Raw genomic sequence first — 55083 nt, forward strand, 5'->3', positions numbered from 1 at the left:
AATCCGCCTGCGCTGAAGACGAACCCGCAGTCGGGGTCGTTGATGTACTTGTCGACCTCGGCCGGGTCGCGCGAGAGCCAGTCGAAGTCGGTGCGCGTCGGCTTGAAGGCCGAGTTGTACTGACCGAAGCTCAGCGTGTTCATGAGGCCGCTCACGTGCTCGTGCCCGCGGAGCCGGGCCTGGGTCGAGGCGAGGAAGACGCCGACCTTGCCGATGGCGCCGGCGCCCCCGGCGGTGCCCGAGAGCACGAGGCCGGCGAGCTCGGGACCGTACTGCGCGGCATACCCCCGCGAGATGAACGAGCCCATGCTGTGGCCGACGAGGACGACGGGCAGGCCCGGCTGCTCCTCGCGGGCCTTGTCGGTCACGGCGTGCAGGTCGTCGATGACCGTCTGCCACCCGTCGCGCTCGGCGAAGGAGCCACGCGGGCTCGACGTCTTGCCGTGGCCCCGGTGGTCCGAGCCGTAGACGGCATACCCGTGGTCGGTGAGGCGCTGCGCGAAACGGGCGTAGCGGCTCGAGTGCTCGGCGAGGCCGTGCGCGATCTGGACGATCGCCCTCGGGTCACCGTCGGGAAGCCACCGGTTGACGAAGACGTCGGTGCCGTCGGGCGTGGTCAGCGTGAACGTGCTGCTCTGCATGGATCGTCCTCGATCTGCTCGGTGACTGGCCGTCGAGCGGCAGCGTATGCCGTCCGCCGCGTCGCGGGGGAGCGCCTGCTCACGGGATGGCTCGGAAGCGGCTCGGTGGTCTCCCCACGGAGGCTCGGGCGTCGGGTCTGCTGTCCCGGTATGCCCGTTTCGTCGGCGCTGTGCCATCAAAACCACAGAAACGGGTGCCCGAATCTATTTACTTCACGCCGGACCGGTGGTTTCCTTGGGGGACGAGCCCCAGAGGGCACGATAGGAACCACACAGGACGAGGGAGTCCGATGTACGCAGCGGAGCGGCAGCAGCGGATCATCGCCGAGGCACGTCGTGCCGGCCGGGTCGAGGTCACCGCACTCGCCGACACCCTCGGTGTCGCCGCCGAGACCGTGCGCCGCGACCTCACCGCCCTCGAGCGCCGTGGCTCCCTGCGCCGGGTCCACGGAGGCGCCATCCCGGTCGAGCGCCTCGAGGTCGAGCCGACGCTCGCCACCCGCTCCGGCCGCCTCGCCGACGTCAAGCGCCGCATCGCGGCCCGCGCCCTCGACGAGCTCCCCAGCGGCGGCAGCATCATCCTCGACGGCGGGTCGACGACCCTGGCCGTCGCCGAGATGCTCCCGCCCGACCTCGACCTCACCGTCCTCACGAACAGCCTCGCCGCCGCCACGGTCCTCTCGACCCACCCCGGCATCACGCTCTACCTCCTCGGCGGCCGCGTCCGCGGCACGACCGGCGCCGCCGTCGGCGACTGGGCCACCGGGGCCCTGACCGACGTCGTCGTCGACGTCGCCATCATCGGCACCAACGGCCTGTCCGTCGCCCGTGGCCTCACGACGCCCGACCAGTCCGAGTCGCTCGTCAAGCGCGCCATGGTCGGCGCCGCCCGCAAGTGCGTGGTCCTCACCGACTCGAGCAAGGCCGGCGACGACCACCTGCACCGATTCGCCCAGCTCGCCGACGTCGACGTCGTCATCACCGACACCGACCTCGACGACGACGTCGCCGCCGAGATCCGCGCGGCCGGACCGGAAGTGGTGACCGCATGATCGTCACGCTCACGCCCAACCCGAGCATCGACCGGGCCGTCCTCATCGACGCGCTCCGCCGGGGCGAGGTGCACCGCGCCACGAGCAGCCGCATCGACCCGGGCGGCAAGGGTGTCAACGTCTCCCGCGCCCTGGCCGCGCAGGGCGGCCCCACCGTCGCGGTCCTGCCGAGCGGAGGCCCCGAGGGCCACCTCCTCGAGGAGCTGCTCGACGCCGCCGGTGTCGGCTACGCGTCCGTGCCGGTCCGCGGGTCGGTCCGGATGAACATCAGCGTCCTCGAGCCCGACGGCACGACGACCAAGCTCAACGAGCCCGGACCCGACCTCTCGGCCGAGGAGGTCGAGTCGCTGCTCGCGACGACCCTCGAGCGCGCCGACGGCGCCCAGTGGGTCGTCGGCTGCGGCAGCCTCCCGCCCGGAGCGCCCACCGACCTGTATGCCGGCCTCGTCGCCCGGGTGCGCGAGCGCGGACTGCGGGTCGCCATCGACTCCTCCGGCGCCCCGTTCGCCGCCGCCGTCGCCGCGAAGCCGCACCTCATCAAGCCCAACCACGAGGAGCTCGCCGAGCTCGTCGACCACGACCTGCCCACCCTGGGCCACGTCCGCGACGCAGCCCGCGAGCTCGTCGCCGGTGGCATCGACGTCGTGGCCGTCAGCCTCGGCGGCGACGGCGCCCTGCTCGTGACCGCCGACGAGTGTGCGCACGCCCGCGCGACGATCACGGCCCCCCTGTCCACCGTGGGCGCCGGCGACTGCATGCTCGCCGGCCTGCTCCACGGACTGTCCACCGGGCTCACCCCGGCGGACGCCCTCATGACGGGGGTGACGTGGGGCGCCGCGGCGGTCACCCTCCCCGGAAGCCGCGTGCCCTCACCCGACGACCTCGACGGCATACGCGCCGAGCTGACCCGCGAGCCCGACTTCGACCGTGTCCTGAGTGTCCTGTCCTGACACGCCCCAGACGCCGAACACCTGATCGTCCCGATCCTCCGAAAGGAAATCCCATGTCCCTGATCACCGAAGACCAGGTCGTCCTCGACCTCACCGGTGCCGATCGCCACGAGGCGACCCGGAGGCTCGGCGAGCGCCTCGTCGCCTCCGGTCGGTGCACCGACCTCGACGCCTTCCTCGGCGACGTGCGCAAGCGCGAAGAGACGATGGCGACCGGGCTGCCCGGCGGCATCGGCATCCCGCACGCCCGCAGCGCCGCCATCACCGAGCCCTCGCTCGTCTTCGGGCGCTCCGGCGACGGCATCGACTGGGGTGCCAAGGACGGCCCGGCCACCCTCGTGTTCCTCATCGCGGCCCCCGAGGCCGGCGGCGACGCGCACATGCAGATGCTGCCCAAGCTCGCCCGCGCCCTCATGAAGAAGGACTTCAAGGCCGCCCTCGCCGCCGCGACGACGGAGGCCGAGGTCGTCCGGATCGTCAGCGCCGAGGTCGAGCTCGACCAGCCGGTCATGGCAGCCGCAGCCGCCGGCACCGCTGGGGCCGGAGCCGGTGCCGCCGGCACGGACACGACGGGCGCGGCTGCGCCCCCGGCCGCCAAGCGCGTGCTCAACCTCGTCGGAGTCACCTCGTGCCCCACCGGCATCGCCCACACCTACATGGCGGCCGAGGGTCTCGAGAACGCCGCGAAGGCCGCGGGCCACACGATGAAGGTCGAGACCCAGGGCTCGGCAGGCTCGACGCCGCTCAGCGCGGCCGAGATCGCGGCCGCCGACGCGGTCATCTTCGCCCACGACCTGCCCGTCAAGGACGCCGGCCGCTTCGCCGGCAAGCCCCTCGTCGACGTCGGCGTCAAGAAGGGCATCTCCGACGGCCCGGCGCTCGTCTCCCAGGCCGAGCAGCTCGTCACCGAGTGGGACGCCGACCCGAGCAAGCGCGAGGCCGCCGTCGCGGCCGCCGCTGCCGGTGGCTCCTCCGGCGGTCTGACCTCGAAGGTCGAGAGCGGCGCGAGCACCGGCACGAAGATCCGCCAGTGGCTCATGACCGGTGTCTCCTACATGATCCCGTTCGTCGCGGCCGGCGGCATCCTCATCGCCCTGTCGTTCATGCTCGCCCAGGTCGCCCTCGGCGAGCAGGGGGCCATCGAGATCGTCAAGTACGGCCTCACGGCCGAGGGCAAGTACAACATCACCCAGAGCTTCAGCGCCCTCAGCCTCGAGTCGTGGGCCGGTCTGCTCTTCGTCATCGGCGGCGCCTCCTTCGGCTTCCTCGTGCCGATCCTCTCCGGCTTCATCGCCTTCGCGATCGCCGACCGTCCCGGCCTCGTGCCCGGCATCGTCGGCGGGTCCATCGCCGCGACGATGGGCGCCGGCTTCCTCGGCGGCCTCGCCACCGGCTTCCTCGCCGGCTTCGTCGCTCGCTGGATCGCGCACTGGAAGGTCGCCAAGGGGGTCCGCGGCGTCATGCCGGTCGTCGTCATCCCGCTCCTGTCGACCCTCATCACCGCGGGACTGTTCATCACCGTCCTCGGCCGCCCGATCAAGGCCCTGAGCGACGCGCTGACGAGCGGCCTCAACGACATGAGCGGCTCGAGCGCGCTGCTCCTCGGCATCGTCCTCGGCGCCATGATGGGCTTCGACCTCGGTGGCCCGGTCAACAAGGCGGCCTACTTCTTCGCGACCGCGGGCCTGGCCACGGCCGGCACGGTGGCCGACGCTCCCCAGCTGAAGATCATGGCCGCCGTCATGGCGGCCGGCATGGTCGCGCCGCTCGCCATGGCCCTCGCCACGACGGTCCGCCCGCACCTCTTCTCCGAGCCCGAGCGCGAGAACGGCAAGGCCGCCTGGCTGCTCGGTGCGTCGTTCATCTCCGAGGGAGCCATCCCGTTCGCGGCGGCCGACCCGGTCCGCATCATCACCTCCTCCGTCGTCGGCTCCGCCGTCACCGGTGGCCTCGTGATGATGTTCGGCGCGACGCTCCGCGCCCCGCACGGCGGCATCTGGGTGCTGCCGCTCATCGGCAACTTCCTCCTCTTCCTGCTCGCTCTCGTCATCGGCGTCCTCGTCATGACCGCGATCGTCGTCGCCCTGAAGTCCCGCGACACGCACCTTGCAGAGGTCGACGCGAGCGCTACGGTCTGATCAGGGCGTGAGCTCGATCGCCGTCTGATCCACATCGACAGCACGACCACTCTGAATCCATAGAAGGAGCACGTCCATGGCAACCCGCACCGTCACCATCGCCTCCTCGGTGGGGCTCCACGCCCGCCCGGCCGCCCTCTTCGTCGAGGCCGCGAGCGCGTCCGGGCTCGACGTCGAGATCGCCAAGCCCGGCGAGGACCCCGTCGACGCGACGAGCATCCTCGGCGTCATGGCCCTCGGGGCCAGGCACGGCGAGGAGGTCGTCCTGACGGCCGAGGGCGACGGCGCCGACGAGACGCTCGACTCGCTCGTCGCGCTCCTCTCGCGCGACCTCGACGCGGAGTAACGAGCATGGCCGAGTCGGTGAGCTCCTCCGAGACCAGGCACGGCATCGGTGTCAGCCCGGGCACGGCGTACGGGCCGGTGGTGCAGGTCGCACCGCCGGTCCGGCCTCCGGCCGACGAGAAGGCCGTCGACGACCAGGAGGCGGCGCTCGCCGACGTGCGGGCGGCCTTCGAGTCGGTCGCCGTCTCGCTCGAGGAGCGGGCGACCCGGGTCGACGACACGGCCCAGCAGATCCTCAAGGCGACGGCCCTCATCGCCCGCGACAAGGGCCTCGTCAAGGCCGCGGCCAAGGAGCTCGCGGCCGGGCACGGCCGGGCGCACTCCATCGCCAACGCGGTGGAGACGTATGCCGCGCAGTTCGAGGCGCTCGGCGGCTACTTCGCCGAGCGGGTCGCCGACCTGCGCGACGTCGGGTCACGCGCCGTCGCAGCGGTGCTCGGGGTCCCGGCCCCCGGCGTACCCTCCTTCACCGAGCCCAGCGTCATCGTCGCCGAGGACCTCGCGCCCGCCGAGACGGCGACGCTCGACCGGCGCCTCGTCGTCGGCATCGTCACCGAGGCCGGCGGCCGCACGAGCCACACGGCGATCCTCGCCGCGCAGATGGGGATCCCCGCCGTCGTCCAGCTCGCCGGGGCCACCGAGATCGCCGCGGGCACCCCCGTCGCGCTCGACGGCGACACCGGTGAGGTGACGATCGACCCCGACATGGAGCTCGTGACCGCCCAGCGGGAGCGGGCCGCGCGCCGCGCCGAGGCGCTGTCGCACCTCTCCGGTCCGGGTCGCACGTCCGACGGCGCCGACGTCGCGTTGCTCGCCAACATCGGCGGCGTCGAGGACGCCGTCGCCGCCGGAGCCCTGGACCTCGAGGGCGTCGGGCTCTTCCGCACCGAGTTCGTCTACCTCTCGGCGACCAAGGCCCCGACGGTCGAGGAGCAGACCGAGATCTACCGCGGCGTCTTCGCGCCCTTCGAGGGACGACGCGTCGTCGTGCGCACCCTCGACGCCGGCGCCGACAAGCCGCTGAAGTTCGCCGACCTCGGGCCCGAGGAGAACCCGGCCCTCGGGCGTCGCGGCCTCCGGCTCTCGGCCGAGCGGCCCGACCTGCTCGACGCCCAGCTCGAGGCGCTCGCCGTCGCCGCCCGCGAGACCGGCGCCGACGTGCGCGTCATGGCTCCGATGGTCGCCACGGCCGAGGAGGCGGCGTGGTTCGCGCGGCGCGTCCGCGAGAACGGGCTGCCCAAGGCCGGTGTCATGATCGAGGTGCCGGGGGCTGCGCTGCGGGCCCACGATGTGCTCGGAGAGGTCGACTTCGGCTCGCTCGGCACCAACGACCTCGCGCAGTACACGATGGCCGCCGACCGCATGCAGGGCGCGCTGTCCGACCTGCTCGACCCGTGGCAGCCGGGCGTCCTCGACGTCGTCGGGCTCGCGTGCGAGGGGGCCGCCCGAGCCGGCCGTCCCATCGGGGTCTGTGGCGAGTCCGCCGGCGACCCGCTGCTCGCCCTCGTCCTCGTCGGCCTCGGGGCCTCGTCGCTGTCCATGGCGCCGAGCAAGGTGCCGGTCGTGCGGCTGGCACTCTCGCTCCACTCGGTCGCCGAGTGCCAGGCCCTCGCCGCCGCGGCCCGTGGTGCGCGCACCGCCGTCGACGCCCTCACGGCCGTGCGGGAGGCGGCCCGGACCGAGCTCACCGACCTGCTCTGAGCCCTGCCTCTGCCGGGTCGCGTCTGCTACCGCGGCTGCGACTCGGCGAAGGTCTTGAACGCCTCCATCATCGACAGGCTCTGCTTCGGGAAGCTCTTGGCCATCAGCACGCCCACGACCTTCATGGCGCCCTGGAACTGGAACTCGTTGTGGGTCACCCAGCGCGTGGCGTCGGGACCGGCCTCGTGGAACTCGTTGCGCGTGGTCGAGTGCACGCCCTTGGCGTCGTAGGTGCCATCGAACGCATACGGCAGGTCACGGCGCGTCACCGTCTCGACCATCTCGAGGGTGCCGCGCCCACGGCGGTAGGTCAGGCGGGACTGGGCGCCCGGGTGACCGGGCTCGCCGTGCATCGGCTCGAAGGAGATCAGCCCCTCCTGCCACTTCGGCAGGTTGGCCGGGTCGTCGAACAGCTCGATGAACCGCTCCCGCGGCACCTGGACGACGATCTCCTGGGTGAACTGCATGCTCGCACGCTACTGCCGATGCGCGGCGCCCGTCTGCGGCCCGCGGCGGGTGACCACCCTCATAGGCCTGAAACGGTTGCACGCCAAGGCGCCTCGATAGACTCGAGGTGGACGTCGACACCGGCGCCCACGCGGCAAAGGAGCTCGGCATGAGCACGTCTAGCCTCTACATGGATCGGGTCCGTCTCGAGGACGGCTACCACGCGGACGACCTTCCCTTCATCGAGCACGCGCTGACCCAGCTGTTCACCCAGCTGGAGCGCTTCGACCCGTCGATGGTCCACATCGGGCTCCGGGTCAAGGACCGCGGGCAGCCGGGCATGCACACCTCCGTCGAGGTCTGCATCAGCGGGCTGCCGACCGTCATCGGGGTCTCCGACCTGACCGACACCAAGGCCGCGCTCAAGGACGCCGAGACCAAGGTCGTCTCCCAGCTGCGCGAGGCGGCCGACCGCCACCACGACCGTCGCCCCCGCCAGCCCCGCCACTGACGGGTCGAGACGCCCTGTCGGTCAGTCGGACCCGGCGGAGAGGACGTCGGCGAGGTCGTAGCTGACGGGCTCGTCGAGCTGGTCGAAGGTGCACGACTCGGGCGTGCGGTCCTCGCGCCACCGGACGAACTGCGCCGTGTGTCGGAAGCGGGTGCCCTCCATGTGGTCGTAGCGCACCTCGACGACGCGCTCTGGACGCAGGGGCACGAACGAGAGGTCCTTCTGGTTGTTCCAGCGGGAGTACTCCGACGAGCGCGGAGTGCGGACGCCGCCGGCGTCCTCCGCTGGAGCAGCCCAGTTCCAGGGGTGCTCGTCCCACTCGGCGACGAGGGGCTGGAGCTCCTCGAAGAGCTCCTTGCGGCGAGCCATGGGGAAGGCGCCGATGACGCCGACCGAGGCGAGCTGCCCGTCCTCGCCGTAGAGCCCGAGCAGGAGCGAGCCGATGGCGTCGGGCCCGCTCTTGTGCACCCGGTAGCCGGCGACGACGCAGTCGGCCGTGCGCTCGTGCTTGATCTTGAACATGAGGCGCTTGTCGGGCTCGTAGGCGATGTCGACCGGCTTGGCGATGACGCCGTCGAGGCCCGCGCCCTCGAACTGGGTGAACCAGCCCTTCGCGACGTCGCGGTCGGCTGTCGCCGCGGTCAGGTGGACGGGCGCCTCGGCCGTGGCGAGTGCCTTCTCGAGCGCCGCGCGCCGCTCGGCGAACGGCTTGTCGAGGTAGGACTCTTCGCCGAGCGCGAGCAGGTCGAAGGCGACGAACGATGCCGGCGTCTCGGCCGCGAGCTTCTTGACGCGCGAGGCCGCCGGGTGGATGCGCTGCTGGAGCAGGTCGAAGTCGAGCCGGTCTCCCGACTCCGGCGACACGAGGACGATCTCGCCGTCGATGACGCATTTGTCGGGGAAGTTGGCGAGAACGGCCTCGACGACGTCGGGAAAGTAGCGCGTCATGGGCTTCTCGTTGCGGGACCCGATCTCGACGAGGTCGCCGGACCGGAAGATGATCGACCGGAAGCCGTCCCACTTCGGCTCGTAGAGCACGTCGACCTTGACGGCCGAGAAGTCCTTGACCGGCTTGGCGAGCATCGGCGAGACGGGAGGGACGACCGGCATGCCCCACGTCGTGCGCAGGTCGGCGTCGCGCTCGGCCTTGGGAGCCATGTACTCGGTGTCGGCCTTGTCGGAGCGCCGCTTGCTCGGCTGAACGCGCGGCGGCTCGCCCGGCATCTTGGGGTAGTCGGGCGGGAAGTTCAGCTCCCCGAGCCCCCGCTCGTTGACGTCCTTGTCCCACAGGGCGATCGCGGCCGCGACGTCACCGACCTCGTCGTCGATGCCGGCCCACGCGTCGCCACGGTCGGCGACGAGCTGCGGCACGGTGCGCACCGTCAGCTCCTTGGGGTCGACGGACGCGAGCTCGTCCCAGGTCACCGGCGTCGACACCGGCGCACCGGGGAGCGGCCGGGGGGAGTAGGCCGACGCGATGGTGCGGTCGCGGCAGGCCTGGTTGAAGTCGACGAAGATCTTCTCGCCGCGCTCCTCCTTCCACCACGAGGTCGTCACGAGGTCGGGGAGGCGTCGCTCGAGCTCGCGGGCGATGCCGATGACGCCGTGCCGCACGTCGAGGAACTCGTGCGTCGGCGCGACCCGCGCATAGACGTGGACCCCCCGGTTGCCGGAGGTCTTGGCCCACGCGGTGAGGCCGATCTCGGCCATCACCTCGCGCAGGGCGAGCGCGGCCTCGACGGCGTCCGTGAAACCGCGCCCCGGCTGGGGGTCGAGGTCGATGCGCAGCTCGTCGGGCCGGTCGATGTCGGCCGTGCGGACCGGCCACGGGTGGAAGGTGATGGTGTTCATCTGCGCCGCCCACACGGCATCGGCGATCTCGTCGATGACGAGCTGCGGGTGCTTGCGGCCCGACGGATAGGTGCACATGACCGTGCGCGTCCCCTCGGGCACGCCCTTGGGTGGGTTCTTGGAGAAGAACTCCTCGCCCTCGATGCCCTCCGGGAAGCGCTGGAGCGTCACCGGTCGGTCGCCGAGCGCCCGAAGCATCGGGTCGGCAACCGCGACGAGGTAGTGCGCCATGTCGAGCTTCGTCACCGGCTGCCCGTCGGCCATGCCGGCGGCCGGCCACAGCACCCGGTCGGGACTCGAGACGCGCACCTCCCGCACCCCGGACGGGCTCGACGGACTGGGCGCTTCGACGACGACGGGCTTGGCGCTCACCCGCCGATCGTAGCCACGAGGTGCGACGACGGGACGGACCGCGCGCTGTGCATCGGGTCAGGAGGTGACTTTGCCTCGCGGCAACCGGACGAACCGCGTCCGTGGGTCAGGGGGTGACCCAATGCACAGGGTGCCGGCGGGGCGTCCCTGCAGGCGGCGCCGGCGGACCGGGTACGTCTGGCCCATGACCCAGGCGCCCACGCTCCACAACCTCGGCGGCGAACGTTTCGTGCTGCTGACGACCTACCGCCGCAACGGCGAGCCGGTCCCGACCCCCGTGTGGGTGCTGCCCGACGCCGGGGCCGCGATCGTCAGCACGCCCGACGGTGCCGGCAAGCTCAAGCGCCTGCGCCACGACCCGCGCGTCACGATCCAGCCGTGCGACCGCCGCGGCAACGTGGAGCCCGACGCCCCGGTCGTCGAGGGCCGCGCCGAGATCATCCGCGACTCCGCCGCCTCCGAGGCGGTCAACCGTCGGCTCGCGCGCAAGTACGGCGTCGAGTTCCGCATCTTCATGGCCATCGAGTGGGTCGTGCGCCGCGGCAACAGCACCCGCGTCGTCGTCCGGATCACGCCGACCGACTGAGCTCAGCTGCGCACGACGAGGCTGACGACGTTCGCGAGGGCGATGAGCACCGCCGCCACGAACGGCAGGCGCCCGCGCCCCACGACGGCCACGACCGCGAGAGCCACGCTCGCCGCGAGCAGTCCCAGCCCGACGGCGTCCGGACCGGGGCCGTATGCCGCCACGACCGACCCCGCGAGCAGCACCGCGGGCGCCAGCCACCGCACGACCCGCTCCCCGAGCCGGTGCGGCAGACCGCGCACCCCGGTCGCCTCGTCGTCGGCGAGGTCGGGCAGGGCGTTGAGCAGGTGCGCGCCGACCCCGAGCAGTGCGCCGGTCAGGAGCACCCACGCGGGCGGCCAGACGGGGTGGGGGAGGGCGAGCGTGACGACGGCCGGCAGCGCGGCGAACGCGACGGCATACGGCAGCGGGGAGAGCGCGGTGCGCTTGAACCACAGGTTGTACGCCCAGCCCGAGGCGACGCCGAGGAAGAGGTGGACGAGTCCCGAGGCCCATCCGCACGCGAGCGACAGCACGACGCACGCGACGAGCGCGGCCCCGCAGGCGGCGCGGACGACCGGCTCGGTCACGGCGCCGGCGGCCAAGGGCTTGTCGGTGCGCCCGACGGCGCGGTCGCGACGTGCGTCGAGGAGGTCGTTCGACCAGCCGATCGACAGCTGGCCTGTGAGCACGGCCGCGGTCACGAGCAGCCCGCGCGCGAGCGTGTGGCCCGCCGACCAGGCGAGCAGGGCCGTGAGCACCGTGACGGCCACGGTCGGGCCCGGATGGCAGGCGAGCGCCAGACCCCGCACCGTCCGCCGCACCGCCACGGGCCGAGCCTAGGGCTCCCGCCGCCACCCTCCCGGGACCGCTGGGGACGCAACGCTCTGCCGAAGGCCCTGTCCAGCCTCGCGACACACCGGCGCCCGGGGCGCCTACTCTGAGGCGGTGAGCCACCTAGCGGCCGTCCGCGGCGTCCTGCCCGAGCACAGCTACGCGCAGGCCGAGGTCACGGCGGCCTTCGCCGACGTGCTCGGCTCGACCGGGTCGGACCGGGCGCTCCTCGAGCGCTTCCACGCCAACGCCGGGGTGAGCCAGCGCCACCTGGCCCTGCCGCTCGAGCGCTACTGGCAGCTCGCGGACTTCGGCGCGGCCAACGACGAGTTCATCCGGGTCGCGACCGAGCTCGGCTCGCATGCGGTCACCAAGGCGCTCGCCGCCTGTGGTCTCACCCCGCGGGACGTCGATCTCATCGTGTCGACGACGATCACCGGTCTCGCCGTCCCGTCGATCGAGGCCCGCGTCGCCGCCGAGATCGGGCTGCGTGACGACGTGAAGCGGGTCCCGCTCGTCGGGCTCGGCTGCGTCGCGGGCGCCGCCGGTGTGGCCCGCGTCCACGACTACCTCCTCGGCCACCCCGACGACGTCGCGGTGCTCCTCTCCGTCGAGCTGTGCAGCCTCACCGTCCAGCGCGACGACCGGTCGACCGCGAACCTCGTCGCCAGCGGCCTCTTCGGCGACGGCGCCGCCGCCGTCGTCATGGTCGGTGCCCACCGCGCGGCCGACCTCGCGTCGGCCCAGCCACGCGTCGTCGCCACCCGCAGCCGGCTCTACTCCGGCACCGAGCGCGCCATGGGCTGGGACGTCGGCGCGACGGGGCTGCGCATCGTCCTCGGCGCCGAGGTCCCCGACCTCGTGCGCGAGAACGTCCGCGACGACGTCGACCGCTTCCTCGCCGGCCAGGGCCTGACCCGCGCCGACATCGGCTGGTGGGTCGCGCACCCCGGGGGGCCGAAGGTCCTCGAGGCGATGCAGGAGGCGCTCGAGGTGGACCGGGAGGCGCTCGGCGTCACCTGGCGCTCGCTCGACCGCATCGGCAACCTCAGCTCCGCGTCCGTGCTCCACGTGCTTGCCGACACCCTCGCCGACCACACCCCCGAGCCCGGCTCGTGGGGCGTCCTCATGGCGATGGGCCCCGGCTTCTGCCTCGAGCTCGTCCTGCTCCGCGCGGCCGACTGACAGGAGTGGCGATGACCTCCCAGTGGCTCTTCACCGGCCTCGTCCTGCTCGTCGGGGTCGAGCGTCTCGCCGAGCTCATCGTGTCGAAACGCCATGCCGCGTGGGCGTTCTCGCGCGGCGGTGTCGAGCGGGGGCAGTCGCACTACCCCGTCATGGTCGTGCTCCACACGGGCCTGCTCGTCGGTGCCGTCGCGGAGGTGTGGCTCGCCGACCGCCCGTTCGTCCCGGCCCTCGGCTGGGTCATGCTCGCGCTCGTCGTGGCCAGCCAGGCCCTGCGCTGGTGGTGCATCACGACCCTCGGCAACCAGTGGAACACCCGCGTCATCGTCGTCCCCGGCCTCCCGCTCGTGCGCCGCGGCCCCTACGGCGTCATCCCGCACCCGAACTACGTCGCCGTCGTCGTCGAGGGCCTCGCCCTGCCGCTCGTGCACACCGCCTGGGTGACGGCCCTCGTCTTCACCGTCGCCAACGCGGCGCTGCTCACCGTCCGCATCCGCGTCGAGAACGATGCCTTGCGCGAGATCGCCTCTCCCGCAGGTGCCCCCACTGGGGCCACCCCGTGAGCGTCGACGTCATCGTCATCGGCGGCGGCCCTGTCGGCCTCGCCACGGCGTTGTATGCCGTCCGCTCGGGTCTGTCTCCCGTCGTCCTCGAGCCGCGGGCGGGCTCGATCGACAAGGCCTGCGGCGAGGGCCTGATGCCCGGTGGCCTCCAGGCCCTCGCCGGCCTCGGGGTCGACCCGGCCGGACACGACCTCCGCGGCATCCGCTACATCGCCCGGGGCCGCGTCGCCGAGGCCGACTTCACGGCCGGTCCGGGACGCGGCATCCGGCGCACCACCCTGCACGCCGCCCTGACCGAGGCCGTGGTCGCCGCCGGCGTCGAGGTGCTCCCGTTCGGCGCGACCGAGGTGACGCAGGACGACACGGGCGTGACCGTGCGCACCGACGACGCGGGCAGCGACGGGCCGACACTCACCGCGCCCTGGGTCATCGCCGCCGACGGGCTGCACTCGCCGACGCGCCGCTCCCTCGGTCTCGACCGCGACCACCCGACCGGCCGCCGCCTCTCCACCGGGAGCCGAGGCGTCGCTCGAACGGCCGACACGCGCCCGCTCCGCCGCTACGGGCTCCGCCAGCACTACGGCATACGCCCGTGGGGAGACCACGTCGAGGTGCACTGGGGCGCCCACGGAGAGGCGTACGTGACGCCCGTCGCCGACGACCTCGTCGGGGTCGCCGTGCTCAGCAAGCAGCGAAACCCCTTGTCCGAGAGTCTTGCCGAGTTCCCCGAGCTGCGCGAGCGCCTCGACGGGGCGCCGGTCGTGACGTCGGTGCGCGGTGCCGGGCCGCTGCGCCAGCGCACGACGCACCGCGTCGCGGGTCGGGTCCTGCTCGCCGGCGACGCGAGCGGCTACGTCGACGCCCTGACGGGAGAAGGCATCTCGCTCGGCCTCGCCCACGCGCGGGCCGCGGTCGCGGCGGTCGCCGGCGACGACCCGCAGTCCTACGAGCGGTCGTGGCGGGCGGCCACCCGGCGCTACACGCTGCTGACGCACGCGCTCGTCCACGTCACCCGCCCTGCGTGGACCCGGTGGCTGCTCGTGCCGGCCGCCGCGACCCTGCCCCCGGTCTTCCGTGGCGCGGTCAACGAGCTGGCGAGGCCCGGCCGATGACCGCCGTGACCCCGACCGGCGAGGAGGAGCTCGTCGTGCTCGTCTCCCCGGACGGCGAGGCCATCGGCACGGCGCCCAAGGCGACGGTCCACCACGCCGACACCCCGCTCCACCTCGCCTTCTCCGTCTACCTCCTCGACGACACCGGCTCGCTCCTCGTGACGCAGCGCGCCCTCGCCAAGGCCACCTTCCCGGGCGTCTGGACCAACTCCGCCTGCGGTCACCCGGCCCCGGGTGAGCCCGTCGAGGACGCCGTCGCCCGCCGCGCGCGGGACGAGCTCGGCCTGGACGCGCACGAACTGCGCCTCGTGCTGCCCCGCTTCTCCTACCGCGCCGAGATGGACGGCGTCGTCGAGTGGGAGCTGTGCCCGGTGCTCGTCGGTCGCGTCAGCGGGGTCGCGCCTGCGCCCGGCCCCGACCCCGCCGAGGTCGAGGCGGCGGAGTGGGTGCCGTGGCGCCAGTTCTCCGCGGACGTCCTGTCCGGCCGACGTGCGGTCTCGACGTGGTGTCGTGAGCAGGTGACCGAACTGGCCGCCCTCGGTCCCGACCCGGCGGCCTGGCCGTCCGCCGACACCGCCGACCTCCCGCCCGCGATGTCCTCCCGTCCGAGACGACCCCCACTCGAGTGAGCGCCCCGCCCCGGTCGAGTGAGCGCCCCGCCCCAGGACGGCGCAGTCGCCTCCGGCTGGGTAGGTGGACCTCGTGACCGCCACCTCTCTCCCGCGACCCGCACCGCCGCGTATGCCCACCCCTCCCGAGCGCGCTGCCGGCGTCGTGCTCGCCGCGGGACTCGGGCTCGTCGCGTGGGCCTCCGGACGCAAGCCGCTCCATGCCGTCGGGAGGACCTGGGACGCCGAGCTGCGCATCGACGCGCCGGCCGCGCACCTCGGGGTCCCGCTGCTCGTCGACCGCGGCGTGCACCCGTGCACCGTCCGCGTCTCCCGCGCCATGAGCACCAGGCCCGGCTGGTGGGACGTCGGCGGCCTCGCCGTGCGTCTGCCGGCCGCCGGCACGTCCGGCGGCCCCGCCGACCTGCTCCTCGCCACGACGGGGACGGGACGGGTCACCCGCTACGTCCTGCGTCCGGTCCGGTGGGCCACGAGCCGACCCCTGACGACGCTGCTGCCGACCAGGGCAGGGGAGCACTCGCTCGCCCTGCTCGCGAGACCCAGCGGCGACGACGCCGTGCCGCGTGAGTACGAGCTGGCGGCATCGCTCGACGGTGGCGCCTGGCGCGCGATAGGGCTCCTGCAGCTGCACCTCGAGCAGGCTGACGCCCCCACGCGGTTCGACCCGGTCGTCAACGAGCTCGCCGGCACCTCACCGCCGGCCTGGGTCGTCGCCGTGCGCGAGCCCGCCTACCGGTGGGCGCGGCGGCTCGGCAGCAGACGCCTCAGAGACGGTCAGGCGCAGCCGCGCTGATGTCGGCGAGCACCGAGCCGTGATCCTGCTCGATCGCCAGGTCGCCGAGTGACACGACTCCCACCGGCGTGCCGCCCTCCACGACGGGGACGCGCCGCACGGCACTGTCGCGCATGAGGCGCACGACGTCGCCGACGAGGTCGTCCGGTGCGGCCACCACGTCGGCCGGGGTGCTGATGCTCGAGAGCATGGCCGAACCGGGCGCCACGTTCTCGGCGATGACCCGCAGCACGATGTCCCGGTCCGTCACGATGCCGACCAGCTCGTCGCCGTCCACCACGAGGACGCTGCCGATGTTGACGTCGCGCATGGCGCGGGCCGCGTCGACGGCCGTCGCCTCGGGCCCGAGCACGACGGGACCCTCTGTCATGATCTCGCGGACGGTCTTCACGATGTCGCCCTTCTCTCGCGGTCGCTCACGGTCCCCCTACCCAGTGGCAGCCTGCGTGGACAGCCGAGGACCTCAGGGAGTGGACCCGTGGGGCCGAAGCGTCAGAGGACCTCGTCGGCGATGGCCACGAGCGCAGCGGTCTCGCACCCGGCGGCGAGCGCCTCGTGCGTGGCGTGCCGGGCCGCCACGAGCGCGTCGGGCTTGAGGGCCGCGATGACCGCGGCGACGGCGCGCGCCTCGACGCACTCGTCGTGCTGGCGGAGCTCGTCGAGGTTGCACGTGCTGGGGTGGGTGCCGAGGTTGGCTTCGCAGGCGGAGTCGAGGTCGCGCTCGAGGTCCCAGAGCGCGACGAGGTCGTCGATCTCGGGATAGTGCTCGAGACCGCTCCGGGCGACCTCGAGGGCGTTGCGGTCGTGCACACCGGCGACGGCGCACGCGAGGCGTGCGACGCGGAAGGCGAAACGTCGCGCGTCCCCTCGCTCGGCGCCCGCGATGCGCGCGGCGAGGCCGGGAGCCACGGCCTCGACCAGGTGCAGCTTCACGGGTACTCCTCGACGGTCTGGGGCGGGGCGGCAACAGCAGCCCACCCGGCCATACCCGCTCGGGCACCTGCCCACCCGGTCGGCGGCGGCTGGTCCGGTAGGTGGCCGTCCGGACCGCCACGAACACCCGCAAACGGCCCCAGCGGCACGGTGCCGGGGCCGTCCGCGACGGTTGGGTGCGAGGTCACTCGTCCTGCAGGGCCCGCACCTCGACGGGACCGTGACACGCCGCCGAGCCCTCCCGGGCCAGGGCCAGGGCGGCGTCGAGGTCGGCGGCCTCGACGATCCAGAAGCCGCCGAGCCACTCACGGGCCTCGCTGAACGGGCCGTCGGTGACCGACCCGGCGCCGGCCGACGCGTCGACGACCTTGGCCTGGCTCACGTCGGTGAGCCCGCCGGCGTGGACCCACGCCCCGGTCTCCTGCAGCTTCCGGTTGAAGGCGTCGACGGCGGCGTACATGTGCTGGATCTCGTCCTCGGAGGGCATGGCGTCGCCCTCGCGGTGGTGGACGGAGAGGAGGAACTGCGTCATGGGAGGTGCTCCTGGGTCGGTGGTGTGGCTGGGTCCGGCTCGTTCCGTCGGCAGGGGGGAGACGCTCAGCCGACGGGCAGCCGCTCGCGGAGGAACTCGGTCGTCGTCGCCCACGCGAGCGCCGAGGACGCCGGGTCGTGCCACGGCATGTCGTCGTTGTCGAAGGCGTGGTCGGCGCCGGCATACGTCTCGAAGACGGTCGCGGGCTGCTCGGTCACGGAGGCCTCGATGCGGCGCACCGTCTCGGTGTCGATGAAGGAGTCGGCGAGCCCGAAGTGGTGCAGGCTCGGGGCCGTCACCGTCATGACGTCGTGGAGGCCGGGGAGCGCCGAGCCGTAGTAGCTGACGAGCGCGTCGAGCGGCGCGGAGCCGTCGGACTCGAGGTGTGCGGCCACGTTGAAGCCGAGGCCCCCGCCGAAGCAGAAGCCGACGGCGCCGACACCGGCGGTGACCTCGTCGCGGTCGCGCAGCCACTCGACCGTCGCCGCGGCGTCGGTGACGGCGGCCTGCCAGTCGAGGCGCTGCACGAGGCCCATGCCCTGCTGGAGCGCGTCGTCGCCCTCGACGGGCGAGGTGACGCCGAGGCGCCAGAAGATCTCGGGTGCCACGACGACGTAGCCCTGCTCGGCGAGCTGGGCGCCGCGGCGCTGGATGTAGTCGCTGACGCCGAAGATCTCCTGCAGCACGACGATCCCCGGCCCGTGCCCGGTCGGAGGGAGCCAGAGGTGCGCGGGCATCTCGCCGGCGTCGGTCGTGATGGTCACGTGTTCGGTCATGCCGTCAGTATGTCGAGACGGCCGGGACCGTGGCCGTGTGGCGCCAGCGTGTCCCGGCCGTCGTGATGGCGTATGCCGTGTGCTCTCGCGGGTGCCCGAGGCGGGCTCGTCGGGAGGTCAGCGTCGCGGACGCAGCTCGAGCAGGCGCGCGTCGTACATCCGCACCCGCTCGGCGAGGACGTCGTGCTCGCGCTCGTGGCTGCGCAGCACCGCGACGAGCACCACGATGACGACGACGAGGAGGCCACCGAGGGCCACGAGGGTCAGGACGCCAGCGCGCGTGTCCGCGCGACCGGTGGCGAGCAGGGCGAGGACGGCGACGAAGAGCAGCGCGACGACGCCTCCGAGGCCGCCGATGCGACGCGACGCGGACCGGTCGGTCGCGTCGAGCGCCTCCTGGGCGATGGCGCGCTCCTCACGGGCGACGCTGCGGCACAGGTAGGTCGCGGCCGGGAAGCGGTGGCTGTCGCGGCGGCGACCGCGCCCGTGCAGCCGGTAGTCCATGGGGACGTCGACGAGGTGCGGGCGGGGTGCGCCGTGGCCCGGCGCGGGGATCGTGGTCAGCGCGGTCATCTGCGGGCTCCTTCTCTCTGCCGCTGGGTGCGCCCCATCACCATCAGGGTGCACCCAGCGGCGGCTGGGTGATGCGGTTTCGTCAGTCGTCCGAGCCGGCGTGCAGCCGGGCCCCGAGGGCGTAGGCGGCGACGACGAGGGCCGAGGCGGCCAGGACGATGTCCTTGAGGACGTACTGGCCCATCAGCGTCGGGCCGTGCGGGAAGAGCTCGGCCGTGAAGAGGGCCAGCGGCGACATGATCCCGATGAGCGCTCCACCGAGGACGACGATGCCGAGCCGCAGGAACCTGCCGGTGACGAGGGTCAGGCCGATGACCGTCTCGGTGACGGCGGTGAGCAGCACCGCGGTGTGGCCCGAGACGAGGCCGAAGGTCAGCCGGTCGATCGTCGCCGAGGCGATGGCCTCGGCCGGGCTGAGACCCGGGACGAACTTGATGACGCCGAAGCCGAGGAAGACCAGCCCGAGGCTGATCCGCAGGGCCTGGAGGCTGTAGGCCACGAGGAACGCCTGGAGGCGGTCGACGGCGGTGGTGGCGACGCCCGTCACGGTGCCGCGGAGGGTGCCGAGGCGGGTGGACGGGGTGGATCGGTGGGTCCCGGGCTTGCCGGGACCGTCGAGGACGTACTGCGACATGGTGGTTGCTCCTTGTGAGGTCGAACTGTCGAGACCTCAGATGGAGCAGGACCGCCGGAAGATACGCCTGACGCTCGGGTTGAGTCGACCTACCTAGACCAAACACGGCCCGACGCGGGCAAATCGGACGCCGTCGGTGGCCCTCGCAATTCGCTTGACACGCAAGCGCATTCGCGCAGGTACTGCGTGGTCACCAGTTGACGAGCAGCCGCTCCTGCTTGTCGCGGAAGCTCCCGACGAGGATGAGGATGAGATCGACGAGCGCCCAGACCCCGAGCCCGCCGAAGGTGACGAGCTGCAGGATGCCGGTGCCGACCTTGCCGACGTAGAAGCGGTGCACGCCGAGGACCCCGACGAAGAAGCAGAGCAGCGCCGCCGCGAGCCTCGAGCGGTCGCTCACGGGCTGCCCCTCGGCGTCGAGGGCCACCGGCACGAAGGCCGCCGCGAGGGAGGGCGCGGCCTGGACGGGCGTCGGCGCGGGTGGGAGGAGCGGGCCGAGCTGGTCGGTCCACGAGTCGCCGTCCCAGTAGCGCGACTGGGGCTTGCCCTCCGGGTCGGGATACCAACCCGCGGGGATCTCGCGCGGTGCCGGGGGGACCGGCTGGTCGGGCTGCTGCGTCATGGGGGCCTCCGAGTGGTGGACGGTCGTCGGGCTGACCGGGGCTCCCTCCCAGCATGGTGGACACCGCCTCCCGGCGGCAGCCCCTTCGGCACCGGACCGCCCTGTACTTTTCTCCACCCCCGGCCGGTCACCCACGTCATGGTCCGGCGTGCCCACGGACCCCTACCGTGGTCGCGTGACCACGATCCCCGCCCGCGTCGAGCAGCGCCTCGCACCCCGCCACACGGCATACGTCGTGCTCGGCGGGGTCGTCGGTGCGCTGGCGGCGCCGGTGGTGTGGACGCTCGCGAGCCTCGCGACGGGACTGCTCGTCGTCGTCGTCGGTGTCGCGTTCGTCGGGCTGCTCCTGCTCGTGTCGGAGGGGCTGAGCCGCTGGCACCGCGCCCGGGCCGCAGCACTGCTCGGCGTCGTCGTCGGCGCGCCGGCCGCACCGGTCGAGCCGGGATGGCGCGGCTGGCTGGCGCGGCTGGGCCGGGCGACGACGTGGCGGCAGCTGGCGTACCACGCGTTCGTCGGCCCCACCCTGCTCGCGGCGTCGGCCGCGGTCGTCGCGTCCTGCTGGGGTGGCGGCCTCGTGCTCGTCACCTCGCCGCTCTGGTCGCGGATCAGCCCCGAGGTGCTCGCCCTGCCCGGCGGTCTCCTCCAGGGGGTCGGACGGATCTGGGTGTCGACCGCCGTCGGCTTCGGCCTCCTCGTCCTCGCCCCGCGGGTGGCCCGCTGGCTCGCCGCCCTCGACCTCGTGGTCCTGCGCCCGATGCTCGGCGAGACGCGCGGCGAGCAGCTCTCCCCGCGGGTCACGGCGCTCGAGCAGACCCGCGCCGGCGTCATCGACGCCGCCGACGCCGAGCGTCGCCGCATCGAGCGCGACCTCCACGACGGCGCCCAGCAGCGCCTCACCTCGCTCGCGCTCAACCTCGGGATGGCCCGCTCGGCGCTGGCACCCGATGCGCCACCCGAGACGCGCCGGGCCATCGAGGAGGCGCACGACGAGGCGAAGCAGGCGCTCGCCGAGCTGCGCGGCTTCGTCCGCGGCCTCCACCCCGCGGTGCTCGACGAGCGGGGGCTCGACGCGGCCCTGTCGGGCATCGTCGCCCGGGCGCCCGTGCCGACGAGCCTGCACGTGCTCCTCGCCCGGCGTCCCCCGCGGACGCTCGAGGCCGTCGCCTACTTCGTCGTGTCGGAGGCCCTGACCAACGTCGCGAAGCACTCCGGAGCCACCCGCGCCGCCGTCCGCGTCACCTCGGACGCCGACCACCTCGTCGTCGAGGTCAGCGACGACGGCCAGGGCGGCGCCGCGACGGGCGCCGGATCGGGGCTCACCGGGCTGACCAACCGGGTGGCGTCCGTCGACGGCACCCTCACCGTGACCAGTCCGGTCGGCGGTCCCACCGTGCTCAGGGCGGAGATGCCATGCGGGTCGTGATCGCCGAGGACTCGATCCTCCTGCGGGACGGGCTGATCCGTCTGCTCGCCGCCAACGGCATCGAGGTCGTCGAGGCCGTGGGCGACGCCGAGGCAGCACTCGTGGCCGTCGAGCGGCACCGGCCCGACCTCGCCCTGCTCGACGTGCGGATGCCGCCGAGCCACACCGACGAGGGGCTGCGCGCCGCGCTCGTCATCCGCGCCCAGTGGCCCGAGGTCGCGCTGCTCATCCTCAGCCAGTACGTCGAGGAGCGGTATGCCGCCGACCTCCTCGCGAGCACCACCTCCGCCGTCGGCTACCTCCTCAAGGACCGCGTCGCCGACGTCGACGAGTTCGTCGACTCGCTGCGCCGCGTCGCGGGCGGGGGCACGGCGCTCGACCCCGAGGTCGTCGCCCAGCTGTTGCTGCGGCGCGACAAGAGCCCCCTGCAGCGCCTCACCGACCGCGAGCGCGAGACGCTCTCGCTCATGGCCGAGGGTCGCTCCAACACCGGCATCGCCCGCGCCCTGCACGTGAGCGAGAGCGCGATCGCCAAGCACGTCAACGCCATCTTCACCAAGCTCGACATGCCGACCACGGCGGGCGACCACCGCCGCGTCCTGGCCGTGCTCCAGTACCTCTCGGAATAGGGGACCCACCATGTCCGTGCACGACCCGACGAACCCCCAGACGACCCAGCCGTCGTCCGTCCCCGACGACCGCGTCCACGGCGACTCGCTGCCCGGCGCCGAGCCCTACGGCGACTCCTGGCTCCGGCCGACCCTGACGGCCGAGCCGGCCGTCGGCGCGCCCGCCGGCTCGCCCGGCGGCCCGAACGGCGCCGGTGGTGGACCGGCCACCCCGTCAGCACGTCCGTGGTGGCTCCTCGCCGGACTCGGGGCGACCCTCGTCCTCGCGGGTGCCGCCGGCGTCACGACGTGGGGCGCGGCAACCGGTGGTCTCTGGCGGAGCGTCGACCAGCACCAGACCTACGAGCAGCCTGTCGGTGCCCTGACGATCAGGGGTGGGGCGAGCGACATCGAGGTCCGCGGCGGCGGCGCGGCGGGCACGGTCCAGGTCAGCCGACACCTGTCGTGGGGTCCGGGATCGAGCGAGCCGACGCCGCGAGAGCAGTGGACCGGCACGACGCTCACCGTCGACGCGGAGTGCCGCGGCCTCGTTGCCTGGTGCTCGGTGGACTACGTCGTCGTCGTCCCTGACGCGGCCGACGTCACGGTCGACACCGGGTCCGGCGACATCACGCTGACCGGCTCCCTCGGCGGCGTCACGCTCAAGGCGGGCTCCGGGGACATCGAGACGGCAGATCTCGGGGCCGAGCAGGTCACGGCCGAGGCGGGCAGCGGGGACATCGACGTCGAGCTCGCGAGTGCGGTCTCGCCCGTGTCGCTCAGGACGGGGTCGGGCGAGGTCTCGGTGCGCCTGCCACAGGACGCCGTGTATGCCGTGGACACCGAGACGGGGTCCGGCGACACGGAGGTCAGCGTCCCGACCAACCCGGGCAGCACCACGACGCTGCGGATCCGGACCGGGTCCGGCGACATCGCCGTCGACGCCCGCTGACGCGGCCGACGCACCCCGCACACGACGAAGCCGTATGCCGCCGAGGGGGTCTCGGCGGCATACGGCCCTGGGAGGTGCCGGCTCAGGTGGGGTTGCCGGCGGGGGTGTCCTCGTCGAAGGCGCTGTGCTTGTCGTCGGGCACGGCAGAGGCGGCCGGGGTGGGAGGAGCCGCCTGGTCGTGATGCTCGACGAGCTTGTCGATGCCCTTGTCGACCGAGGCACGGACCTTGGTCACGGTGTCGGCGTGCTTGCCGCCGGTCTTCTCGTCGATCTTGGCCTCGGCCTTGTCGAGGGCCCCGTCGACCTTGCCCCGGTTGTCGTGGGCGTAGCCCGCGGCAACCGACATCGCGGCCTTGGCCATCTCGACGACCGCGTCGCCGAAGTCCTTGGCCTTCTCCTGCAGGTGGACCTCGTCCGCCTTGCTCTTCAGCTGCTCACCGAATGACACGGTGTCTCCTCGTCTCGCACTGGTCCGACCCTCGTCGGCTCACTGCATCCACAGTCATACCCGGCACCCCTCGCCCGCAACCGGGGTCGACCCCGAAATCGACCCCGATCGACCCTGATTCGCCGGCCTTGCGGCCCGTCTGCCCGACATGTCCGCGAACGTCACGGAACGTCCCGCCGGCCACTGTCTCGTCGGTCACGTCGGCCGATCTGTGACGCGGGGAACTGCGCTCCGGCCGCGACCGGCAGAGACTGGAGAGGCAGGCGGAGCGCCTGCCCCACAACTGAACTGGAGTGATCACCATGAAGCGACTCGACGGACGCGTGGCGCTGGTGACGGGCGCGGCGAGCGGCATCGGCAAGGCGACGGCGGGGCGACTCGCCGACGAGGGCGCAGCGGTCCTGCTGACCGACGTCAACGAGACCCTCGGGGCCACGACGACCGAGGAGCTCAAGGCCTCCGGAGCGCGCGTCGAGTTCCTCCGGCACGACGTCACGAGCGAGGCCGACTGGGAGGCCGCCGTCGCCAGGGCGGTCGAGGCGTTCGGGTCGCTCGACATCCTCGTCAACAACGCCGGGATGGGTGACCTGGCCCCCATCGAGGACACGAGCCTCGCCGACTGGGAGCGCACCATCGCCATCGACCAGACCGGTGTCTTCCTCGGCATGAGGACCGCCGCCGACCAGCTCAAGGCCTCGGGCCACGGAACCGTCGTCAACATCAGCTCGATCTTCGGCACGAGCGGCGGCTTCGGCACCTCGCCCGCCTACCACGCCGCCAAGGGCGCGGTCCGGACGCTGACGAAGAACGTCGCCCTGCACTGGGCCACCGAGGGCGTGCGCGTCAACTCGGTCCACCCCGGCTTCATCGACACCCCGATCCTCGACGCCGCGCGCGGCACCCCGTTCGAGCAGGCGATGATCGACCTGACCCCGATGGGCCGGCTCGGCCGGCCCGAGGAGATCGCGGCCGGTGTGGCCTACCTCGTGAGCGACGACGCGGCCTTCGTCACCGGTCTCGAGCTCTACATCGACGGGGGCTACATCGCCCGCTAGCGTCCGCGGGCGGTCGACCACGCCCAGTCGAGGACCGACCGGTGCCGGGACCACGACGGGTCGCCCGCCGACGGCGCCTGGGGGTCGCCGTCGAGCGAGGCCCCGTCGGGGGCCCCGTCGCCGGCCCGTGTCGTCGCGAGCGACCGGGTCACCGCGTCGGAGACACCGAGCCGCCCGCCCGGTGGCTCACCGAGCACGTCGGCCGCGTCGCGGTCGCCGACCATGTCGTGCCCGAGGCTCGGGATGAGCGACTCCACCGTGCCGCTCGGCACGTCGACGAGGGCGCCGGCCACGCGGGCGACGGTCTCGACGGGGGCCAGCCACACGGGCACCTGCACCCGCAGCAGCCGGGCGCGGGCGGCATACGTCCGCAGCAGGGAGACGTAGCTGAGCCGGTCGGGGCCGACGACGTCGAGGTGTCCCGTCACGTCGGGCCGCTCGAGCGCCTCGGCGAGGAACCACACGGCGTCCGCCACGGCCACCGGCTGGATGACCGAGCTGCCCATCCAGGCCGGCACGGTCTGCACGACCCCGAGCCGGGTCGACATCTGCCGCATCACCTCGAAGCTCGTCGACCCGGCGCCGACGACCATCGAGGCCCGGAGGGTCAGCACCGAGCAGTCAGCCGTCGCGAGGATCTCCTCGACCTCGAGCCGCGAGAGCAGGTGGTCCGAGAGCTCGTCGTCGGGCAGGTCGGGCACGATGCCCGAGAAGTAGACGAGGCGGCTCGCGCCGACGACGCCCGCGGCGTAAGCGACGTTGTCGGCGGCCTGCCGGTCGCGCTGCCTGAAGTCGTCGGCGTCGAGGCCGTGCACGAGGTAGCAGACCGCGTCGACGCCCTCGAGCGCCTCGAGGACACGCTCCTCGTCGTGGACGTCGACGCGCCGCCACTCGACGTCACCGGACCACGGGTATGCCGTCGCCGGGCTCCGGTGGTGGGTGGCCACGACGTCGTGGCCGCGGCGGAGCAGCTCGGGGACGAGCCGGGACCCGACGTAGCCGCTCGCGCCGACGACGGCGACCCTCATCGCCGTTTGCGCTCGCGGCGGTCGCGCCGGAAGGAGCCGAGGAGGTCGGTCGCCGAGCGGACGAGGTCGAGCGAGCTGTCGTCGTCCGCCTCGGCGTCCGGGACCGGCCCCGACACCGACATGCACGTGAGGAAGCGCTCGATGAGCGGGTCGGAGGCGCGCTGGACGAGGCCGGTGCCGAAGTCCATCGGGAAGCCGAGGAAGACGAGGTCGGTCACGAGGTGCGCGCGGGTGCGGTCGTCGTCACCGGCGACCGGGTGCAGCGTCAGCGTGATGTCGATGGTCGCCTTGCCGAGGCCGTGGCGCTCCTGGCCCGAGGCCGTCAGGCGCGCCCGGCCGCCCTTCTCGTCGCGCTCGACCATCGACCCGGTGCCGTCGAAGTACATCGACAGCGGCCCGAGCTTGGCCTTGATCTCGCCGACGAAGTCGTCGCCGTCGACCTGCGTGACCTTCGCCCCGGGGAAGCACCGGCCGATCCGGCGCAGGTCCATGAAGTTCGTCCAGACCACGCTCCGCGGTGCGTCGAGCTCCTGCTCGTGCCCGAGTCTCATCGCGTGTCCTTCCGTCAGGCGCGCCGCCCGGTGGCTGGCCGGCGGCGCTTCGTCAACGGTGGCATACCCGCACGGCCCCCGACAGGGGCGCCCTGTCCAGGGTCAGTCGTTGGCGCCGGGCGGCAGCAGCTCCCAGTGCAGGCCGTCGCCCCAGCCGCCGCCGGCGACGCGGTCGACCGCGTGCTCGCGGCCGAACTCCACGAAGCCGACCGAGCGCAGCACGGCGTTGCTCGCCTCGTTGTCGGCCGCGGTCTCGCCGACGAGACGGCGCACGCCGAGGCCGCCCTCGCTCGTCGGGGCCAGCGCATGGGCGACGGCGAGCCGGGCCGCCTCCTTGGCGGCGCCGCGGCCGCGGGCGCTGGGGAAGAACTGGTAGCCGAGCTCGGCCGTGTCGGTGATCGCCCCGCCGCGGCTGAAGAGGGTGACCCCGCCGAGGGCGCGGTCGGTGTCGGGGTCGGCGACGCACCAGTCGATCGCCGTGCCCTCGGACATCCGCTCCTGCCGGGTGCGCAGCCACGCCGGGAAGGTCTCGGGTCGCAGGACCGACCGGGCCGGCATCCAGTGCTCGGGGTCGTCGTCACGCGGCTCGATCGCGTCGACGTCGTCGAGCCGCCAGGGCCGCAGCCGCACCCGCTCACCCTCGGCCGGTGTCGCGGCGAACCACGGGTTCCGCGGTTCGAGCGGGTCGCCCGGGGTGATGCTGCCGGTCCACGTGTCGAGCGCCTCGGTCCCGCCCTCGGGGTCGGGGTGGCTGCCCGGGATCGTGCCGTGGAAGGTGAAGCCCGCGGCCCACGCGGCCCGCCGCGAGCCCCAGTTGCCGACGACGGCGCGCCAGTGGACGCGGGTCACCGGGGCGCCCCAGACGGGCGTCGCGAAGGCGTGGGCGACGACGAGCCGGACCGCACGGGACATGAGGCCGTGGCCGCGGGCGTCCGGGTGCAGCCCGAAGCCGAGCTCGCCGGCGGACGGCGCGGCGCCGGGCCTCAGGTCGATGGTCCCGGCGTAGCGGGCCGTGCCCGTCCCGTCGGTCCACTCGATGGCCCAGGACCGCGTGCCCCCGGGCTCGCCCCACGCGCCGAGGTTGTGCTCGACCCAGCTCAGTGCGTCCTCGCGGGCGTAGGGACGTGGGACCGTCGTCCACCGCAGGCTCTCGGGGTCGCTGCTCTGCTCGACGATCGCGTCGGCGTCCTCGACCGAGTGGGCGCGCAGCGTCACGACGCCGTCGGTCAGCAGGGTCACGTCTGGGGTCACGTCGGGGGTCACGGTGGTCGGCTGGGAGGTCTCGGTCACGGCGTCAGCCTGCCAGCCGGCATACGCCCTCGTCACCGCGATATGAAGAAGGACCGGGAGCCAGCGTGCTGGCTCCCGGTCCCTAGGCCCGCTTCCCCTCCACAGGCTGCGTACCGATGGTTACCGTACCCAATGGGTCGCTCGGACGAACAGGCGTTGCGGGCAACCCTGGACACCGCAACTCGGGGGAGGATGCGTGTGGGAGCCGACCGGCTCGAGACGCGAGGAAGGGTTGCCGTGGGGACAGGGGCCGAGCGCGGCGTGCGACGACAGGCCGGTGGTGGGACGGGAGTCTCCCCCTGGCCTCGACTCCCGTCCCGACCCACCGGTGCCAGTGGTCACGATACGAAGGTCGTGTGCCGTGACGCGTCCTCGTTGCGCACGCGGACGCCGCGCGCAACAGGGGTCCCCGCCCGGGTGCCGGCGTGCTGAACGAGCAGGTGCAGTGGGTCCTGCGCAACGCCCGGCTGCAGGCCGCCGACCCGGCCCTGCGCAGCGCGGCGGGCTTCGCCCACGGCGCCGGTCGGGCCGAGCCGGTGCACCGCGCCCAGGTCGGTCGCTGGGAGAACGGCCGCGTCGAGGTGACGCGGTCGCTCGTGCGCCGCTACGAGACGGTGCTCGGCCTGCGCGAGGGGCAGCTGCTCGCCGCCGTCGACCTCTTCTCGCGCTCCCACCAGCCCGTGCGCCCGGCCGCCACGCTCCCTCCGCCGACGCCGCCCGACGTCGACGGCACCCTGGAGCTGCTCGAGCGGGCGCTCGCCGACGAGCGGATGAGCGGCCGCGACTGGGACCGGCTCTCCGACCACCTGGGCCGGATGCCCCACGCGATGGTGCGGGCCGGCGACTGGGAGGCACTGATCCGCCGGCTCATCCAGGAGGTCAGCCTCGCGCTCGACCTCGACTACGTGCAGCGCGACGAGGCCATGGCCCGTCTGGCCGGGCACCCCCGCAGCGCCGGCGTCGTCGCCTCGCTCGTCGCCGAGGTGGTGGGCCGACCCGACGCGCAGTTCTACGTCGACACCCTCAGCCTCCTGCGCTTCATGGACGCCCCGCGCGGCTTCTCCGTCCTCGTCGGCCAGCTCCGCGAGCCGACGAACGCCAGCTCGCTGCGGGCCTGCCTCAGCGTGCTGACGACGCTCGTGCGCGGCACCGGCCTCGACCCCGAGACCCGGCTCGAGGCGATCCGGCTCGCGGTCCAGCACCTGCGCGACCCCACGCACCCCTACCTCGTGCACCGCGGCGCCGCCAACCTCGTGCGCACCCTCGGACCCGACGGCCACCGCGTCGCGACGGGACTCACGGCCGAGGACCGTCGGGCCGCGGCCTCGATCATCCGCAACGGCCGGGCGATCACGGCCCAGGCGATCCGCGAGGCCCACCTGCGGATCCGGACCGAGCTCGAGGCGACCGAGGGGCACGCGGCCGCCCACGAGCCGATCCTCGGCGAGCTGCTGCAGACCGCGCTCGGCGAGACGAACGAGGAGGACCGGTCCTACGCCCTCGGCATCCTCATGCTCTCCCCGCAGAAGCGGGTCATCGGCCGGGTCCACGCCGCGGCCTTCGCCGATGCCCTCGCGCGCCACGACCACGTCGCCGCGCACGAGAGCGTCACCGTGCTGACGTGGATGGGACAGCGCGAGGACCTCGACCTCTTCGAGCGGGTCGCACTGTCGCCCGACTCCGCGCCCGACGTCGCCAAGGAGGCCGGCTACGTCGTCGGAAACACGCAGGAACCCGTGGGTCGACGCCGTGACGAGCGCGAGGAGGCCGTCGCCCGGCGGATCGCCGAGATCATCTCGACCGGCCGGGACGAGTCCGACGTCCAGCTGCTGCGCGGCCTCGTCTACGCCCTCGGCATGCGCGGGCGGGACGACCTCGTCGCGGCCCTCGTGGACGCCCTGCCCGAGCCGGGGCGGGACCCGCACGGGATGGCCGAGCAGGCCCGCGCCACCCTCGTCTGGTGGCTCGACGTGCCCGAGCACCTGAGACCGCTCCGGTGACTCCGCCCGTCGGTCGCTAGGTTGGTGGCGTGGAGACCGACGAGGTGCTGAGCCTGCTCAAGGACGTGGCCGAGGAGGTCATCAACCCGCGGTTCCGGGCGCTCGCCGCCGGCGAGATCCACGAGAAGCGCCCGGGCGACCTCGTCACCGACGCCGACCGCGAGGCCGAGGTGCTCATCACGGCTGCGCTCAGCTCCGCCTACCCCGACGCCGTCGTGCTCGGCGAGGAGACCTTTGCGGGCGACCCGGCGCTCATGGAGCGGTATGCCGTCGCCGACCACGCGTTCACCGTCGACCCCGTCGACGGCACGAAGAACTTCGTCCACGGCTCCAAGGACCACGCCGTCATGGTGAGCGAGACCGTCGACGGCGAGGCCGTGCGGGCCTGGATCTGGCAGCCGCAGCACGAGCTCGGCTTCGTCGCCGAGCGCGGCGCCGGGACGTGGCGCCACGACGCCGACGGGTCGCGCCGGCTGACGATCCCCGAGCCGCCGTCGGCGGCTCTGCGCGGTCGCACGTCACGACGGAAGTGGATCGGGCAGGCGCTCGACGGCCTCGAGCCGATGACCCTCACGTGGGTGTCGTGCGGCATCGACTACCCCAAGCTCGTCGAGGGCGAGGCCGACTACATCGTCTACGCGAAGGCCGCGCCGTGGGACCACGTGCCCGGCTCGCTCCTGCTCTCCGAGGCCGGCGGCCTGCTCGGCACGACCGCAGGCGTCCCGTACTCACCGCGCGACATCGCGCCCCCGGGCCTGGTCGCCGCCGGCAGCCCCACGGCATACGACCACGTATGCCGTGCGCTCGCCGCGAGCGCCCACCTGCCCTGACCCGCCGGTGACGTCGCACCCCCGCGCCGCCGGGTCCACCGCGCACGCGGTGCTGGCGGGTGTCGTCTGCGGGCTCGTCGGCTTCACGAGCTCGTTCGCCGTCGTGCTGACCGGCCTCGAGGCCGTCGGGGCCGACCCGGACCAGGCGGCGTCGGGCCTGCTCGTCCTCTGCGTGACGATGGGCCTCGGCTGCGTGCTCTTCTCGTGGCGGCTGCGGATGCCGATCACCATGGCGTGGTCGACGCCGGGCGCGGCGCTGCTCGCCGCCGCGACGGTGCCGGCCGGTGGGTTCGCCTCTGCGGTGGGGGCTTTCGTCGTCTGTGGAGTGCTGCTGGCCCTGTGCGGTCTCGTCCGGCCGCTCGAGCGGCTCGTCGAGTCCATCCCGAAGCCGCTCGCGAGCGCGATGCTCGCGGGGGTGCTGCTCACGCTCTGCGTCGCGCCGTTCCGGGCGGTCGTCGCGACGCCGGCCGCCATCGCGCCGGTCATGGTGACGTGGCTCGTCCTCGTCGCCGTCGCGCGGCGCTGGGCCGTCATCGGCGCGCTCGTCGCGGCGCTCGTCGTCATGGCGGTGCAGGGTGTCTTCGGACGCCTCGACCTCTCCGGTGCGGCGCCGTCCCTCGTCCTCGTCGCGCCGTCGTGGGACGCGACGACCCTCGTCGCCGTGGCGGTCCCGCTCTTCATCGTCACGATGACGAGCCAGAACATCCCCGGGATGGCCGTGCTCGCGTCGTTCGGCTACCGGCCGGGCATCCGCGGGCCGCTGCTCTACACCGGCGGGGCGAGCGCCCTCGGGGCCGTCGGCGGCGCGCACGCGATCAACCTCGCCGCGATCTCCGCCGCGCTCGCGGCCGGGCCCGAGGCGCACCCGGACCGGAGCCGGCGCTGGGTCGCGGGGGTCGCGTGCGGCGTCACCTACCTCGCGTTCGGTCCGCTCGCCGGGATCGTCACGGCCGCAGCGCGTTCGGCGCCCGCGGGCCTCATCGAGACCATCGCCGGGCTGGCGCTGCTCGGCACCTTCGCGAGTGCGGCGGCGGCTGCGCTCGCCGACGCCTCGACCCGCGAGGCCGGCGCCGTCACCCTCGTCGTGGCCGCGTCGGGCATCACGGTCGCGGGGGTCGGAGCGGCGTTCTGGGGTCTGGTCGCCGGCGTGCTCGTCCTCCTCGCCCTCCGGCTCGAGCGCGCCCGCCGCGTACGGGAGTGACCACTCGACGGCTCTCTCACCTCGAGTGGTCGGTCCCGTACCGAGATGGTCAGGTCACTCCTCGGAGGCTCCCGCGGACGCCTTCTTCGACCGGGCCGCGCGAGCAGGAGCGGTCTTGGCGGCCTTCTTCGCGTCGCGGGCCGCCTTCTTCGCCGTGGCCGACGCCTTGGTCGTCTTCTTCGCAGCGACGTAGCGCTCGGGGTCCTTGTCCTTCGGGGTGATCCCCTCGGCCCAGCGCACCGCCTCGTAGCGCAGGAACTGCACCGCGATCTCGTGGCGCAGCTCGAGGCTCGCCCGCTGGCGGAAGTCGGCGAGGTCCTGGCGCTCCTCCTCGCCCATGTGGTCGCTGTTGTGGACGTTGGCGTCGATGACGGCCGTCCACCACGCGTCGGACCCGGTGCGGCAGCGCCCGACCTTGCGCACCGACGTGCGGATGTCGTTGTGGTCCTTGACCGCGTCCTCGACCTCCTCGTCGACGGACTCGGCGTCGGCGCCGCCCGTGCCGATGCGCAGCAGCTCGGGGTAGAAGTAGAGCTCCTCGGCCTCGGCGTGGGTCTCGAGGAGGATCTCGAGCCGCTTCCAGACGGCGGCGAGACCCTCGTGGTCGTCGCGCGGCCACTCCTCGAGCATGGCGAACATCCGTCGCTGCTCGTCGTGCTGGCGGAGGATGACGTCGGTGATGTCCACGGGCGGGCCTTTCTGTCGTCCGGCGAGTTCCGGATCCACTGTGCCGCATCCATACCCGATGCACGTCGTGGGCTTGGCCGTTTCGCGTATCACCGGGCCTCGCTGGTGCCACCGTTGGGTGGTCGGGAGACGTCCGACGCAGTTCACCGGCGCAGGGATGGGTGGTGGGTCCGCATGACGAGCAACGACCTGGTCGTGGTGCTTCCGGGGATCACCGGCAGCACGCTCGGGGTCCGGGGTGACGACGGCTCACCCGCGAGCGAGAACCTCATCTGGGCCCCGAGCGCCGGCGCCGTCTGGAAGCTCCTGACCGGCGGCCAGTCGATCCTCAAGAAGGCCCTGCCGGAGGGGATCGGCGACGACCACCCGGGTGACGGCGTCGAGCCGGTCGCGCTCATGCCCGACGTCCACGTCCTGCCGGGCATCTGGACGCCGATCCGCGGCTACGACGTGCTCGTCAGCGCGCTCGAGAAGCAGGGCTACCAGCGCGGCACCGGCGGCAAGCCGGCGACGCTCATGACGTACGCGTACGACTGGCGCCTGTCCAACCGCTACAACGGCGCTCGCCTGAAGACCGTCGTCGAGCCGGCGCTCGAGCAGCTGCGGGCCCAGGGCGGGGCGTATGCCGACGCGAAGGTCGTCTTCGTCTGCCACTCCATGGGTGGGCTCGTCGCCCGCTGGTACATCGAGAAGTGCGGCGGCGCCGAGGTGACCCGCAAGCTCATCACCCTCGGCACGCCGTGGCGTGGTGCGACCGACGCGCTCACGCAGCTCGTCAACGGCGTCAAGAAGGGCATCGGCCCGCTGTCGATCGACCTCACGGACTTCTCGCGCAGCATGCCCTCGCTCTTCCAGCTGCTGCCGGAGTTCGCGTGCATCGGCAGCGCCGGGGGCTACGCGAAGACGACCGAGGTGTCGGTGCCCAACGTCAGCACGGCGATGGTCGCCGACGCGATGGCCTTCCACACCGACCTCCAGGCAGCCGAGTCCGCTCGCCCGGGGAGCCGGACCTCCGCGCACATGATCGTCGGCATCCGTCAGCCGACCGCGACGACGGTCCAGCTGTCGGGTGGGACGGCCACGGCGTACCAGGACTTCGGCACCGACAACGACTTCGGTGACGGCACCGTGCCGCTGACCGGGGCCGTCGGTCTCGGTGAGGCGCTCGACACGAACCTGGCGGTGCGCGTGCCCGACCAGCACACCAACCTCCAGTGCAACCAGCTCGCCCTCGACCAGGTGCAGGAGATCCTCTCCGCCAAGCCGGTCCGTCGGCGCGAGCTGACCGACACGAACGTGCGCGCCGTCGTGCCCGACCTCGTCACGCAGGGGCAGGCGCTCAAGGTGACCTTCGACCTCGAGTCCGACGACCCGGACGCCGACCCGCCGCGCAAGGCGGTGACCGTCACGGTCCGCAGTGAGAAGGGCAAGGTGCTCGCGACGGCCGAGCCCACGCTCCGGAAGGGTCACGGCGTCGCGTCCTTCGACGACCTCCCGGCCGGCACGCACACCGTGACCGTCACGGGCTCCGGACCCACCTCGACGGTGCGGCCCGTCACCTCGACGACGCTCGTCTGGCCGACGCCGACCCGCTGAGGAAGGCACCTGACCGACCGCGTGATCCTGCACCTGATCGCGCACGAGCTGCGCCTCAGCGACACGTCCTGCGCGATCTCGCGCACGACGCGGTGTCCGCGACGGGTGGTTGAGTGAGGGGATGACCTCAGAGAGCACCTCAGAGACCACCTCAGAGACCACGGCATCGACGATCGGCTGGGACTGCGTCGCGCTCGACTGCGCCGACGCGGCAGGTGTGGCGCAGTTCTACGCCGACCTGCTCGGCGGCCGGGTGGAGGCCGACCCCGACGGCGACTGGTTCAACGTGCTGTGGGACGGCCCCCGCATCGCGACCCAGCTCGCACCCGGGCACGAGTCGCCCGACTGGCCCCGTGGCCAGCAGCAGGCGCACCTCGACTTCGTCGTCGTCGACATCGCCGCCGCCCACGAGCGCGTGCTCGCCCTCGGCGGCACCGCTCTCGACCCTGTCGAGCCGCCGCAGCCGGAGCCCGAGCGGGGGTTCCGCGTCTACGCCGACCCCGCCGGTCACCCCTTCTGCCTGTGCCGCCCGACCGAGGACGCCTGGGGCTGAGCCCCGCGGGCCCGCAGGCGCTCAGCCGAGGTCGAGTCCGTCGAGCGACGTCGACGGCTTCTGGTCGGGCAGCCGCAGCATGCGGAAGGAGTTGCCCAGACCGAGCAGTCCGGCGAGGAGTGGGACCAGCAGGGCGATCTGGAGGGAGCGGTTGCGGGCGTCGTCGTTGATGGCCACCACCTCGGCCTCGACCTCGGCCGGCTGGCCCGAGATCTGCTGCGAGAGCTGGGTGTTGCTCATGATCTCGGCGTCGTGCTCGAGGGCCTGGGCGATCTGCTGCTGCTGCGCGGCCGGGATGACGGAGCTGTTCTCGGCCAGCTGGGTGAAGGTGAGCGACAGGGCGGCCAGCATGAGCCCGCCCGCCATGGCGAGACCGAAGGAGAGGCCGAAGGACCCGGCGGCGGAGTTGACGCCGGCGGCCTCGCTGACGCGCACCTCCTCGATCGGGGCGAGCGTGTAGTTGTTGAGCTGCGACACGAGCAGGCCGAGGCCGCACCCGGTGATCGCGAGCGGGACGACGAAGTACCACCCGTTGTCGGCGCGCGGGACGAGCGGGAGGATGATCGCGACGCCGAGGCTCGTGAGGACGAAGCCGGCGCGGATGATCGCGGCGGGCCGCCGGTTGCCGGCCCGCCTCCCGGCCACGAGGGCCGCCGCGAACATCGTGAGGGACAGCGGGGCGAGCGCCAGGCCGGACTGGAGGGCGTTGTACTCGAGCGTCATCTGGAAGTAGAGCGGGAGGGCGATCATGGCGCCGCCCAGGGTGACCTGCTGCAACAGCTGTCCCGAGACGCCGGCCGTGAAGTTCGGGTGGTGGAAGAGGTCCGGGTCGAGCAGCGTCACCTGCCCGGCACGCTTGCGCCGGCGGAGCCACCGGGCCAGCAGCACGAGCGCCGTCGCCCCGACGACAAGGAGCAGGCCGACGTATTGACCGCCCTCCTGCCAGACGAGGATGCCCAGCACCACGCCGCCCATGCCGAGGGCGGAGAGGATCGCGCCGACCACGTCGATCTGGCGCGAGCCGGTGTACTCGACGTCCTTGACGAGCCGGATCTGGCTCAGCACGATGACGATGATGAGGACCTCGAGCGCGAACCCGACCCGCCACGACAGGTAGGTCGTGACGAACCCGCCGAGCAGGGGGCCGATCGCGGCGGCGATGGCGGCGGAGGCGCCGACGAGCGCGTAGGCCTGCTTCTGGGCGGCACCGGCGAAGTTGCCGTGGATCAGCGACTGCATGGCGGGCAGGAGCAGGGACGCCCCGAGCCCACCGATGATCGCCCAGAAGACGATGATCGCCGTGAGGCTCTGGGCCAGCGTCATCGCCAGCGCGCCGACGGCGTACCCGAGCAGTCCCAGGACGTAGGCGCGCTTGCGCCCGATCAGGTCGCCGACCTTGCTGTTGATGAGGATGAAGGCGGCCGAGACGAGTGCCTCGAGCGCGATGGCGGACTGCACCCCGCTGGCCGTCGTGTCGAGGTCGGTGATGACGGCCGAGATCGACACGTTCATCAAGGAGGTGTCGACGACGAGGACGAACATCGCCATGGCCAGCAGGAGCATCAGGCGGCGGCTCCCCGGCACATCCGGAGCCGAACCTTGGGCGGGGTTCTGCGTCATGTCACCCTCTCGGTCACCGAATGGGCCGAAGTCTACCGAGGTCGACGCGCCGCGTCCGTCAATCGAGGACGATGCCGAAGTGGTCGGCGAGGGCGGCGCGCACGGCCTCCTCGTCGGCGAGCTCGGCCTCCTCGCGTCGGCCGTGCGTCGTCGTGACGAGCCGGTCGCCGCTCAGGGTGACCCGGCCCGTCGGGGTGAGCACCGAGGCCAGCCGAGCCCGGGTGAAGTGGCTGTCGGGTGAGCGCTGCTGCCACTCGTTGCGCTCGGCGAAGTCGGCCAGCGGGTGCGGCGTCGTCGTGGCGACGAAGCGGTCGCGCCAGTCCTCGCCGTCGCGGCGCTCGCGGTAGACCCACGTCCCGTCGCGGGCCTCGAGCCCCACCGCGTGGCCGCGCTCGCGGCGCTCGAAGCCGTCGCGCAACGGCAGTGGCTCGATGAACCCCTCGCCGAAGCCGACGTCGGCGAGCACGGGCTCCTCGAGCCGACCACCCGACACGACGAGCGCGACGTGGTCGAACTCGTCGGTGAGCCCGCCGGCCCCGGTGGCGACGCGCGCGGAGACGAGGTCGACGGCATACCCGAGGCGGCGCAGCAGCATGGCGAAGAGGCCGTTGAGCTCGTAGCAGTAGCCGCCGCGCCGGGCGCCGACGACCTTGGCCAGCAGCGACGCCCGGTCGAGGCGGATCGGCCGGCCGAGGGAGATGTCGAGGCTCTCGAAGGGCACGGCCAGCAGGTGCGCCCGGTGCAGCGACGCGAGCGCCGCCGGGGTGGGGGACTCCGGAGCAGCGGCGCCGATGCGCGAGAGGTATGCCGTCGCCTCCGTCGTCGTGAGCGCGTCGGTCGTCGTCGGTGGGGTCACCCGGCCATCCTGTGACCTCGAGCCCCCTTGAGGTCAAGCGGTCGTCTGCGTCGGCAGCGGCAGGGTCACGCCGACCATCGTCACGCCTCGCCCGTCCCACTCGTAGGCCGTGCGCTCGAGCAGGTGCCCGGCCGCGGCCCGCAGGACGGCGGGGTCGAGCGTCGGTGCGTCGAGCGGGCCGCGCTCGAGCACCTGGGTGCCGTCGTCGTAGCGGACGAGCACCTCGAGGCGCCGGGGGAGACGAGGTGCGCCGTCGAGGGCGAGCACTCGCGCGGCGGCGCGGTCGACGCAGCCGTCGAGCACCGCGAGGACCTTGGACCGGGTCCGGGTCGCGGGCAGCGACCGGCTCGCGCTCACCGAACGGCGCGGCCCCGGCAGGCGGATCGTCGCGTCGTCGGTGCCTTGCGCGATGGTGACGAGGCGCCGGGCCATCGCCGTCGTGACGAGGCGCTTGAGGTCGTCCTCGTCGAGCCCGTGGAGGTCGGCGACGACGAAAAGCCCTGCGGCATTGAGCTTCTCGTAGGTCGTCCGACCCACACCCCAGAGCTCGTCGAGGCGCAGGCGGGGCCGCACGCGCGCCTCGAGCTCGGCGTCGACGACGACGAGGCCGTCGGGCTTGGCGCGCCGGCTCGCGAGCTTGGCCATGAGCTTGGTGCGCCCGACGCCGACCGAGACCGCCAGCCCGACCTCGGCACGGGCGGCCGCGCGCAGGGCGACCGCCATCCCGCGCGGGTCGCCGCGGTCTCGCCCGGTGACGTCGAGGAAGGCCTCCTCGACCGAGCCCGGCTCGACGAGGGGCGTGAATCGGTGGAACACCTCGAACAGGCGAGCGGACGCCTCCTCGTAGGCGTCGGAGCGGTAGCCGGTCACGAGCACCTGGGGCCAGCGGCGCTGGACCTGGCGCAACGGCATACCGGCGTGGATGCCGAGCGCACGCGCCTCGTAGGACGGGCAGGCGACGACCTCGTGGGCCACGACCATCGGCCGCCCGCGCAGCGCCGGGTCGTCGCGCTGCTCGACCGAGGCGAAGAACGCATCGGCGTCGGCGTGCAGGATCACCACCGGCCCAGTCTCCCCACAGCCACCGACAGCCACCGGCGCTCAGTAGCCGGCGTGGTCGAGCGCCTCGGTCGTCAGCTGCCGGCCGAGCTCGATCATCTCCGCGGCCCGGTGGAAGTCGAGGGTCCGCACGGCGTTCGACGGCACGGTGACGAGCACGTCGGGCGGGTTGCTCGCCATCCGGTAGCGCGAGATGAGGGCGCTCATCGTCTCGAACGACATGTTGAGCAGGTCGACGAGCCCGACGTCGGCGGACCGGACGACGAGCGCCTCGGTCGGCGTCTGCGGCAGCCGGTCGACGGCCTCCGGCGGGATCGGCTCGTCGTGCTCGACGTCATGGGCGTGGGCGTGGTGGTCGTGGTCGCGGGCGTGCCCGCCGAAGCGGCTCGTGATGGCGCGGACCCGCTCGGACTCGAGCACCTCGGCGGCGCTGCGCCGCAGCCGGGTCGTCCACTCCTCGCGCGGCACCGGCTCCGACGACTCCTTGACCGGGGTCGTCGGCCCGCCGGTGGCCCGCATGCCCGACAGGGAGACGGCGATCGTCAGGTCCGCCGAGGCCGCCGCGGTCGGCTCGATGGGGATGGGGTTGATGAGGCCGCCGTCGACGAGGACCCGGCCGTTGATGACGGCGGGGGTGATGACGCCGGGGATCGCGATGGACGCGCGGATCGCGTGCTCGACCGGACCCCGCTGGAACCACACCTCGCGACGCGCGTTGATGTCGGTCGCGACGGCCGTGTAGGGGATGGGCAGGCTCTCGATCGTCGCGCCGTCGAGGATCTCCCCGACCTTCGCGATGATCCGCTCGGCCCGGATCGCGCCGTTCGGCGAGGTGATGCTGAGGTCGAGCAGCCGCCACACCTCACGCTGGGTCAGGCTCCGCGCCCACTCGGTGTACGCGTCGAGCTTGCCCGCCGCCGCGACCCCGCCGACGAGCGCGCCCATCGACGTGCCCGCGATCGTCACGATCTCGAAGCCGCGCTCGGCGAGCACCTCGAGCGCCCCGACGTGGGCGTAGCCGCGAGCGCCGCCCGACCCGAGCACGACCGCCGCACGCATCCCCTCACCCACGTCATCGACGATAGTCCGCGTCCGGGACGCCTCGCGCGCCGGTCAGGACGTGAGGAAGTAGATCTCCATCACGTCGAGGCGCTGGCGGTCGGCGACCATCTCGATCCCGGTGACGATGTCGCGGTCGTCGACCGTGAAGCGGAAGGCCACCATGGCCTCGCCCCGCAGCGTCCAGACCGCGCCGACGCCGCCGTCGAAGGCCGCGAGCCGCGCGGACCGGGCGCCGCCGTTGAACCGCTGGGCCACGGCCTCGGGCCCGCGGAGCACCTCGGGCGAGCCCATCGCGACGGCCGCGGCGTCGGACGTCAGCACGACGTCGGGGTCGAGCATCTCGAGCAGGGTCGAGAAGTCGCCGCCCCGGGCTGCGGCGAGGAAGGCCGTGACGACCTCGCGCTGCCGGGTCCGCGCGGGCCCGGACTCGTCGGCGTCGGCGGCGCGGACCCGGCGGCGGGCCCGGCTCGCGAGCTGGCGGGTGGCGGCGGGGGAGCGGTCGATGATGTCGGCGATCTGCTCGAACGGCAGGCCGAAGAGGTCGTGGAGCACGAAGGCGAGGCGTTCGGCCGGGGCGAGCGTGTCGAGGACGACGAGGAGGGCCAGGCCGATGCTGTCCGCGAGCTCGACCTCGCTCGCCGGGTCGGGTGCCGGCCGGGTCGGCTGGGTCGGCGCGGTGCGCACGTCGCCGACCGCGACGAGCTCGGCGAGTCCGGCGTCCCAGCTGTCCTCGCGCCGGGAGCCGCGCGAGCGCAGCATGTCGAGGCTGATCCGCCCGACGACCGTCGTCAGCCAGCCCGCGAGGTTGGTGACCTCGGTCGTGTCGCTGCGGCTGAGGCGCAGCCACGCCTCCTGCACGGCGTCGTCGGCGTCCGCGGCCGACCCCAGCACGCGGTAGGCCACGGCCCGCAGCCGCGGTCGTTGCTGCTCGAAGTCGCGGGCGAGCCACTGCTCGCGGGTCTCGTCGTCCATCTCGTCACATCCTCCGGTCGTGATCCGTCATAGCACTGACGAGCCGGAGCCACCCGATGTGACACCGCACCGACCGAACCAGGAGAGACCATGTCCGCCGTGAACACCCTCATCTACCCCGTCGCCGACCTCGCCGCCGCGAAGCAGGTCTTCACGACCCTGCTCGGCGCCGAGCCGCACACCGACGAGCCCTACTACGTCGGCTACTCCGTCGACGGCCAGGAGATCGCCCTCGACCCGAACGGTCACCGCAAGGGCCTGACCGGCGCGACGCCCTACTGGTCGGTCGACGACCTCGAGGCGACGGTCGCCGCGCTCACCGCGGCCGGCGCGACCGTCAGCCAGAAGCCGACCGCGGTCGGGGGCGGTCGCACCGTGGCCGTGCTCGCCGACGCCGATGGCAACATGATCGGCGTGATGCAGGGATGACGGCCGACGACGCCACCGACAGCACCGACAGCGCCGACGGCACCGACGGCGTATGCCGTCCGCCCGCCGAGGCGCCCGCGTCCCCTCCTCCGCCGCGCCCCACGGCGCAGCGGGTCCGGGACACCCGGGAGCTGCTGGACCGCGAGATCGACTGCTGGGTCGCGACGGCCGACCCCGCGACCGGCGCACCGCACCTCGTGCCCCTGTCGTTCGACTGGGACGGGACCTCGCTCCTGCTCGCGACCGGGGAGCGCAGCATCGCCGGCCGTGGTCTCGCGTCCGGAGCGGGGGTCCGGATCGGGCTCGGCGCGACGCGTGACGTCGTCATGGTCGACGGCCTCGTCGAGGCGGTCCCGACGGCCGTCCTCGACCCCGCGGAGGCCGACCGTTTCGCCCAGCGGACAGGTTTCGACCCTCGGGAGACCTCGGGTTCCTACCTCTTCTTCCGCGTCGTCCCCAGCCGCATCCAGGCCTGGCGCGAGGAGAACGAGCTGCGCGGTCGGGACGTGATGCTCGAGGGTCGCTGGATCACGACCACCGACTGATCGAGACCTCGAGCTCGACTGTGCCGCAGTCGATCCCACCTCAACCACAGGCTGACCGCGCGCCCGCTCGGGAGGCGCGGGACGGCATACGCGATCGGCGTCGGTGACGCCGTGTGACGAGGGGCCGGAAGGGGTGTCGTCGACGCCCACCCGGCCCCTCTCCGCTGCCCGCAGCAGCCCTCGGGTCTTGCGCCCCCGCTCCGACGTGTGCACTATGGAGGTGCAGATGTAAGCGCTTACAGAGCCGGGGAGACCCGGTCAGGGGCCTGGTCGCGACACATCACTCAACGACGAGACGCGAGAGGTGGGACCCATGGCGACAGCACGCAGGCAGAGCGCGGACACCGCTCCGTCGACGCCGCCGGCGGGCGCCACCATCTACTCCGTCGCCGAACGCGCCGGCGTCTCGATCGCCACCGTCTCCCGCGTCCTCCAGGGTGCCGGCACGGTCTCGACGACGACGGCCCAGAAGGTCCTCGACGCCGTCGAACAGCTCAACTACGTGCCGCTCGGCGCCGCCCGCAGCCTCGCCGTCCGCCACCACGAGGCGCACGGGCTCGTGCTGCCCGAGCTCACCGGCCCCTACTACTCCGAGCTGCTCATGGGCTTCGAGTCGCGGGCCGCCGAGCTCGGCCAGAGCGTCACCCTGATGCTCACCGACGGCAAGGCCGACATCGCCCGCGCCGTGCGCCAGCTCGCCACCCGCGTCGACGCCATCGCGGTGCTCGGCTCGGCCGCCATGCCGCCCGCCGTCGCCCGCGCCCTGCACGGGCAGAAGCCCGTCGTCATCATCGCCGGCACGCCCCAGGAGGGCATCGAGAGCGTCCGCGCCGAGAACGCCCACAGCGCCGAGCAGCTCACCGAGCACGTGCTCGCTCACGGGCGCACCCGCCTCGTCTTCGTCGGTGACCCCGAGGGCGCGCCCGACATCGCCGAGCGCCACGCCGGTTTCGTCGCCGCCCACCGGGCGCGTGGCCTCGAGCCCGCCCACCCGGTCCGCGTGCCGTTCCGCGAGGGGGAGGGCGCGGCCGTCGCCGAGCGCATCCTCTCCGGCGAGATCGAGGCCGACGCCCTCGTCTGCGCCAACGACGAGCTCGCCCTCGCGATCATGAGCCGCCTGCAGGACGCCGGCCGCGACGTCCCCGGCGACATCGCCGTCGTCGGCTGGGACGACGTCATGACCTCCCGCTACGTGCGGCCCGGCCTCACCACGGTCCGCCAGCCCGTCCACGAGCTCGGGGTCATCGCCGCCGAGCGCCTGCACCAGCGGGTCGCGGGCGGCCAGCCCCGGCTCGAGCCGCAGATCCTGCCCACGGAAGTCGTCGTCCGCGGATCCTGCGGCTGCCCCACCCGCTGACCGCCACCTGCGCCGCACCTCCGCCGCCATCCCCCTGCCCCCGAACGTCCCGCCCCCCAACCCCCGACACAGCCGTCGGAGACACCCGAGAAAGTGAGACACCGATGAGACGCACCACAGCCATCACGGTCGCGTGCATGACTGCCGCGGCCCTCACCGTGACCGCCTGCGGTCGCAGCGCCGAGAACGGCGGCACCACCGCCGGTCAGACGGGCGCCGCGGTCAGCACGGGCAAGGCCACCGGCACGATCACCGTCTGGGCGATGGGTGCCGAGGGGGACAACCTGCCCAAGCTGACGAAGGACTTCGAGGCCGCCAACCCCGGCGTCAAGGTCCAGGTCACGGCCATCCCGTGGGATGCCGCGCACGACAAGTTCACGGCCTCCATCGCCTCCGGCAACACCCCGGACGTCGCCATGGTCGGCACGACGTGGATGGGCGAGTTCGCGAGCAGCGACGCCATCGACCCGACGCCCGCCCAGATCGACACGTCCGCCTTCTTCGAGGGTGCGCAGAAGACCACCGAGGTCAACGGCACCTCCTACGGCATCCCGTGGTACGTCGAGACCCGCGTCCTCTTCTACCGCACCGACCTCGCCAAGAAGGCCGGCTACGACAGCGTGCCCACCGACGCCCAGGGCCTCAAGGACATGGCCAAGGCCATGCAGACCAAGGCCGGGGCCAAGTACGGCATCGGCCTCCAGGCCGGTGGCGAGGGCTCGTGGCAGACGCTCATGCCGTTCGCCTGGAGCGACGGCGCCGACCTCACGAAGGACGGCGGCAAGGCGTACAACTTCGACAGCCCCGAGATGGTCAAGGCTGCGACGTACTACCAGTCGTACTTCACCGACGGCATCTCCAACAAGAGCGCCCCGGCGACCCCGACGACCGAGCCCGACTTCGCCAGCGGCAAGGTCCCGATGTTCATCTCGGGCCCGTGGATGATGTCCGCGGTCGAGAAGGTCGGCGGCGCCGGCTTCAAGGACAAGTACAACGTCGCGCCGATCCCCGCCGGCTCGGCCGGGTCGTCGTCGTTCGTCGGTGGCTCGAACTTCGTCGTCTTCAAGAACACGAAGAACCGCGACACCGCCTGGAAGTTCGTCCAGTGGCTCGCCGACCCCAAGGTCCAGTCGAAGTGGTACACCATCTCGACCGACCTCCCGTCGGTCAAGAGCGCCTGGCAGGACCCGGCGCTCGCCTCGGACAAGAAGCTCGCCGTCTTCGGCAAGCAGCTCGAGACCGCCAAGGCGCCGCCGTCGTTCCCGACGTGGGAGCAGGCCGTCAAGGGCCTCGACACCGAGATGGAGAAGATCACCAAGACCGGCGAGGACCCGGCGACGGGCCTCAAGACGGCCCAGCAGCAGGCCGAGTCCATCGGCACGGGAATGTGATCCGATGACCGCCCAGACCGGCACGACCGGGTCCCCCGCCGGACCCGTGACGCCGCCTCCGGTCACCGCTCCGGGACGACCCGACACAGGGTCGTCCCGGGGGGCGGGCGACGGAGGCTCCCCCGGCCGGGTCGGCTCGGCCCGCCGTCGGGAGGGGCGGGCGGCCTGGATCCTCGCGATCCCCTTCTGCCTGCTCTTCCTCGCCTTCACCGCGTGGCCGGTGGTCCAGTCGCTCTTCATGAGCATCACGGACACCAAGGCCCGCGACCTGCGACACCCCTTCAGCGTCAACATCATCGGGCTCGACAACTTCACGAAGGCCCTCTCGGACCCCACCTTCCGCAAGGCCGCCGGCAACACGGCGTACTTCGTCCTCGTCGGTATGCCGCTGACGCTCGTCGTCGCGCTCGCCGCCGCGGTCGCGCTCGACAAGGGGATCACCCGTTTCCGCGCGGTCTTCCGCCTCGGCTTCTACATGCCGGTCATCACCTCGATCGTCGCGGTGGCCGTCGTGTGGCGCTTCCTCCTGCAGGACCCGGGCGGCCTCATCAACACCGCTCTCGGGTGGTTCGGCATCACCGGCCCCAACTGGCTCGGTGACCCGAACTGGTCGATGCCGGCCCTCATCATGATGGCCGCGTGGCGCAACTTCGGCACGGCGATGATCATCTTCCTCGCCGGGCTGCAGGCCGTGCCGGCCGAGCTGCACGAGGCCGCCGCCATCGACGGCGCGGGCGCGTGGAACCGGTTCCGCTACGTCACGATGCCGCTGCTGCGGCCGACCCTGCTCTTCGTCATGGTCACGACGGCCATCGGCTACCTCCAGTTCTTCGAGGAGCCCTTCGTCATGACCAAGGGTGGGCCGCTGAACAGCACGATCTCGCTGTCGATGTACACCTACCAGCAGTTCGGCTTCGGCAACTACGGCCTCGCGTCGGCGATGAGCTACATCATCTTCGTCGTCATCGCGATCGTCACGGCCCTGCAGTTCCGCCTGCTCCGAGAGAGGACCTGACATGTCCGTCGACACCGCACCGCGGACCCGCCGCCCCCCTCGGTCGGGCATGGTCGGATCGAGCCAGGGCAGCCGCTGGTGGCTGTACGTGCTGCTGACCGTCGCGCTCGTCGCCGTCATCGCGCCGTTCGTCTGGATGGTGCTCGGCAGCTTCAAGGGCGAGGGCGAGCTGCGCCAGGTCCCGCCGACGTGGCTGCCCGAGAGCGCCTCGCTCGACAACTACACGCAGCTGTTCAGCAAGCTGAACTTCGGCCAGTTCTTCACGAACTCGATCGTCGTCGCCGTCGTCGTGACGGCCGGCAACCTCATCTTCTGCTCGATGCTCGGCTACGCCCTGGCGATGCTCGACTTCCGGGGCAAGAAGGCGATCTTCATCGCGGTCATGGGCACGCTCATGATCCCCGGCGTCGTCACCTTCGTGCCGCTCTTCGTGCTCGTCGCGAACGCCGGTCTCATCAACACCCTGCCCGGTCTCTTCCTGCCGTTCCTCGTCAGCCCGTTCGGCGTCTTCCTCATGCGCCAGTTCATCCTCGGACTGCCGAGGGACCTGCTCGACGCGGGCCGCGTCGACGGCGCCGGCGAGCTGCGGATCTTCTGGAAGATCATCCTGCCGCTCTGCGGCCCCGCCCTCGCGACGCTGGGCATCCTCACCTTCCTCGGCAGCTGGAACAACTTCCTGTGGCCGCTCGTCGTGGCGCAGTCCGAGGACAAGTACACCCTCCCGGTGGCCCTGGCCCTCTACTCGACGGGCCAGAACAGCACGAACTACGGCCTGCTGCTCGCGGGCGCCACCGTCGTCATCATCCCGATCCTCGTCGTCTTCCTCATCTTCCAGAAGCGCTTCATCGAGGGCATCGCCACCACCGGCCTCAAGTAAGCCGTCCCACCCCGGAAACAGGAGCACTGCACCATGTCCGAGAAGAAGCTCTACACCCCCAGCCGTCGCTCGATGCTCGTCGGGGGCGCGGCCTCCGTCGCCGCCTTCGCGCTCGCCCCGTCGGCCTCCGCGTCGACCGCCGGTGCGCGCCGGGCGCCCGCCTTCCTGCGGTCGACGGGCCCGAACGCCGTCCGCTCCCTCGAGAGCGCGACGGTGCGCACGTGGGCGGCCGACACGTGGCGCAGTCTCGTCGCGATGACCGACCCGCGGACCGGGCTGCCGGCCGACAACATCCCCGAGTCCCTCGCCGCCGGCGACCGGTCGGGCTACACGTCGCCGACGAACATCGGTGGCTACCTCTGGTCGACGGTCGTGGCCCGCGAGCTCGGCATCATCACCCGCGGCGAGGCGTCGGCCCGCCTCATCCGCACGCTCAAGACGGTCGAGCGGATGGAGCACCACACGCCGAGCGGGATGTACTACAACTGGTACGACGAGGCGACCGCCGCGGCGCTGCACACGTGGCCCGACTCCGGCGACACGGTCGTCCCGTTCTGCTCCAGCGTCGACAACGGCTGGCTCGGCGCGGCGCTGCTCGTCGTGGCCGGCTCCGACGCCGCGGCCGCGCCGTGGGCCAAGAGGATCTTCGGCCGGATGCGCTGGGACTCCTTCTACAACGACAACAGCGACCCGGCCCACCAGGTGCGCCCGGGCGGCCTCATCCACGGCGGCTTCTACCCCTACGAGGACGGCCGCCCCGGCGGCACCTACCAGGGCACCCACATCGGCGGCGATCCCGTCTGGCTCACGACGCACCACTACGACACGACCGTGTCGGAGACGCGCATCACGAGCTACCTCGGCATCATCACCGGCCAGATCCCGGCGAAGCAGTACTTCGCGATGTGGCGCACCTTCCCCGCGACCTGCGACTGGTCGTGGCACGAGATGCAGCCCGTCGGCGAGAACCGCACGTACTACGGCCTCGACGTCTACGAGGGCGCCTACACCTACCGCGGCCTGCACATCGTGCCCGGCTGGGGCGGCTCGATGTTCGAGGAGCTCATGCCCGACGTCTTCGTCGACGAGGCCGCGTGGGCGCCGCGCTCGTGGGGACGCAACCACCCGCTGCACGTCCGCGCCCAGCGTGAGCACGGGCTCATCGACGCCGGCTACGGCTACTGGGGCTTCAGCCCCTCGAGCAACCCCGCGGGCGGCTACCGGGAGTACGGCGTCGACGCGCTCGGGCTCAACCCGACGGGCTACATGTCCGACCAGGAGAGCACGAACTTCGACCCCGGCTTCGGCGACTGCCGGGCGGCGACGAACCCGAACCCGACCTACGGGGACGGCGTCGTCACGCCGCACGCAGCCTTCCTCGCGATGATGCACGAGCCGGACGAGGCGTTCACCAACCTCGCCAACCTCAAGGCGGACTTCGACTCCTACGACCGCGGTGGCTTCTTCGACGCCGTGGCCGTGCGGTCGGGGACGGTCGCCCGCCGCTACCTCTCGCTCGACCAGGCCATGGTCATGGGCGCGGCCGGCAACGTGCTCGGCAACGACGTCCTGCGTCGCGCCTTCAGCACCAAGGCCGTCGAGCGAGCGCTGCGCCCGGTCATCGGTGTCGAGGAGTTCGGCGCGAGCCCGATCGCCTGACCCGCGTATGAACCTCCCTCACCGACGAAAGGGACCACCCGTGCGCCCCGCGCTCTCCACCTCCGAGGACGGCGTCGCCTACCGCGACCTCAACGGCAACGGCCGGATGGATCCCTACGAGGACCCACGGCTGGCCGTCGAGGAGCGGGTCGAGGACCTGCTCGGGCGCCTCTCCCTCGAGGAGAAGGTCGGCCTGATGTTCCAGACCGTCATCGAGGCCGGCTCGGACGGCACGGTGCTCGAGCAGCCGGGCGCCATCAGCAAGTCCCCGACGAGCACCGTCGTGCTCGACAAGCACCTCAACCACTTCAACGTCCACGCGCTCGACGACCCGCGGATGGCGGCCCGGTGGAGCAACGCCCTGCAGGCGCTCGCCGAGCGCACGCCACACGGCATACCCGTGACGGTGTCGACCGACCCGCGGCACGCGTTCATCGAGAACGTCGGGGTCTCCTTCTCCGCCGGCGCGTTCTCGCAGTGGCCCGAGCCGCTGGGTCTGGCGGCGCTGCGCGACGCGGACGCCGTGCGGCGCTTCGCCGACATCGCACGTCAGGAGTACGCCGCCGTCGGCATCCGGGCCGCGCTGCACCCAACGCTCGACCTCGCGACCGAGCCGCGCTGGGCCCGCCAGGCCGGCACGTTCGGTCAGGACCCTGACCTCGTGACGGAGCTCGGCGTCGCGTATCTCAAGGGTTTCCAAGGTGATTCGCTCGGTCCGGGCAGCGTCGCGTGCACGAGCAAGCACTTCCCCGGCGGTGGCCCGCAGAAGGACGGAGAGGACGCGCACTTCCCCTACGGACGTGAGCAGGTCTATCCCGGTGGACGTTTCGCCGACCACCTCAAACCCTTCCCTCCGATCATCGAGGCCGGCACCGCGGGGATCATGCCCTACTACGGGATGCCGGTCGACCTCATCGTCGACGGCACGCCGATCGAGCCGATCGGCTTCGGCTACAACAGGCAGGTCGTGACCGGCCTGCTCCGCGAGAAGCTCGGCTACGACGGCGTCGTCGTCACCGACTGGGAGCTCGTCAACGACAACCACGTCGGTGACCAGGTGCTCCCGGCGCGCGCGTGGGGGGTCGAGCACCTCGACCCGCACGGCCGCATGGAGCTGATCCTCGAGGCCGGCGCCGACCAGTTCGGCGGCGAGGAGTGCGTCGACATCCTCCTCGACCTCGTCGCCCGGGGCCGCGTCACCGAGGCGCGCGTCGACGAGTCGGCGCGACGCATCCTCGCCGTGAAGTTCCGGCTCGGCCTGTTCGACGACCCGTACGTCGACGAGGACGCCGCCGCCGCGACCGTGGGCCGGGACGACTTCCGCAAGGAGGGGTATGCCGCCCAGGCCCGTTCGGTGACCGTGCTGCACAACGAGGGTGGCCGGCTCCCGCTCGAGCAGGGCCTGCGCATCTACGCCGAGCGCGTCTCGCCCGAGGCGGTCGTGCGGCACGGCAAGCTCGTCGAGCGGCCCGAGGACGCCGACGTCGCCGTCGTGCGGCTCACCGCGCCGTTCGACCCGCGCTCGGACCTCTTCCTCGAGTCGTGGTTCCACCAGGGCTCGCTCGACTTCCCGCCGGGGCTCGTCGCCCGTCTCGAGCGGATCGCCGCCGTGTGCCCGCTCGTCGTCGACATCGTGCTCGACCGGCCGGCCGTCGTCACGCCCCTGCTGCGCTTCGCCTCGGCCGTGGTCGGCAGCTACGGCAGCAGCGACGACGCCCTGCTCGATGCCGTCACCGGCACCATCACACCGTCCGGGCGCCTGCCCTTCGACCTCCCGCGGTCGATGGACCAGGTGCGCGCGCACGGCGAGGACGTGCCGGGCTACGACGACCCGCTCTTCGCCTTCGGCCACGGCCTGACGATCTGAGCCTTTGGCAAGGAGCCGGCCCCTCGGTTGCGTGTTCACGCAGTCTGAGGGGTCGGCTGCCTCGTTCCCGGGACGCTGCGACACGGGAGGGTGCACGATGCGACCACCATCGGGCAAGACCTCGAGACAGGGACATCATGTTGAGATCCAGTCGTGTCGCAACGGCGCTCGTCGCCGGTGCCGCAGCGCTCGCGGGAGTCGCCGCCACGGCGGTGCCGGCGTCCGCGTCCATGAACGTGCCGGCCAGCGCGAGCATCATCAACCGAGTCTGCTCGGGCGCCATCTCCTGGTGGGGCGGCGAGACCGCCTACTCGACGAAGTACAACGTCGACACGCGATCCCACGGCACGGTGAAGATCTGTTACGCCGTCTACAAGTTCAACGACAGCAACAGCTCGTTCGACTGGTACGCCGCCGACCTCCAGACCGTGTGGACCAACGCCAGCGGTAGCAACACGAATGCGGCGGCCGTCCTGGGGCAGACCATCTCCTCGGGCAAGTACACGTCGGACAACGACTACTCCGCCACGCCGACCTACAAGTCCAGCACGTCGTGCAGCACGCCGATCAACGTCGGACTGACGGCGACGACCGGCGTCTTCGAGGCCAGTGTGAGCACCCCGATCCAGCTCTGCAGCGGCTACACCGTGACTCGGGGCAGCTTCGGCCAGAAGAGCGCCTCGTGGACGACGCCGAAGGTGGGCAAGTCGCCGAGCGTCGAGACCGGCTACCACCAGAAGGTGACGGCAGGACGCCCCACCTACACCTTCACGGTGATGGTCCCGTACTACAGCTACTCCTACAACGGCAGCATCTGGGTCCGGGCCGAGAACTACCGCTGGTACACCTACAAGATCTGATCAGCCGGTGTAGCCCTCGACGGTGCGCTCGGAGCGCACCTCGGCGGCGTCGGGGTCCTGGCCGAACTCGCGCCGGGCCCGGCGCTGGCGTAGCAGGTCCCAGCACTGGTCGAGCTCGACCTCGACGCTGCGCAGCCGGGCGTGCTCCTCGTCGACGGTGATCTCACCGGCCTGGAGGGCGGAGCGCAGCCGGTGCTCCTCGTCGATGAGCGAGCCGATGCGGTCCTGGATCGAGGGGTCGTCAGCCATGCCGCCACGATCGCACGGCGCCACCCGCGCCGTCGAGGGCTAGCATGTGGACAGTGACCACATTTGCGCTCGTCCCCGGCGCCGGCGGCGCCGCCTGGTACTGGCACCGGGTCGTGCCCCTCCTCGAGGAGGCCGGCCACGAGGCCGTCGCCGTCGAGCTGCCCGCCGACGACCCGGACGCCGGCCTGCCGGAGTACGCCGCCCTCGTCACCTCCGCGGTCGAGGGCCGTGGCGACGTCGTGGTCGTCGGGCAGTCGATGGGCGGCTTCACCGTGCCGATGGTCGCGGCACGGCGGCCGGTCTCCGGCATCGTGCTGCTCAACGCCATGGTCCCGCTCCCGGGCGAGACCGCCGGCGCGTGGTGGGATGCCGTCGACTCCGAGGGCGCACGGCTCGCGGCCGCCCGAGCCGGTGGCTGGACCGAGGAGATCGACCTCGACACCTACTTCCTCCACGACGTGGACCCGGCGGTCGCGGTGGGCGGGGAGGAGCACCAGAGAGCCGAGGTCGAGCGGGCCTTCGAGACGCCGTGCGACATCGACGGCTGGCCCGACGTGCCGACCCGTGTCGTGGCCGGTGCCGACGACCGCTTCTTCCCGGTCGGGCTCCAGCGTCGCGTGGCTCGCGACCGCCTGGGTCTCGAGCTCGACGTCGTCCCCGGCGGGCACCTGGCCGCACTCTCGCACCCGGTCGAGCTCACGGCATACCTCCTGGCGGGACGCTGACGTCACGACGTGCGAGGGTGGCCCGGTGATCGACGACTTCGCCAAGGCCTACCTGCACGACAACCTGCGGTGGGCCCGGGCGTCCCTGCTGCAGAAGCTCGACGGGGTGTCGGAGTACGACGCCCGCCGGCCCCTGACGACGACGGGCACCAACCTGCTCGGCCTCGTCAAGCACCTCACCCTGTCCGAGGCCCGCTACCTCGGCGGCATCATGGGCCGGCCCTTCCCGGAGCCGCTACCCCAGTTCGACGACCCGGGCTTCGTGAGCCGTGACCAGCTGTGGGTCAGGGCGGACGAGTCGCGGGCCGACGTCGTCGAGCGCTACCGGCGCGCCTGTGCCCACGCCGACGCGACGATCGAGGCGCTGCCCGTCGACGCCCCCGGACACGTCCCGTGGTGGCCGCGGCCGGACGTCATGCTCTTCAACCTCATGGTGCACGTCCTCACCGAGACGAACCGCCACGCCGGCCACGCCGACATCCTCCGGGAGCACGTCGACGGCGTCATCGGTGACGACCTGGTGTCGACGAGCGACGACGCGGCCGAGTGGGCCGAGCATCGCGAGAGGGTCGAGCGGGCAGCGCGCGCAGCGGGGTGAGGCTCCTGCTCTTGCGCCGACCTTGCGGGATTCCTGCTGCTTCGCGCGGCCGCCCTTGCGACGGCGCCGACACACTGGGGCCGAGGCGTCGGTCCCGGCGCCGTCCGTGACCCCAGCGTCCCCGGAGGACCGCCCATGTCTGCCCCCGCCCCGCGTCGGACGCTGCTCGGCCGTGCCGCCCTGGTCGCGGTCGGTGCCGGCGTCGTCGTCCTCGGCGCCCAGTCGATGGGCCCGGCGGCCACGCCGACGCCGCGCGCCGTGGCGCCCGTGAGCAGCGCACCGGGGGCGCCGGCCTCGCCGGACGGCCCGGTCACGCCGCTGGCCCCGGAGAGCGACCTCGTCGACGCGAGCGTCTCGACCGGCCTGCGTCCCGTCACCCGGACCCTGGGCGCCGTCGTGGCCGGACAGCAGTCGTGGGTCCGGATCCCGTGGACGACGGACACGCCGGTCTGCGCCGTGACCGTGACCGTGGCGGCAGCCGGCGCCGACGTCGGCTATCCCGTCAACACCGGCGCCTACTCGTCCTTCTACCGCCAGGACCGCCTCGCGGCGTCCGTCCGCGACTACACGGCCGTGCGCTTCTCCGTGCCGGCCTTCTCCGCCGCCACGGTCGTCACGGCCGACGTCACGGCGAGCTACACGACGACCGCGGGCGCCGCGGGCAAGGCGTCGAGGGCCTGCGTCGGCACGAACGTCACCCGGACCTACCGCGTCACGCTCCCCGTCCAGGCGTCAGCGGCGGGTCGGGACGCCTAGCGTCGTCTCACGCGCCTCGAGCGTCCAGGCGACCTCGACCTCCTCGGCGTCACCGCGCTCGCCGTCGATCCGGCGTGACAGCAGCTCGAGGGCGGCGCGCGCCAGGCCCGTGAGGTCGGGGGAGATCGTCGTGATCGTCGGGTTGGAGTAGCGGGTCTCGGCGATGTCGTCGAAGCCGACGATGGCGACCTGGGTCGGCACGTCCACGCCGGCCTCGACGCAGGCGCGCAGTGCGCCGATGGCCATGAGGTCGTTGAAGCAGAAGACGGCGTCGGGCGGCTCGGGCAGGGCGAGCAGCTGCTGCATCGCGGCGTGCCCGTCGGCGCGCTCGAAGTGGGGCACGCCGATGACGAGGTCGGCGTCGTAGGGGAGGTCGGCGGCCTTGAGTGCCTGGCGGTAGCCGCGCAGACGTGCGGACGCCGTGCCCCTCATCGTCTCGCGGCCGACGGCAGCGATGCGTCGGCGCCCTTGCGCCACAAGGTGTTCCGTGGCGGCACGGGCGGCGGCGACGGAGTCGACCGCGATGTGGTCGAAGCCCGAGGGGACGGGTCGCTCGCCGAGCAGCACCATCGGCAGGCTGTCGGCGCGTCGGCTGATCTCGTCGGGCGAGAGGGCGAGCGGCGAGAAGATGACGCCGTCGATGACGTGGGAGCGCATGCCCTCGAGGACGACCCGCTCGGCGTCCGCGTGGCCACCGGTCACGTCGAGCAGGACGATGAAGCCGAGGGCGGCCGCCTCCTCGGTGATGCGGGCCGCGAGCTCGGCGAAGTAGGGCGAGTCCATCGCGGGCACGGCGAGGGCGAGGAACCCGGCGCGGCCGTGCTTGAGGCTGCGTGCCGACAGGTTGGGCCGGTAGTGCAGCTCGGCCATCGCGGCCTCGACGCGCTCGCGCGTGCTGGCCTTCACGTGTGGGTGGTGGTTGAGCACGTTGGAGGCGGTCTTGACCGACACTCCCGCACGCTCCGCCACGTCCCGCAGCCGCGCCGCCAACCGTGCCTCCGTCCGTGCGAGCCCCTTGCGTGGCCCCGAGCCTGCCCCCGTCGAGGAACAGGCTAGCGCCCGACGACGCCGTGCGTGATGACCTCGGGCAACCTCTGGACACTTTTCGGTAACCGTTGTAATTTTCAGCACAGACGCAAATGGGTAACCGTTGTAACAACGGTGCGACCCGACGCCGACGGTCAAGGAGGACCGCATGGGACGAGCGACGGTGCGGCTGGACCCCGCCTTCACGGTGGGGCCCGTGCGGCCGAGGACCTTCGGGTCCTTCGTCGAGCACATGGGCCGGTGCGTCTACACCGGCATCTACGAGCCGGACCACCCCGACGCCGACGAGCTGGGCTTCCGCACCGACGTCGCGCAGCTCGTCCGCGAGCTCGGGGTCACCATCGTGCGCTACCCCGGTGGCAACTTCGTCTCCAACTACCGCTGGGAGGACGGCGTCGGACCCAAGGCCGACCGCCCCACCCAGCTCGACCTCGCCTGGCGCTCCGTCGAGACGAACCAGGTCGGCACCGACGACTTCGTCGACTGGGCGCGCGGCGTGGGGGTCGAGCCGATGATGGCGGTCAACCTCGGCACCCGTGGTGTGCAGGAGGCCATCGACCTGCTCCTCTACTGCAACGCCGAGACCGGCACGTCGTGGCCCGACCGCCGCGCCAAGAACGGCCACGCCGAGCCGCACGACATCCGCGTCTGGTGCCTCGGCAACGAGATGGACGGGCCGTGGCAGATGGGCCACAAGACCGCCGAGGAGTACGCCCGGGTCGCCGAGGAGGCCGCCCGTGCCATACGCCGGGTCGACCCCGGCCTCGAGCTCGTCGCCTGCGGCTCGTCCAACCGCGGCATGCCGACCTTCGGCACGTGGGAGCGCGTCGTCCTCGAGCGGTGCTTCGACCTCGTCGACCACATCTCCGCGCACGCCTACTACGAGCCCGTCGACGGGGACGTCGACTCCTTCCTCGCGAGCGGCGAGGACATGCACCGCTTCATCGAGTCCGTCGTCGCGACGGCCGACCACGTCGCTGCCGTCAAGGGCTCCGACAAGCGGATCATGGTCTCCTTCGACGAGTGGAACGTGTGGTTCCAGGAGCGCTTCCACGGCGAGAGCTCGCTCGAGATCCGCGAGGCGCCCGAGCTCATCGAGGACGTCTACGACGTCAGCGACGCCGTCGTCGTCGGCAGCCTGCTCATCACGCTGCTCCAGCACACCGACCGGGTCTCGATGGCCTGCCAGGCGCAGCTCGTCAACGTCATCGCCCCCATCGCCACCCGGCCCGGCGGCGGCGCGTGGAAGCAGACGATCTTCCACCCCTTCGCGCTGACGGCGAGGTATGCCCGTGGCACCGTGCTGCGCCCCGCCGTCGTCTGTGACACGACCCCGACCCAGGCCTTCGGGCCCGTCGACCAGCTCGTCGTCACGGCCACCCACGACCCCGGCACCGGAGACCTCACGGTCTTCGTCGTCAACCGGAGCCGCACCGAGACGGCCGAGCTGACGCTCGACGTCGCGGCGGCCGTGGGGGGCCACCCCACGGCATACGCCCTCGTCGAGCACCTCCAGGTGCACGACGACGACCCCTCGGCCACGAACACCGAGGACCACCCCGACCGGGTGACCCCGCGCCCGGGGGACGCGGCGGTCGACGGCACCGACGGCACCACCCTCACGGCAACCCTGCCGCCCACCTCCTGGCACTGCATCCGACTCTCCGAAGGGACCGTTCAATGACGAACACCATGCCCCGCCCGCAGTCCCCCCTCACCCCGCTGTCGCGGCGCACGATCCTCTCGGGAGCGCTCGGCCTCGCCGGCGTGGCCGGTCTGGCCGCGTGCGGCTCGGGCTCGAGCGGCGTCCCCGGCCAGGCACCGGCCGTCTCGGCCGGCGGCGGTGCGACCGGCTACAGCGGTCCCAAGGTGGCCCTCCAGTTCTGGAACGGCTTCACCGGCGGCGACGGCCCCTACATGAAGCGCCTCGTCGACCAGTTCAACTCCGAGCACCCCAACATCGCGGTCAGCATGAACACGATGCAGTGGGCCGACTACTACGCCAAGCTGCCCGCCGCCGTCACGGCGGGCAAGGGCCCCGAGATCGGCATCATGCACGTCGACTCGGTCGCGACGAACGCCGCGCGCAACGTCATCCAGCCGCTCGACGACGTCGCCGCCGCGCTCAAGCTCGACGAGAGCGACTTCGCCCCCGTGC

The 55083-nt window shown here is 72.6% G+C and carries 58 protein-coding genes and 1 pseudogene (2 of these 59 running past the window's edge); 35 read left to right on the plus strand and 24 right to left on the minus strand.

Annotation, left to right across the window (positions count from 1 at the left end; all coding sequences use genetic code 11):
• On the minus strand, positions 1-641 hold the 5' portion of the coding sequence (locus ACSQ2D_RS01225; protein WP_435984200.1) for a lysophospholipase. It extends 286 nt beyond the left edge of the window; 641 of the gene's 927 nt are visible here — the first part of the coding sequence; it begins with the start codon at positions 639-641; its stop codon lies off the left edge, out of view.
• Between the two features lie 290 nt (positions 642-931).
• On the opposite strand from ACSQ2D_RS01225, the gene ACSQ2D_RS01230 reads away from it, so the two are divergent.
• From ACSQ2D_RS01230 to ptsP, 5 genes are all read left to right on the plus strand, one after another.
• Positions 932-1693 (plus strand): DeoR/GlpR family DNA-binding transcription regulator, encoded by a 762-nt coding sequence (locus tag ACSQ2D_RS01230; RefSeq protein ID WP_435984201.1) that lies wholly within the window; start codon positions 932-934, stop codon positions 1691-1693.
• A complete protein-coding gene (gene pfkB / locus ACSQ2D_RS01235; RefSeq protein ID WP_435984202.1) occupies positions 1690-2643 on the plus strand; it encodes a 1-phosphofructokinase in 954 nt (317 codons plus the stop codon). Before ACSQ2D_RS01230 ends, pfkB begins: the two co-directional genes overlap by 4 nt.
• 53 nt (positions 2644-2696) lie before the next feature.
• Positions 2697-4781: a PTS fructose transporter subunit IIABC gene (locus tag ACSQ2D_RS01240; protein ID WP_435984203.1), complete on the plus strand. Its 2085-nt coding sequence runs from the start codon at positions 2697-2699 to the stop codon at positions 4779-4781.
• Between the two features lie 76 nt (positions 4782-4857).
• Positions 4858-5127 carry an HPr family phosphocarrier protein gene (locus ACSQ2D_RS01245; protein WP_435984204.1) on the plus strand — a complete coding sequence of 90 codons (270 nt, stop codon included), beginning with the start codon at positions 4858-4860 and terminating at the stop codon, positions 5125-5127.
• Between the two features lie 5 nt (positions 5128-5132).
• A complete protein-coding gene (gene ptsP / locus ACSQ2D_RS01250; protein WP_435984205.1) occupies positions 5133-6827 on the plus strand; it encodes a phosphoenolpyruvate--protein phosphotransferase in 1695 nt (564 codons plus the stop codon).
• A gap of 26 nt (positions 6828-6853) precedes the next feature.
• On the opposite strand, the gene ACSQ2D_RS01255 is transcribed toward ptsP, so the two are convergent.
• Complete coding sequence (locus tag ACSQ2D_RS01255; RefSeq protein WP_435984206.1) at positions 6854-7294, minus strand: SRPBCC family protein; 441 nt, start codon at positions 7292-7294, stop codon at positions 6854-6856.
• 149 nt (positions 7295-7443) lie between these two features.
• Here ACSQ2D_RS01255 and ACSQ2D_RS01260 point away from each other — a divergent pair, with 149 nt between their 5' ends.
• Entirely contained in the window at positions 7444-7785 is a 342-nt protein-coding gene (locus ACSQ2D_RS01260) for a hypothetical protein (RefSeq protein ID WP_435984207.1), read from the plus strand.
• A gap of 21 nt (positions 7786-7806) precedes the next feature.
• Here the strand turns inward: ACSQ2D_RS01260 and ACSQ2D_RS01265 are convergent, their stop codons facing one another.
• Positions 7807-8943 carry an ATP-dependent DNA ligase gene (locus tag ACSQ2D_RS01265; RefSeq protein WP_435987801.1) on the minus strand — a complete coding sequence of 379 codons (1137 nt, stop codon included), beginning with the start codon at positions 8941-8943 and terminating at the stop codon, positions 7807-7809.
• Positions 8944-8967: 24 nt separating this feature from the next.
• Positions 8968-9945: pseudogene (ligD, locus tag ACSQ2D_RS01270) on the minus strand (non-homologous end-joining DNA ligase); the annotation flags it as partial.
• A gap of 247 nt (positions 9946-10192) precedes the next feature.
• Between ligD and ACSQ2D_RS01275 the strand changes: the two are divergent.
• On the plus strand, positions 10193-10594 hold the full coding sequence (locus ACSQ2D_RS01275) for a PPOX class F420-dependent oxidoreductase (protein ID WP_435984208.1): 402 nt from the start codon (positions 10193-10195) through the stop codon (positions 10592-10594).
• 2 nt (positions 10595-10596) lie between these two features.
• On the opposite strand, the gene ACSQ2D_RS01280 is transcribed toward ACSQ2D_RS01275, so the two are convergent.
• On the minus strand, positions 10597-11403 hold the full coding sequence (locus ACSQ2D_RS01280; RefSeq protein ID WP_435984209.1) for a UbiA family prenyltransferase: 807 nt from the start codon (positions 11401-11403) through the stop codon (positions 10597-10599).
• A gap of 118 nt (positions 11404-11521) precedes the next feature.
• Between ACSQ2D_RS01280 and ACSQ2D_RS01285 the strand changes: the two genes are divergently transcribed.
• The 5 genes from ACSQ2D_RS01285 (at position 11522) to ACSQ2D_RS01305 (ending at position 15689) form a co-directional block, all read left to right on the plus strand.
• Positions 11522-12592, plus strand: coding sequence for a type III polyketide synthase (locus tag ACSQ2D_RS01285; RefSeq protein ID WP_435984210.1), 1071 nt, complete (start codon positions 11522-11524; stop codon positions 12590-12592).
• Positions 12593-12603: 11 nt separating this feature from the next.
• Positions 12604-13155, plus strand: coding sequence for an isoprenylcysteine carboxyl methyltransferase family protein (locus ACSQ2D_RS01290; protein ID WP_435984211.1), 552 nt, complete (start codon positions 12604-12606; stop codon positions 13153-13155).
• Positions 13152-14267, plus strand: coding sequence for an NAD(P)/FAD-dependent oxidoreductase (locus ACSQ2D_RS01295; protein ID WP_435984212.1), 1116 nt, complete (start codon positions 13152-13154; stop codon positions 14265-14267). Before ACSQ2D_RS01290 ends, ACSQ2D_RS01295 begins: the two co-directional genes overlap by 4 nt.
• The gene (idi, locus tag ACSQ2D_RS01300; RefSeq protein WP_435984213.1) at positions 14264-14896 is read left to right on the plus strand and encodes an isopentenyl-diphosphate Delta-isomerase; all 633 of its coding nucleotides are present in this window, start codon (positions 14264-14266) and stop codon (positions 14894-14896) included. The genes ACSQ2D_RS01295 and idi overlap by 4 nt, the downstream gene beginning before the upstream one ends.
• Positions 14897-14969: 73 nt before the next feature.
• The gene (locus ACSQ2D_RS01305; protein WP_435984214.1) at positions 14970-15689 is read left to right on the plus strand and encodes a phosphodiesterase; all 720 of its coding nucleotides are present in this window, start codon (positions 14970-14972) and stop codon (positions 15687-15689) included.
• On the opposite strand, the gene ACSQ2D_RS01310 is transcribed toward ACSQ2D_RS01305, so the two are convergent.
• From ACSQ2D_RS01310 to ACSQ2D_RS01340, 7 genes are all read right to left on the minus strand, one after another.
• Positions 15661-16080: a CBS domain-containing protein gene (locus tag ACSQ2D_RS01310; protein ID WP_435984215.1), complete on the minus strand. Its 420-nt coding sequence runs from the start codon at positions 16078-16080 to the stop codon at positions 15661-15663. The genes ACSQ2D_RS01305 and ACSQ2D_RS01310 overlap by 29 nt on opposite strands.
• A 101-nt stretch (positions 16081-16181) precedes the next feature.
• Positions 16182-16622, minus strand: coding sequence for a hypothetical protein (locus tag ACSQ2D_RS01315; RefSeq protein WP_435984216.1), 441 nt, complete (start codon positions 16620-16622; stop codon positions 16182-16184).
• Positions 16623-16806: 184 nt separating this feature from the next.
• Positions 16807-17154 carry a YciI family protein gene (locus ACSQ2D_RS01320; protein WP_435984217.1) on the minus strand — a complete coding sequence of 116 codons (348 nt, stop codon included), beginning with the start codon at positions 17152-17154 and terminating at the stop codon, positions 16807-16809.
• A gap of 65 nt (positions 17155-17219) precedes the next feature.
• Positions 17220-17930, minus strand: a complete 711-nt coding sequence (locus ACSQ2D_RS01325) for a dienelactone hydrolase family protein (protein ID WP_435984218.1) — start codon at positions 17928-17930, stop codon at positions 17220-17222.
• Between the two features lie 117 nt (positions 17931-18047).
• Positions 18048-18503, minus strand: coding sequence for a hypothetical protein (locus ACSQ2D_RS01330; RefSeq protein ID WP_435984219.1), 456 nt, complete (start codon positions 18501-18503; stop codon positions 18048-18050).
• Between the two features lie 82 nt (positions 18504-18585).
• Positions 18586-19137: a DoxX family membrane protein gene (locus ACSQ2D_RS01335; protein WP_435984220.1), complete on the minus strand. Its 552-nt coding sequence runs from the start codon at positions 19135-19137 to the stop codon at positions 18586-18588.
• A 190-nt stretch (positions 19138-19327) separates the two neighbouring features.
• Entirely contained in the window at positions 19328-19759 is a 432-nt protein-coding gene (locus tag ACSQ2D_RS01340; protein WP_435984221.1) for an NINE protein, read from the minus strand.
• Positions 19760-19934: 175 nt separating this feature from the next.
• On the opposite strand from ACSQ2D_RS01340, the gene ACSQ2D_RS01345 reads away from it, so the two are divergent.
• The 3 genes from ACSQ2D_RS01345 to ACSQ2D_RS01355 are packed head-to-tail and all read left to right on the plus strand — an operon-like array spanning position 19935 to position 22742.
• Positions 19935-21182, plus strand: a complete 1248-nt coding sequence (locus ACSQ2D_RS01345) for a sensor histidine kinase (RefSeq protein WP_435984222.1) — start codon at positions 19935-19937, stop codon at positions 21180-21182.
• On the plus strand, positions 21170-21811 hold the full coding sequence (locus ACSQ2D_RS01350) for a response regulator transcription factor (RefSeq protein WP_435984223.1): 642 nt from the start codon (positions 21170-21172) through the stop codon (positions 21809-21811). The genes ACSQ2D_RS01345 and ACSQ2D_RS01350 overlap by 13 nt, the downstream gene beginning before the upstream one ends.
• 10 nt (positions 21812-21821) lie before the next feature.
• On the plus strand, positions 21822-22742 hold the full coding sequence (locus tag ACSQ2D_RS01355) for a DUF4097 family beta strand repeat-containing protein (RefSeq protein ID WP_435984224.1): 921 nt from the start codon (positions 21822-21824) through the stop codon (positions 22740-22742).
• A gap of 82 nt (positions 22743-22824) precedes the next feature.
• Here the strand turns inward: ACSQ2D_RS01355 and ACSQ2D_RS01360 are convergent, their stop codons facing one another.
• On the minus strand, positions 22825-23190 hold the full coding sequence (locus tag ACSQ2D_RS01360) for an antitoxin (RefSeq protein ID WP_435984225.1): 366 nt from the start codon (positions 23188-23190) through the stop codon (positions 22825-22827).
• A gap of 302 nt (positions 23191-23492) precedes the next feature.
• On the opposite strand from ACSQ2D_RS01360, the gene ACSQ2D_RS01365 reads away from it, so the two are divergent.
• Positions 23493-24245, plus strand: a complete 753-nt coding sequence (locus ACSQ2D_RS01365) for an SDR family NAD(P)-dependent oxidoreductase (RefSeq protein WP_435984226.1) — start codon at positions 23493-23495, stop codon at positions 24243-24245.
• Here the strand turns inward: ACSQ2D_RS01365 and ACSQ2D_RS01370 are convergent.
• The 3 genes from ACSQ2D_RS01370 to ACSQ2D_RS01380 all read right to left on the minus strand — a co-directional run bounded on the left by ACSQ2D_RS01370 (position 24242) and on the right by ACSQ2D_RS01380 (position 27114).
• Positions 24242-25273 (minus strand): NAD(P)H-binding protein, encoded by a 1032-nt coding sequence (locus ACSQ2D_RS01370; RefSeq protein ID WP_435984227.1) that lies wholly within the window; start codon positions 25271-25273, stop codon positions 24242-24244. The two genes, ACSQ2D_RS01365 and ACSQ2D_RS01370, sit on opposite strands and share 4 nt — an antisense overlap.
• Positions 25270-25824, minus strand: coding sequence for an SRPBCC domain-containing protein (locus ACSQ2D_RS01375; protein WP_435984228.1), 555 nt, complete (start codon positions 25822-25824; stop codon positions 25270-25272). Before ACSQ2D_RS01375 ends, ACSQ2D_RS01370 begins: the two co-directional genes overlap by 4 nt.
• 102 nt (positions 25825-25926) lie before the next feature.
• Positions 25927-27114 (minus strand): GNAT family N-acetyltransferase, encoded by a 1188-nt coding sequence (locus tag ACSQ2D_RS01380; protein WP_435984229.1) that lies wholly within the window; start codon positions 27112-27114, stop codon positions 25927-25929.
• Positions 27115-27539: 425 nt separating this feature from the next.
• Here ACSQ2D_RS01380 and ACSQ2D_RS01385 point away from each other — a divergent pair, with 425 nt between their 5' ends.
• Genes ACSQ2D_RS01385 through ACSQ2D_RS01395 form a run of 3 tightly spaced genes read left to right on the plus strand, consistent with a single transcriptional unit; the run spans position 27540 to position 31145 of the window.
• Positions 27540-29114, plus strand: coding sequence for a hypothetical protein (locus tag ACSQ2D_RS01385; RefSeq protein ID WP_435984230.1), 1575 nt, complete (start codon positions 27540-27542; stop codon positions 29112-29114).
• A 29-nt stretch (positions 29115-29143) separates the two neighbouring features.
• A complete protein-coding gene (locus tag ACSQ2D_RS01390) occupies positions 29144-29944 on the plus strand; it encodes an inositol monophosphatase family protein (RefSeq protein WP_435984231.1) in 801 nt (266 codons plus the stop codon).
• A 7-nt stretch (positions 29945-29951) separates the two neighbouring features.
• A complete protein-coding gene (locus ACSQ2D_RS01395) occupies positions 29952-31145 on the plus strand; it encodes a benzoate/H(+) symporter BenE family transporter (RefSeq protein WP_435984232.1) in 1194 nt (397 codons plus the stop codon).
• A 54-nt stretch (positions 31146-31199) separates the two neighbouring features.
• On the opposite strand, the gene ACSQ2D_RS01400 is transcribed toward ACSQ2D_RS01395, so the two are convergent.
• Positions 31200-31832, minus strand: a complete 633-nt coding sequence (locus ACSQ2D_RS01400; protein ID WP_435984233.1) for a hemerythrin domain-containing protein — start codon at positions 31830-31832, stop codon at positions 31200-31202.
• Between the two features lie 174 nt (positions 31833-32006).
• On the opposite strand from ACSQ2D_RS01400, the gene ACSQ2D_RS01405 reads away from it, so the two are divergent.
• Positions 32007-33428, plus strand: coding sequence for an esterase/lipase family protein (locus ACSQ2D_RS01405; protein ID WP_435984234.1), 1422 nt, complete (start codon positions 32007-32009; stop codon positions 33426-33428).
• Positions 33429-33549: 121 nt separating this feature from the next.
• Positions 33550-33981, plus strand: a complete 432-nt coding sequence (locus tag ACSQ2D_RS01410) for a VOC family protein (RefSeq protein ID WP_435984235.1) — start codon at positions 33550-33552, stop codon at positions 33979-33981.
• A gap of 21 nt (positions 33982-34002) precedes the next feature.
• Here ACSQ2D_RS01410 and ACSQ2D_RS01415 read toward each other — a convergent pair whose 3' ends face one another.
• The 5 genes from ACSQ2D_RS01415 to ACSQ2D_RS01435 are packed head-to-tail and all read right to left on the minus strand — an operon-like array spanning position 34003 to position 39550.
• Entirely contained in the window at positions 34003-35601 is a 1599-nt protein-coding gene (locus tag ACSQ2D_RS01415; protein ID WP_435984236.1) for an MFS transporter, read from the minus strand.
• A 58-nt stretch (positions 35602-35659) separates the two neighbouring features.
• Entirely contained in the window at positions 35660-36457 is a 798-nt protein-coding gene (locus ACSQ2D_RS01420) for an arylamine N-acetyltransferase family protein (RefSeq protein ID WP_435984237.1), read from the minus strand.
• 33 nt (positions 36458-36490) lie between these two features.
• Complete coding sequence (locus ACSQ2D_RS01425) at positions 36491-37519, minus strand: Y-family DNA polymerase (protein WP_435984238.1); 1029 nt, start codon at positions 37517-37519, stop codon at positions 36491-36493.
• A gap of 39 nt (positions 37520-37558) precedes the next feature.
• Positions 37559-38575 carry a patatin-like phospholipase family protein gene (locus ACSQ2D_RS01430; protein ID WP_435987802.1) on the minus strand — a complete coding sequence of 339 codons (1017 nt, stop codon included), beginning with the start codon at positions 38573-38575 and terminating at the stop codon, positions 37559-37561.
• A 54-nt stretch (positions 38576-38629) separates the two neighbouring features.
• Positions 38630-39550, minus strand: coding sequence for a sigma-70 family RNA polymerase sigma factor (locus ACSQ2D_RS01435; protein WP_435984239.1), 921 nt, complete (start codon positions 39548-39550; stop codon positions 38630-38632).
• Between the two features lie 90 nt (positions 39551-39640).
• Between ACSQ2D_RS01435 and ACSQ2D_RS01440 the strand changes: the two genes are divergently transcribed.
• The 9 genes from ACSQ2D_RS01440 (at position 39641) to ACSQ2D_RS01480 (ending at position 49550) form a co-directional block, all read left to right on the plus strand.
• Complete coding sequence (locus ACSQ2D_RS01440; protein ID WP_435984240.1) at positions 39641-39979, plus strand: VOC family protein; 339 nt, start codon at positions 39641-39643, stop codon at positions 39977-39979.
• Positions 39976-40524 carry a pyridoxamine 5'-phosphate oxidase family protein gene (locus tag ACSQ2D_RS01445; RefSeq protein ID WP_435984241.1) on the plus strand — a complete coding sequence of 183 codons (549 nt, stop codon included), beginning with the start codon at positions 39976-39978 and terminating at the stop codon, positions 40522-40524. The genes ACSQ2D_RS01440 and ACSQ2D_RS01445 overlap by 4 nt, the downstream gene beginning before the upstream one ends.
• A 313-nt stretch (positions 40525-40837) precedes the next feature.
• Positions 40838-41881, plus strand: a complete 1044-nt coding sequence (locus tag ACSQ2D_RS01450) for a LacI family DNA-binding transcriptional regulator (RefSeq protein ID WP_435984242.1) — start codon at positions 40838-40840, stop codon at positions 41879-41881.
• Between the two features lie 137 nt (positions 41882-42018).
• Positions 42019-43272: a sugar ABC transporter substrate-binding protein gene (locus tag ACSQ2D_RS01455; protein ID WP_435984243.1), complete on the plus strand. Its 1254-nt coding sequence runs from the start codon at positions 42019-42021 to the stop codon at positions 43270-43272.
• 4 nt (positions 43273-43276) lie between these two features.
• Positions 43277-44287 (plus strand): carbohydrate ABC transporter permease, encoded by a 1011-nt coding sequence (locus ACSQ2D_RS01460; RefSeq protein WP_435984244.1) that lies wholly within the window; start codon positions 43277-43279, stop codon positions 44285-44287.
• Position 44288: 1 nt separating this feature from the next.
• Positions 44289-45164 carry a carbohydrate ABC transporter permease gene (locus ACSQ2D_RS01465; RefSeq protein ID WP_435984245.1) on the plus strand — a complete coding sequence of 292 codons (876 nt, stop codon included), beginning with the start codon at positions 44289-44291 and terminating at the stop codon, positions 45162-45164.
• Between the two features lie 33 nt (positions 45165-45197).
• Positions 45198-46823 carry a glucoamylase family protein gene (locus ACSQ2D_RS01470; RefSeq protein ID WP_435984246.1) on the plus strand — a complete coding sequence of 542 codons (1626 nt, stop codon included), beginning with the start codon at positions 45198-45200 and terminating at the stop codon, positions 46821-46823.
• Positions 46824-46863: 40 nt separating this feature from the next.
• Positions 46864-48690 carry a glycoside hydrolase family 3 protein gene (locus ACSQ2D_RS01475; RefSeq protein WP_435984247.1) on the plus strand — a complete coding sequence of 609 codons (1827 nt, stop codon included), beginning with the start codon at positions 46864-46866 and terminating at the stop codon, positions 48688-48690.
• 137 nt (positions 48691-48827) lie between these two features.
• Positions 48828-49550, plus strand: a complete 723-nt coding sequence (locus ACSQ2D_RS01480; protein ID WP_435984248.1) for a hypothetical protein — start codon at positions 48828-48830, stop codon at positions 49548-49550.
• Here the strand turns inward: ACSQ2D_RS01480 and ACSQ2D_RS01485 are convergent, their stop codons facing one another.
• Entirely contained in the window at positions 49551-49799 is a 249-nt protein-coding gene (locus ACSQ2D_RS01485; protein WP_435984249.1) for a DUF2630 family protein, read from the minus strand.
• Positions 49800-49852: 53 nt separating this feature from the next.
• Between ACSQ2D_RS01485 and ACSQ2D_RS01490 the strand changes: the two genes are divergently transcribed.
• The 3 genes from ACSQ2D_RS01490 (at position 49853) to ACSQ2D_RS01500 (ending at position 51878) form a co-directional block, all read left to right on the plus strand.
• Positions 49853-50524, plus strand: coding sequence for an alpha/beta fold hydrolase (locus tag ACSQ2D_RS01490; protein WP_435984250.1), 672 nt, complete (start codon positions 49853-49855; stop codon positions 50522-50524).
• A gap of 25 nt (positions 50525-50549) precedes the next feature.
• On the plus strand, positions 50550-51122 hold the full coding sequence (locus ACSQ2D_RS01495; protein ID WP_435984251.1) for a DinB family protein: 573 nt from the start codon (positions 50550-50552) through the stop codon (positions 51120-51122).
• A gap of 135 nt (positions 51123-51257) precedes the next feature.
• On the plus strand, positions 51258-51878 hold the full coding sequence (locus tag ACSQ2D_RS01500) for a hypothetical protein (RefSeq protein WP_435984252.1): 621 nt from the start codon (positions 51258-51260) through the stop codon (positions 51876-51878).
• Here the strand turns inward: ACSQ2D_RS01500 and ACSQ2D_RS01505 are convergent.
• Positions 51855-52847, minus strand: a complete 993-nt coding sequence (locus tag ACSQ2D_RS01505) for a LacI family DNA-binding transcriptional regulator (protein WP_435984253.1) — start codon at positions 52845-52847, stop codon at positions 51855-51857. The two genes, ACSQ2D_RS01500 and ACSQ2D_RS01505, sit on opposite strands and share 24 nt — an antisense overlap.
• Positions 52848-53073: 226 nt before the next feature.
• Between ACSQ2D_RS01505 and arfA the strand changes: the two genes are divergently transcribed.
• Positions 53074-54609 (plus strand): arabinosylfuranosidase ArfA, encoded by a 1536-nt coding sequence (arfA, locus tag ACSQ2D_RS01510; protein WP_435984254.1) that lies wholly within the window; start codon positions 53074-53076, stop codon positions 54607-54609.
• On the plus strand, positions 54606-55083 hold the start of the coding sequence (locus ACSQ2D_RS01515) for an ABC transporter substrate-binding protein (RefSeq protein ID WP_435984255.1). It continues 887 nt past the right edge of the window; the window shows 478 of its 1365 coding nt (coding positions 1-478); its start codon is at positions 54606-54608; its stop codon lies off the right edge, out of view. Before arfA ends, ACSQ2D_RS01515 begins: the two co-directional genes overlap by 4 nt.

Origin of the sequence: Terrabacter sp. LjRoot27 (assembly GCF_964254175.1) — a bacterium.
Lineage (GTDB): Bacteria > Actinomycetota > Actinomycetes > Actinomycetales > Dermatophilaceae > Terrabacter.

Coding starts and splice junctions, on each gene's coding strand:
- ACSQ2D_RS01460 (WP_435984244.1), top strand. CDS start 43,277: ATGACCGCCCAGACCGGCACGACCGGGTCCCCCGCCGGACCCGTGACG.
- ACSQ2D_RS01430 (WP_435987802.1), bottom strand. CDS start 38,575: ATGCGTGCGGCGGTCGTGCTCGGGTCGGGCGGCGCTCGCGGCTACGCC.
- ACSQ2D_RS01340 (WP_435984221.1), bottom strand. CDS start 19,759: ATGACGCAGCAGCCCGACCAGCCGGTCCCCCCGGCACCGCGCGAGATC.
- ACSQ2D_RS01230 (WP_435984201.1), top strand. CDS start 932: ATGTACGCAGCGGAGCGGCAGCAGCGGATCATCGCCGAGGCACGTCGT.
- ACSQ2D_RS01290 (WP_435984211.1), top strand. CDS start 12,604: ATGACCTCCCAGTGGCTCTTCACCGGCCTCGTCCTGCTCGTCGGGGTC.
- ACSQ2D_RS01435 (WP_435984239.1), bottom strand. CDS start 39,550: ATGGACGACGAGACCCGCGAGCAGTGGCTCGCCCGCGACTTCGAGCAG.
- ACSQ2D_RS01375 (WP_435984228.1), bottom strand. CDS start 25,824: ATGAGACTCGGGCACGAGCAGGAGCTCGACGCACCGCGGAGCGTGGTC.
- ACSQ2D_RS01245 (WP_435984204.1), top strand. CDS start 4,858: ATGGCAACCCGCACCGTCACCATCGCCTCCTCGGTGGGGCTCCACGCC.
- ACSQ2D_RS01260 (WP_435984207.1), top strand. CDS start 7,444: ATGAGCACGTCTAGCCTCTACATGGATCGGGTCCGTCTCGAGGACGGC.
- ACSQ2D_RS01470 (WP_435984246.1), top strand. CDS start 45,198: ATGTCCGAGAAGAAGCTCTACACCCCCAGCCGTCGCTCGATGCTCGTC.
- ACSQ2D_RS01500 (WP_435984252.1), top strand. CDS start 51,258: ATGTCTGCCCCCGCCCCGCGTCGGACGCTGCTCGGCCGTGCCGCCCTG.
- ACSQ2D_RS01405 (WP_435984234.1), top strand. CDS start 32,007: ATGACGAGCAACGACCTGGTCGTGGTGCTTCCGGGGATCACCGGCAGC.
- ACSQ2D_RS01485 (WP_435984249.1), bottom strand. CDS start 49,799: ATGGCTGACGACCCCTCGATCCAGGACCGCATCGGCTCGCTCATCGAC.
- ACSQ2D_RS01465 (WP_435984245.1), top strand. CDS start 44,289: ATGTCCGTCGACACCGCACCGCGGACCCGCCGCCCCCCTCGGTCGGGC.
- ptsP (WP_435984205.1), top strand. CDS start 5,133: ATGGCCGAGTCGGTGAGCTCCTCCGAGACCAGGCACGGCATCGGTGTC.
- idi (WP_435984213.1), top strand. CDS start 14,264: ATGACCGCCGTGACCCCGACCGGCGAGGAGGAGCTCGTCGTGCTCGTC.
- ACSQ2D_RS01265 (WP_435987801.1), bottom strand. CDS start 8,943: ATGGCTCCCAAGGCCGAGCGCGACGCCGACCTGCGCACGACGTGGGGC.
- ACSQ2D_RS01325 (WP_435984218.1), bottom strand. CDS start 17,930: ATGACCGAACACGTGACCATCACGACCGACGCCGGCGAGATGCCCGCG.
- ACSQ2D_RS01320 (WP_435984217.1), bottom strand. CDS start 17,154: ATGACGCAGTTCCTCCTCTCCGTCCACCACCGCGAGGGCGACGCCATG.
- ACSQ2D_RS01335 (WP_435984220.1), bottom strand. CDS start 19,137: ATGTCGCAGTACGTCCTCGACGGTCCCGGCAAGCCCGGGACCCACCGA.
- ACSQ2D_RS01255 (WP_435984206.1), bottom strand. CDS start 7,294: ATGCAGTTCACCCAGGAGATCGTCGTCCAGGTGCCGCGGGAGCGGTTC.
- ACSQ2D_RS01410 (WP_435984235.1), top strand. CDS start 33,550: ATGACCTCAGAGAGCACCTCAGAGACCACCTCAGAGACCACGGCATCG.
- ACSQ2D_RS01370 (WP_435984227.1), bottom strand. CDS start 25,273: ATGAGGGTCGCCGTCGTCGGCGCGAGCGGCTACGTCGGGTCCCGGCTC.
- ACSQ2D_RS01355 (WP_435984224.1), top strand. CDS start 21,822: ATGTCCGTGCACGACCCGACGAACCCCCAGACGACCCAGCCGTCGTCC.
- arfA (WP_435984254.1), top strand. CDS start 53,074: ATGGGACGAGCGACGGTGCGGCTGGACCCCGCCTTCACGGTGGGGCCC.
- ACSQ2D_RS01455 (WP_435984243.1), top strand. CDS start 42,019: ATGACTGCCGCGGCCCTCACCGTGACCGCCTGCGGTCGCAGCGCCGAG.
- ACSQ2D_RS01415 (WP_435984236.1), bottom strand. CDS start 35,601: ATGACGCAGAACCCCGCCCAAGGTTCGGCTCCGGATGTGCCGGGGAGC.
- ACSQ2D_RS01365 (WP_435984226.1), top strand. CDS start 23,493: ATGAAGCGACTCGACGGACGCGTGGCGCTGGTGACGGGCGCGGCGAGC.
- ACSQ2D_RS01440 (WP_435984240.1), top strand. CDS start 39,641: ATGTCCGCCGTGAACACCCTCATCTACCCCGTCGCCGACCTCGCCGCC.
- ACSQ2D_RS01445 (WP_435984241.1), top strand. CDS start 39,976: ATGACGGCCGACGACGCCACCGACAGCACCGACAGCGCCGACGGCACC.
- ACSQ2D_RS01350 (WP_435984223.1), top strand. CDS start 21,170: ATGCGGGTCGTGATCGCCGAGGACTCGATCCTCCTGCGGGACGGGCTG.
- ACSQ2D_RS01480 (WP_435984248.1), top strand. CDS start 48,828: ATGTTGAGATCCAGTCGTGTCGCAACGGCGCTCGTCGCCGGTGCCGCA.
- ACSQ2D_RS01240 (WP_435984203.1), top strand. CDS start 2,697: ATGTCCCTGATCACCGAAGACCAGGTCGTCCTCGACCTCACCGGTGCC.
- pfkB (WP_435984202.1), top strand. CDS start 1,690: ATGATCGTCACGCTCACGCCCAACCCGAGCATCGACCGGGCCGTCCTC.
- ACSQ2D_RS01275 (WP_435984208.1), top strand. CDS start 10,193: ATGACCCAGGCGCCCACGCTCCACAACCTCGGCGGCGAACGTTTCGTG.
- ACSQ2D_RS01450 (WP_435984242.1), top strand. CDS start 40,838: ATGGCGACAGCACGCAGGCAGAGCGCGGACACCGCTCCGTCGACGCCG.
- ACSQ2D_RS01330 (WP_435984219.1), bottom strand. CDS start 18,503: ATGACCGCGCTGACCACGATCCCCGCGCCGGGCCACGGCGCACCCCGC.